Annotated in this window: 63 protein-coding genes (1 of these 63 only partly in view); 50 read left to right on the top strand and 13 right to left on the bottom strand. The window is 68.5% G+C overall.

Annotation, left to right across the window (positions count from 1 at the left end; genetic code table 11):
* The first annotated feature begins 159 nt into the window (after positions 1–159).
* From LBW94_RS42865 to LBW94_RS42925, 13 genes are all read left to right on the top strand, one after another.
* The gene (locus LBW94_RS42865; RefSeq protein WP_225061354.1) at positions 160–2,082 is read left to right on the top strand and encodes a cutinase family protein; all 1,923 of its coding nucleotides are present in this window, start codon (positions 160–162) and stop codon (positions 2,080–2,082) included.
* Positions 2,079–2,762, top strand: a complete 684-nt coding sequence (locus tag LBW94_RS42870; protein ID WP_225061355.1) for a hypothetical protein — start codon at positions 2,079–2,081, stop codon at positions 2,760–2,762. Before LBW94_RS42865 ends, LBW94_RS42870 begins: the two co-directional genes overlap by 4 nt.
* Positions 2,759–3,046, top strand: coding sequence for a hypothetical protein (locus tag LBW94_RS42875; protein WP_225061356.1), 288 nt, complete (start codon positions 2,759–2,761; stop codon positions 3,044–3,046). The genes LBW94_RS42870 and LBW94_RS42875 overlap by 4 nt, the downstream gene beginning before the upstream one ends.
* Positions 3,043–3,297 (top strand): hypothetical protein, encoded by a 255-nt coding sequence (locus tag LBW94_RS42880; RefSeq protein WP_225061357.1) that lies wholly within the window; start codon positions 3,043–3,045, stop codon positions 3,295–3,297. The genes LBW94_RS42875 and LBW94_RS42880 overlap by 4 nt, the downstream gene beginning before the upstream one ends.
* An 8-nt stretch (positions 3,298–3,305) precedes the next feature.
* Positions 3,306–3,902: a hypothetical protein gene (locus LBW94_RS42885; RefSeq protein WP_225061358.1), complete on the top strand. Its 597-nt coding sequence runs from the start codon at positions 3,306–3,308 to the stop codon at positions 3,900–3,902.
* Positions 3,903–3,982: 80 nt separating this feature from the next.
* A complete protein-coding gene (locus LBW94_RS42890; protein WP_225061359.1) occupies positions 3,983–4,783 on the top strand; it encodes a hypothetical protein in 801 nt (266 codons plus the stop codon).
* Positions 4,768–6,471 carry a hypothetical protein gene (locus tag LBW94_RS42895; RefSeq protein WP_225061360.1) on the top strand — a complete coding sequence of 568 codons (1,704 nt, stop codon included), beginning with the start codon at positions 4,768–4,770 and terminating at the stop codon, positions 6,469–6,471. The genes LBW94_RS42890 and LBW94_RS42895 overlap by 16 nt, the downstream gene beginning before the upstream one ends.
* A gap of 36 nt (positions 6,472–6,507) precedes the next feature.
* Complete coding sequence (locus tag LBW94_RS42900) at positions 6,508–7,983, top strand: SCO6880 family protein (protein ID WP_225061361.1); 1,476 nt, start codon at positions 6,508–6,510, stop codon at positions 7,981–7,983.
* 85 nt (positions 7,984–8,068) lie between these two features.
* Positions 8,069–9,781: a hypothetical protein gene (locus tag LBW94_RS42905; protein ID WP_225061362.1), complete on the top strand. Its 1,713-nt coding sequence runs from the start codon at positions 8,069–8,071 to the stop codon at positions 9,779–9,781.
* Positions 9,782–9,784: 3 nt separating this feature from the next.
* Positions 9,785–11,374, top strand: coding sequence for a peptidoglycan DD-metalloendopeptidase family protein (locus LBW94_RS42910; RefSeq protein ID WP_225061363.1), 1,590 nt, complete (start codon positions 9,785–9,787; stop codon positions 11,372–11,374).
* Entirely contained in the window at positions 11,371–11,823 is a 453-nt protein-coding gene (locus tag LBW94_RS42915; RefSeq protein WP_225061364.1) for a hypothetical protein, read from the top strand. The genes LBW94_RS42910 and LBW94_RS42915 overlap by 4 nt, the downstream gene beginning before the upstream one ends.
* Positions 11,820–12,398 carry a hypothetical protein gene (locus LBW94_RS42920; RefSeq protein ID WP_225061365.1) on the top strand — a complete coding sequence of 193 codons (579 nt, stop codon included), beginning with the start codon at positions 11,820–11,822 and terminating at the stop codon, positions 12,396–12,398. The genes LBW94_RS42915 and LBW94_RS42920 overlap by 4 nt, the downstream gene beginning before the upstream one ends.
* 470 nt (positions 12,399–12,868) lie before the next feature.
* The gene (locus tag LBW94_RS42925) at positions 12,869–13,981 is read left to right on the top strand and encodes a Replication protein Rep (RefSeq protein ID WP_266273521.1); all 1,113 of its coding nucleotides are present in this window, start codon (positions 12,869–12,871) and stop codon (positions 13,979–13,981) included.
* Positions 13,982–14,094: 113 nt separating this feature from the next.
* Here the strand turns inward: LBW94_RS42925 and LBW94_RS42930 are convergent, their stop codons facing one another.
* Together LBW94_RS42930 and LBW94_RS42935 are read right to left on the bottom strand one after the other, a co-directional pair.
* Positions 14,095–14,355, bottom strand: a complete 261-nt coding sequence (locus LBW94_RS42930; RefSeq protein WP_225061367.1) for a sigma factor-like helix-turn-helix DNA-binding protein — start codon at positions 14,353–14,355, stop codon at positions 14,095–14,097.
* Positions 14,355–15,230, bottom strand: a complete 876-nt coding sequence (locus LBW94_RS42935) for a replication initiation protein (protein ID WP_225061368.1) — start codon at positions 15,228–15,230, stop codon at positions 14,355–14,357. The genes LBW94_RS42930 and LBW94_RS42935 overlap by 1 nt, the downstream gene beginning before the upstream one ends.
* A 478-nt stretch (positions 15,231–15,708) precedes the next feature.
* Here LBW94_RS42935 and LBW94_RS42940 point away from each other — a divergent pair, with 478 nt between their 5' ends.
* Positions 15,709–16,929, top strand: coding sequence for a hypothetical protein (locus LBW94_RS42940; protein ID WP_225061299.1), 1,221 nt, complete (start codon positions 15,709–15,711; stop codon positions 16,927–16,929).
* A gap of 82 nt (positions 16,930–17,011) precedes the next feature.
* On the opposite strand, the gene LBW94_RS42945 is transcribed toward LBW94_RS42940, so the two are convergent.
* Both LBW94_RS42945 and LBW94_RS42950 read right to left on the bottom strand, forming a co-directional pair.
* The gene (locus LBW94_RS42945) at positions 17,012–17,197 is read right to left on the bottom strand and encodes a hypothetical protein (protein ID WP_225061300.1); all 186 of its coding nucleotides are present in this window, start codon (positions 17,195–17,197) and stop codon (positions 17,012–17,014) included.
* Positions 17,198–17,451: 254 nt separating this feature from the next.
* Entirely contained in the window at positions 17,452–18,354 is a 903-nt protein-coding gene (locus LBW94_RS42950; protein WP_225061301.1) for a ParA family protein, read from the bottom strand.
* 353 nt (positions 18,355–18,707) lie between these two features.
* Between LBW94_RS42950 and LBW94_RS42955 the strand changes: the two genes are divergently transcribed.
* The 6 genes from LBW94_RS42955 to LBW94_RS42980 all read left to right on the top strand — a co-directional run bounded on the left by LBW94_RS42955 (position 18,708) and on the right by LBW94_RS42980 (position 24,760).
* The gene (locus LBW94_RS42955; protein WP_225061302.1) at positions 18,708–19,772 is read left to right on the top strand and encodes a hypothetical protein; all 1,065 of its coding nucleotides are present in this window, start codon (positions 18,708–18,710) and stop codon (positions 19,770–19,772) included.
* A 738-nt stretch (positions 19,773–20,510) separates the two neighbouring features.
* Positions 20,511–21,101 carry a MucR family transcriptional regulator gene (locus tag LBW94_RS42960; protein ID WP_225061303.1) on the top strand — a complete coding sequence of 197 codons (591 nt, stop codon included), beginning with the start codon at positions 20,511–20,513 and terminating at the stop codon, positions 21,099–21,101.
* A gap of 1,011 nt (positions 21,102–22,112) precedes the next feature.
* The gene (locus LBW94_RS42965; protein WP_266273525.1) at positions 22,113–22,787 is read left to right on the top strand and encodes a hypothetical protein; all 675 of its coding nucleotides are present in this window, start codon (positions 22,113–22,115) and stop codon (positions 22,785–22,787) included.
* Positions 22,784–23,503 carry a hypothetical protein gene (locus tag LBW94_RS42970; protein ID WP_225061305.1) on the top strand — a complete coding sequence of 240 codons (720 nt, stop codon included), beginning with the start codon at positions 22,784–22,786 and terminating at the stop codon, positions 23,501–23,503. Before LBW94_RS42965 ends, LBW94_RS42970 begins: the two co-directional genes overlap by 4 nt.
* 25 nt (positions 23,504–23,528) lie before the next feature.
* Positions 23,529–24,008: a hypothetical protein gene (locus LBW94_RS42975; RefSeq protein ID WP_225061306.1), complete on the top strand. Its 480-nt coding sequence runs from the start codon at positions 23,529–23,531 to the stop codon at positions 24,006–24,008.
* Positions 24,009–24,385: 377 nt separating this feature from the next.
* Positions 24,386–24,760: a single-stranded DNA-binding protein gene (locus LBW94_RS42980; RefSeq protein WP_225061307.1), complete on the top strand. Its 375-nt coding sequence runs from the start codon at positions 24,386–24,388 to the stop codon at positions 24,758–24,760.
* Positions 24,761–24,955: 195 nt separating this feature from the next.
* On the opposite strand, the gene LBW94_RS42985 is transcribed toward LBW94_RS42980, so the two are convergent.
* Entirely contained in the window at positions 24,956–25,690 is a 735-nt protein-coding gene (locus LBW94_RS42985; protein ID WP_225061308.1) for a hypothetical protein, read from the bottom strand.
* Positions 25,691–26,128: 438 nt separating this feature from the next.
* On the opposite strand from LBW94_RS42985, the gene LBW94_RS42990 reads away from it, so the two are divergent.
* Both LBW94_RS42990 and LBW94_RS42995 read left to right on the top strand, forming a co-directional pair.
* Positions 26,129–27,097 (top strand): DUF4192 domain-containing protein, encoded by a 969-nt coding sequence (locus tag LBW94_RS42990; protein WP_225061309.1) that lies wholly within the window; start codon positions 26,129–26,131, stop codon positions 27,095–27,097.
* Positions 27,098–27,208: 111 nt separating this feature from the next.
* Entirely contained in the window at positions 27,209–27,490 is a 282-nt protein-coding gene (locus LBW94_RS42995; protein WP_225061310.1) for a hypothetical protein, read from the top strand.
* Positions 27,491–27,731: 241 nt separating this feature from the next.
* Here the strand turns inward: LBW94_RS42995 and LBW94_RS43000 are convergent, their stop codons facing one another.
* A complete protein-coding gene (locus LBW94_RS43000) occupies positions 27,732–28,004 on the bottom strand; it encodes a hypothetical protein (RefSeq protein ID WP_225061311.1) in 273 nt (90 codons plus the stop codon).
* Between the two features lie 96 nt (positions 28,005–28,100).
* Complete coding sequence (locus LBW94_RS43005; RefSeq protein ID WP_225061312.1) at positions 28,101–28,862, bottom strand: hypothetical protein; 762 nt, start codon at positions 28,860–28,862, stop codon at positions 28,101–28,103.
* A gap of 639 nt (positions 28,863–29,501) precedes the next feature.
* On the opposite strand from LBW94_RS43005, the gene LBW94_RS43010 reads away from it, so the two are divergent.
* The 10 genes from LBW94_RS43010 (at position 29,502) to LBW94_RS43055 (ending at position 35,692) form a co-directional block, all read left to right on the top strand.
* On the top strand, positions 29,502–29,771 hold the full coding sequence (locus LBW94_RS43010; RefSeq protein ID WP_225061313.1) for a hypothetical protein: 270 nt from the start codon (positions 29,502–29,504) through the stop codon (positions 29,769–29,771).
* Positions 29,772–30,341: 570 nt separating this feature from the next.
* On the top strand, positions 30,342–30,683 hold the full coding sequence (locus LBW94_RS43015) for a hypothetical protein (protein WP_225061314.1): 342 nt from the start codon (positions 30,342–30,344) through the stop codon (positions 30,681–30,683).
* A gap of 1 nt (position 30,684) precedes the next feature.
* Complete coding sequence (locus LBW94_RS43020; protein ID WP_225061315.1) at positions 30,685–30,918, top strand: hypothetical protein; 234 nt, start codon at positions 30,685–30,687, stop codon at positions 30,916–30,918.
* A 44-nt stretch (positions 30,919–30,962) separates the two neighbouring features.
* Positions 30,963–31,259, top strand: coding sequence for a hypothetical protein (locus LBW94_RS43025; protein ID WP_225061316.1), 297 nt, complete (start codon positions 30,963–30,965; stop codon positions 31,257–31,259).
* Positions 31,256–31,423 (top strand): hypothetical protein, encoded by a 168-nt coding sequence (locus LBW94_RS43030; RefSeq protein ID WP_225061317.1) that lies wholly within the window; start codon positions 31,256–31,258, stop codon positions 31,421–31,423. Before LBW94_RS43025 ends, LBW94_RS43030 begins: the two co-directional genes overlap by 4 nt.
* A 141-nt stretch (positions 31,424–31,564) precedes the next feature.
* Entirely contained in the window at positions 31,565–33,289 is a 1,725-nt protein-coding gene (locus LBW94_RS43035; RefSeq protein ID WP_266273532.1) for a ParB/Srx family N-terminal domain-containing protein, read from the top strand.
* An 88-nt stretch (positions 33,290–33,377) separates the two neighbouring features.
* Positions 33,378–33,527, top strand: a complete 150-nt coding sequence (locus LBW94_RS43040) for a hypothetical protein (protein ID WP_225061319.1) — start codon at positions 33,378–33,380, stop codon at positions 33,525–33,527.
* Between the two features lie 70 nt (positions 33,528–33,597).
* On the top strand, positions 33,598–33,936 hold the full coding sequence (locus LBW94_RS43045) for a hypothetical protein (RefSeq protein WP_225061320.1): 339 nt from the start codon (positions 33,598–33,600) through the stop codon (positions 33,934–33,936).
* Positions 33,929–34,225 carry a hypothetical protein gene (locus tag LBW94_RS43050; protein WP_225061321.1) on the top strand — a complete coding sequence of 99 codons (297 nt, stop codon included), beginning with the start codon at positions 33,929–33,931 and terminating at the stop codon, positions 34,223–34,225. The genes LBW94_RS43045 and LBW94_RS43050 overlap by 8 nt, the downstream gene beginning before the upstream one ends.
* A gap of 84 nt (positions 34,226–34,309) precedes the next feature.
* Complete coding sequence (locus LBW94_RS43055; RefSeq protein WP_225061322.1) at positions 34,310–35,692, top strand: ArdC-like ssDNA-binding domain-containing protein; 1,383 nt, start codon at positions 34,310–34,312, stop codon at positions 35,690–35,692.
* Positions 35,693–36,116: 424 nt separating this feature from the next.
* On the opposite strand, the gene LBW94_RS43060 is transcribed toward LBW94_RS43055, so the two are convergent.
* Positions 36,117–36,452, bottom strand: coding sequence for a DUF6247 family protein (locus tag LBW94_RS43060; RefSeq protein WP_225061323.1), 336 nt, complete (start codon positions 36,450–36,452; stop codon positions 36,117–36,119).
* Positions 36,453–36,662: 210 nt separating this feature from the next.
* Between LBW94_RS43060 and LBW94_RS43065 the strand changes: the two genes are divergently transcribed.
* From LBW94_RS43065 to LBW94_RS43080, 4 genes are read left to right on the top strand one after another with little or no spacing between them, the layout of a single operon-like run.
* Entirely contained in the window at positions 36,663–36,908 is a 246-nt protein-coding gene (locus LBW94_RS43065) for a hypothetical protein (RefSeq protein ID WP_225061324.1), read from the top strand.
* Between the two features lies 1 nt (position 36,909).
* A complete protein-coding gene (locus LBW94_RS43070; protein ID WP_225061325.1) occupies positions 36,910–37,236 on the top strand; it encodes a type II toxin-antitoxin system PemK/MazF family toxin in 327 nt (108 codons plus the stop codon).
* Complete coding sequence (locus LBW94_RS43075; protein WP_225061326.1) at positions 37,233–37,787, top strand: helix-turn-helix domain-containing protein; 555 nt, start codon at positions 37,233–37,235, stop codon at positions 37,785–37,787. The genes LBW94_RS43070 and LBW94_RS43075 overlap by 4 nt, the downstream gene beginning before the upstream one ends.
* Positions 37,784–38,038 (top strand): hypothetical protein, encoded by a 255-nt coding sequence (locus LBW94_RS43080; RefSeq protein ID WP_225061327.1) that lies wholly within the window; start codon positions 37,784–37,786, stop codon positions 38,036–38,038. Before LBW94_RS43075 ends, LBW94_RS43080 begins: the two co-directional genes overlap by 4 nt.
* Positions 38,039–38,060: 22 nt before the next feature.
* On the opposite strand, the gene LBW94_RS43085 is transcribed toward LBW94_RS43080, so the two are convergent.
* On the bottom strand, positions 38,061–38,471 hold the full coding sequence (locus LBW94_RS43085) for a hypothetical protein (protein ID WP_225061328.1): 411 nt from the start codon (positions 38,469–38,471) through the stop codon (positions 38,061–38,063).
* Between the two features lie 261 nt (positions 38,472–38,732).
* Between LBW94_RS43085 and LBW94_RS43090 the strand changes: the two genes are divergently transcribed.
* Together LBW94_RS43090 and LBW94_RS43095 are read left to right on the top strand one after the other, a co-directional pair.
* On the top strand, positions 38,733–39,119 hold the full coding sequence (locus LBW94_RS43090; RefSeq protein ID WP_225061329.1) for a hypothetical protein: 387 nt from the start codon (positions 38,733–38,735) through the stop codon (positions 39,117–39,119).
* A gap of 64 nt (positions 39,120–39,183) precedes the next feature.
* Positions 39,184–40,206, top strand: a complete 1,023-nt coding sequence (locus LBW94_RS43095) for a site-specific integrase (RefSeq protein WP_225061330.1) — start codon at positions 39,184–39,186, stop codon at positions 40,204–40,206.
* A 691-nt stretch (positions 40,207–40,897) separates the two neighbouring features.
* On the opposite strand, the gene LBW94_RS43100 is transcribed toward LBW94_RS43095, so the two are convergent.
* From LBW94_RS43100 to LBW94_RS43110, 3 genes are all read right to left on the bottom strand, one after another.
* Entirely contained in the window at positions 40,898–41,443 is a 546-nt protein-coding gene (locus tag LBW94_RS43100) for a hypothetical protein (protein ID WP_225061331.1), read from the bottom strand.
* Between the two features lie 9 nt (positions 41,444–41,452).
* Positions 41,453–42,667 carry a helix-turn-helix domain-containing protein gene (locus tag LBW94_RS43105; RefSeq protein WP_225061332.1) on the bottom strand — a complete coding sequence of 405 codons (1,215 nt, stop codon included), beginning with the start codon at positions 42,665–42,667 and terminating at the stop codon, positions 41,453–41,455.
* Positions 42,668–42,868: 201 nt separating this feature from the next.
* Entirely contained in the window at positions 42,869–44,200 is a 1,332-nt protein-coding gene (locus tag LBW94_RS43110; RefSeq protein ID WP_225061333.1) for a helix-turn-helix domain-containing protein, read from the bottom strand.
* 169 nt (positions 44,201–44,369) lie between these two features.
* Between LBW94_RS43110 and LBW94_RS43115 the strand changes: the two genes are divergently transcribed.
* The 11 genes from LBW94_RS43115 to LBW94_RS43165 all read left to right on the top strand — a co-directional run bounded on the left by LBW94_RS43115 (position 44,370) and on the right by LBW94_RS43165 (position 53,778).
* Positions 44,370–44,702, top strand: a complete 333-nt coding sequence (locus tag LBW94_RS43115; RefSeq protein ID WP_225061334.1) for a hypothetical protein — start codon at positions 44,370–44,372, stop codon at positions 44,700–44,702.
* A gap of 12 nt (positions 44,703–44,714) precedes the next feature.
* Positions 44,715–46,868: an aminotransferase class I/II-fold pyridoxal phosphate-dependent enzyme gene (locus tag LBW94_RS43120; RefSeq protein WP_225061335.1), complete on the top strand. Its 2,154-nt coding sequence runs from the start codon at positions 44,715–44,717 to the stop codon at positions 46,866–46,868.
* Between the two features lie 19 nt (positions 46,869–46,887).
* Positions 46,888–47,307 carry an NUDIX hydrolase gene (locus tag LBW94_RS43125; protein ID WP_225061336.1) on the top strand — a complete coding sequence of 140 codons (420 nt, stop codon included), beginning with the start codon at positions 46,888–46,890 and terminating at the stop codon, positions 47,305–47,307.
* A gap of 706 nt (positions 47,308–48,013) precedes the next feature.
* The gene (locus tag LBW94_RS43130; RefSeq protein WP_225061337.1) at positions 48,014–48,703 is read left to right on the top strand and encodes a hypothetical protein; all 690 of its coding nucleotides are present in this window, start codon (positions 48,014–48,016) and stop codon (positions 48,701–48,703) included.
* Positions 48,700–49,059: a hypothetical protein gene (locus tag LBW94_RS43135; RefSeq protein WP_225061338.1), complete on the top strand. Its 360-nt coding sequence runs from the start codon at positions 48,700–48,702 to the stop codon at positions 49,057–49,059. Before LBW94_RS43130 ends, LBW94_RS43135 begins: the two co-directional genes overlap by 4 nt.
* On the top strand, positions 49,056–49,937 hold the full coding sequence (locus LBW94_RS43140) for a pyridoxal-phosphate dependent enzyme (RefSeq protein ID WP_266273540.1): 882 nt from the start codon (positions 49,056–49,058) through the stop codon (positions 49,935–49,937). Before LBW94_RS43135 ends, LBW94_RS43140 begins: the two co-directional genes overlap by 4 nt.
* A 13-nt stretch (positions 49,938–49,950) precedes the next feature.
* A complete protein-coding gene (locus tag LBW94_RS43145; RefSeq protein ID WP_225061339.1) occupies positions 49,951–50,904 on the top strand; it encodes a nucleoside hydrolase in 954 nt (317 codons plus the stop codon).
* A gap of 43 nt (positions 50,905–50,947) precedes the next feature.
* On the top strand, positions 50,948–51,277 hold the full coding sequence (locus LBW94_RS43150; protein ID WP_225061340.1) for a hypothetical protein: 330 nt from the start codon (positions 50,948–50,950) through the stop codon (positions 51,275–51,277).
* Entirely contained in the window at positions 51,274–51,759 is a 486-nt protein-coding gene (locus tag LBW94_RS43155) for a DNA-directed RNA polymerase subunit beta (RefSeq protein WP_225061341.1), read from the top strand. Before LBW94_RS43150 ends, LBW94_RS43155 begins: the two co-directional genes overlap by 4 nt.
* Before the next feature lie 72 nt (positions 51,760–51,831).
* A complete protein-coding gene (locus LBW94_RS43160; RefSeq protein ID WP_225061342.1) occupies positions 51,832–52,623 on the top strand; it encodes a hypothetical protein in 792 nt (263 codons plus the stop codon).
* A gap of 63 nt (positions 52,624–52,686) precedes the next feature.
* Positions 52,687–53,778, top strand: coding sequence for a pyridoxal-phosphate dependent enzyme (locus LBW94_RS43165; RefSeq protein ID WP_225061343.1), 1,092 nt, complete (start codon positions 52,687–52,689; stop codon positions 53,776–53,778).
* A gap of 90 nt (positions 53,779–53,868) precedes the next feature.
* Here LBW94_RS43165 and LBW94_RS43170 read toward each other — a convergent pair whose 3' ends face one another.
* Positions 53,869–55,119: a saccharopine dehydrogenase family protein gene (locus tag LBW94_RS43170; protein WP_225061344.1), complete on the bottom strand. Its 1,251-nt coding sequence runs from the start codon at positions 55,117–55,119 to the stop codon at positions 53,869–53,871.
* A gap of 94 nt (positions 55,120–55,213) precedes the next feature.
* Between LBW94_RS43170 and LBW94_RS43175 the strand changes: the two genes are divergently transcribed.
* On the top strand, positions 55,214–55,575 hold the 5' portion of the coding sequence (locus tag LBW94_RS43175) for a hypothetical protein (RefSeq protein WP_225061345.1). Its footprint extends 193 nt past the window's final position; 362 of the gene's 555 nt are visible here — the first part of the coding sequence; the start codon lies at positions 55,214–55,216; the stop codon falls past the right edge of the window.

Raw genomic sequence — 55,575 nt, forward strand, 5'->3', positions numbered from 1 at the left:
AGCGATCTCATGGCGTCTGCTGCTCGACATCGAGATCAACGACAGCCCCGACGACCCGCCGCCCGCCGCGGAATGGTGCCAGACGCCCGGATTCCAGGACTGGAAATCCACCGATCTCGCTGCCCTGGTCGAGGACGCCGCCACCACCGAGGACGACCAGTGACCGCGCGTACGGTGCGCGCGGCCGCGCTCGGCATGATCTGCGCGGCCGTGGCAACGGTCACCGTCGTGGTTTTCGCCCCGGCGGCCGCCGGCGACGACGCCGCCGGTACCTGCCCCGACATCCACGTCCTCGCCGTGGCGGGCACCACCGAATCCAGCGTGAACGCCCCCAGCGACGACGACACCGGCGAACTGTCCGCCGCCATCATCCCGGCCCTGAACACCGCTCGCGCCGAAGGACTTCGGATCGAGCGCACCTACATCGCCTACCCCGCGGATTTCGGCTCCCAGGGCTTGGCGACGGCCTACAAGGCGAGCGTCATCGACGGCTACAACCGGTTGACCCAGGTCGCCGCGCGGGTGGTGTACCAGTGCCCCACCACGAAACTCGTGCTGCTGGGCTACTCCCAGGGCGGGCACGCGGTGTCGATGCTGGCCCAGCAGATCGGCGCCGGGAAAACGGGCCCGATCACCGCCGGGGACATTGCCCTGGTCGCCACGTTCGGTGACCCCACCCGCGGCCCCGACGCCGCGCTGTTCCCGGGCCGGCCCGGACAACAGGGCCCGGCCCCCTGGCCCGGCACCGACCGCAAGACCCGCCCGTCGGCGACGAAGTTCCCCGACATGTACGACTCGCCGAAAGGCGAAGGGATCGGCCCGGCGCGCGACATCGCAGCCAGCTTCGGCGCCCTGGACGACCGGACCGTGCAGTGGTGCCTCTCCGGTGACCTGGCCTGCTCCGCACCCAAGAGCATCAGCCTGGCGAAGGTCGCGCTCGACATCGCCGGGCAATCGAACCTCGATTTCACCCACGACCCCTTCGGCGTGGTCACCTCCCTGGCCGCCGCGACCGCCAACACCTTCGCCGGCGGCACGGCCACCTTCATGGACAAGGACGTGCGAGGCCACAACCTCGCCGATATGTACTTCGACGGCAGCGCCTCCATCTCCAAGCGCCTCGAAGCCGCCGCCGACCCGCGCAACGCCGACCAGCAGACCAATCCCCTTGTGGCCCTGCTGAAATCCGGTCAGATGATCATGTCCTCGGTCACGACGTTCGTTGGCTCCGTGCTCAACCCCGCCGTCCTGGGCAGCCTCATCAACGCCGGGGTGCAGATCGCCGGTTCGGCCGCCACCGGCGCAATCACCGCCGGTGTCCCCGCCCTCGCCGGCGGGCCCGCCGCCGCAGTCGCCGCAGCGGGCGCGGGCGCGGCCACCGGTGCCGCCGCCGGGCTGCCCGGCCTGGTCACCCCGGTGATCTCGATCGTCGGCAACACCGCCACAGCGGCGCTGAACATCATGCCGCCGCAGAGTGCCGAGAAGAAGATCAGCAGCATTTTCGATTTGCTCATCAACGAGGTGAAAGCCAATCAGGATCTGCCGCAACTGCTTACCGATGCGCGGCTGTGGAACCAGCAGGCCACCCACGGCGGCTACCGCACCGCCCGCGTCGCCCTGGACGGCTCCACACCGACGGACATCACCGCCGACTGGATCACCGCCGCCGCCCGCGACCTGCGCGCCACCCGCGCGAAGGACGAGGCGAAGAAGAACCCGCCGACCAGCACCCCGAACACCACCACCGCGACCAGCGGCAAACCCGCGCCCGTGGTGAACGCCCACTACGACCGCGACACCGCCGGCAACGTCGTCAACCCGGTGGGGCCGCCGCTCGGCAACGCCCCGACGGCCCCGAAGACCGAGACCCCCGGAGACGTCCGGATCACCACCAACGGACCGACCCCGCCCCAGGTCCCGGCCAAGGTCGGGCCGCTGGTGTGGGTCGCCGACGGCACCGCCAGCATCGCCACCCGCCTCGCCGCGACCGACCCCGCCACCACGGCCGGAGCCCTGCTGCACATCGGTTCACCGCTGCTCGCGGCCTCACCCGCCCAAACCAAGCAGATCGGCAGGCCATGACCAGCATCATCCGCCGCCACGAACCGCCCGTCCGGCCGGTCATCGAACCGGAACCCTACGACGAGGAACCCGCCGACGAACCCGCCGTCGAGGAGCGCGAGCAGCCCCCCAAGCCCGCCACCGGACCCGCCGACCCGGACCCGGTCACCGGCCCCGGCGAGGAACAGGCCCCGGCCGCCGACCGGCCCGGCGAAGGGCCCCGGCCGCCGCTGTTCCACGTCATGGCCGCCGTCCCCGAATCCGGTGCCACGACCCTGGCCGCCTGGTGCGCGTGCGCCGACGAAGTCCAGCGAGACACCCGCTGGCGGCCCTCGGCCGGCCACAGCCCGTATCTGGTGCTCACCGCCCCGAAAAGCCCCGACGGCGTCCGCGCCGCGCGGCAACTGGCCGGTGCCCTGTCGCACACCGTCGGTGGCGGCGCCCAGGTCGCGGCAATCGCGCTGCTCGAGGACCAGCCCCGCCCCACGCTCGCGCTGCGCGAGCTGATCGACGCCGCCGAACGCGCCGGGATCCCGATCCACACCCTGATCCACGACCCGAGGATGCGCCTGCCCACCGAGGCCGAGCAAACCCGGCTGTGGACCCCGCAGAACAGCGAAAACCGTTCGGTGCCAACAGTCCTCACCAACATCTACCGCCACGTGTTCCACCGCATCGCCGAACAGGAGAACAGCCGATGACCCCTACCATCAGCGCCGCGACCTCCACGGTTGTCCTGGCAGTGTCACAACCGACCCCCGACGGCGGCCCCTTCGAACAGCTCGCGCAAAAGTTCCTCGGCTTGCTCTGGGCCTTCTCCGGATGGGTCGCATTGGGCGCATTCCTGATCTCCGGAGCCGTCTACGCCTACCAGAAATGGACGATGGCGCAGACCAGCGCTCTGTCCATGATCGGCGGCGTCACGTTCTTCGTCGGGTGCGGCGCGACCGGAGCCGCCGCCGTCAACTGGGCGATGAGCCTGTGAACACCACAATCCTCGCCGATCCGCTGCCCTCTCAAGTGCTCGATCCGCTGCTCAAGCTCGCCGGCCAGCTCATCGGACTGGCCGGATACTTCGCCCTGGGCGGGATCTTCGCGGCCGGAATCTCCGGGACGCTCCGCTACTACAGAGGCGGGGAGAACATCGCCGACTACTGGCGTGAAGTGCTGATCATCCTCTTCTGCGCGGCCGTGGCAGCCCGCACCTTCGACATTGCCTCTTGGCTACACGGGTAGGAGCCCCGATGCGTATACGCCCCCGACTCGCCGCGCTGCTCGCCGCCTGCCTCGCAGCCCTGGCCGTCGCCGGATGCGGCGGCAGCGACCACACCACCGGCAAACCGCTGACGATCACAAGCTATCGCGGTGCCGATTGGGTCACCGACGGCACGGTGACCCCGCCGACCTCTCCCGGCCAGGGCGACCGAATCCGCTTCCCGCACACCATGGACGGTGCGGTCATGGCAGCCGCGGACTCGCAAACCATGCTGGACACCGCCGGAGACGATGCGTTCGGCGCCGTCGCCCGCGACTACTTCGCCGTCGGCGCCGGCCTCACCGCCTACCTCGCCGCCCGCGCCAACATCTCCCTCACCGGCCAGCCCGACGCCGCGCGACTGCCCCGTATCACCGGTTTCCGATTCACCGGCTACCAGGACGACGCGGCCACCATCGAAATCCTGTTCCGCCAGCCGGACAAGTCCGTCAACGGGCTGACCCGTCAGCTCGTCTGGCTCGCAGGGACCTGGCTCATCCAGCTCCCCGACCCCAAGGACACCACCACCGTCCTGAAGGCGTACCCCGAGATGCCCGCCGACGCCGAACACCTCCCCCAGGCATGACCGATCCAATGACAAGGCCCGCCAACACAATTGGTACGGCATCCCCGCCAACCCGACCTCTCACCGAAGGAGACACGACCATGACGCGCAGGACCCTCACCACGTGCGCCGCAGCACTGGCCCTCGCAGTCGTCACCACCGTCGCCGCATGCAGCCACAGCAGCGACCACGACACCGGCCCCACGGTGCCCGGCCAGCCCGGCGTGACCGCGAAACCACTCAAACAAACCCAGTGGTTCGCCGATACCTTCGGAACCCCGCTGATCGCCACCACCAACGTGACCCCCAAGACCGTTGAACAGGCCAAGGACGTCCGCGGAACCGTGCTCCCGCAAGACAAGTCGGTGGTGGACGGGCCCGTGATGTGGGAACGGGTCCGCTGCGCCGCGCTGCCGTTCTCCACCACCGACGGACCCACCAAGACCCGCGCCGACGGCGTCTTCGGCGGATACGCTCGCACCTCGCTCGGCGCCGCCATGGCGGCACTCCAGATGTCCAGCTACGCCGCGACCGTCGGCAACAACACCGCTGTCCCGCAGGTCATCGCCCCCGCCGACCGAGACCGGCTCACCCCCCAGCTTCCGCAGTACGAGCGCGGGAAAGGACTGGACAACCCCGGTTGCCTGGCCCAGCAGAAGAACATCATCCGGCCGGCGATGTGGAAGGCCGAACCGATCTCCGACACCGTCACCCGCGTGCAGTACTGGTGGCCGCCGCGCCAGGGCGACGCGGCCGGCGGCAGCCTCGATTACACGGTGACCTGGCAGGACGGCGACTGGTACCTGTCCGAGCAGACCGCAACCGATGTGCTGGCACTGGGCGGGAAGGTGCCCCGGTCCGCGCAGTACACCACACAACCGATCGGGTGGTCGCCGTGGTGATCGCCCGCCGCGCCCTGGCGCTGCTCGCGGCCGCGCTCTTGGTGCTCGCGGCCCTCGCCGGCACCACCGCGGCACAACCCCCGACCACCAGCCCCAGCACGCAGACGACCACCACCGCACCGACGACGCCGAGCACCACGGAGACCACCACGCCGGACCCGAGCACGCCCGGCGGCACCGACGATTCGTGCAACGGATTGAAGGTCGCCGGCATGTGCATCCCGACCCCCGGCGGCGTGGTGTCCTCCACCGCCGGAAACGCCGTGAAAGACGCTGGCATGTCCATGCTTTCGAGCATGGTCGACTGGGTGTTGGCCGGATACGTCTGGATCATGAAATACGTCGTCCAGCTGTTCATGGGCACGGGCGTCGACGTCTCCGGCACACAGACCGCCGTGCAGCGGATGACCGACCTCACCAGCGACCTCCAGACGATCGCGCTCGGCCTCGGCCTGCTCATCGCCCTGATAGCCGTGCTGTACCAGCGCGCCATGCTCTCCGGCGACAACGCCGCCCCCGACGCCATCGGCGGCCTGGTCCGCTGGGCCGTCGCCGCGTCCATGGCCGCCCCGATCCTGATCGCCCTCTCCAGCGTCTCCGACGCCCTGTCCAGCTGGATATTCGTTTCAGCCGCCGGGCCCGACGGCCCCACACACGTAGTCGATGCCCTCTCGTCCGCCCTGTCCGGGCGCGACGCGAAGCTGAAAACCGAGGACGTCATCAGCCTGGCACTGTGCCTGCTGGGCCTGCTGGCCTATATCGAACTGATGATCCAGCTCGTGATGCAGAAGTTCTGGATCATCTACGCCGCCGTCGCCCTGCCGATCGCGGGCGCGTCCAGTGTCGTCGGCGGCGGCAAAACGGTGTTCTGGGCCCTGACCCGCGTTGCCGTCGCCGCCCTGCTGTTCAAACCACTCGCATCGCTGTGCTTCGGCGTGGCGTTCATGCAGATCCGCAGCCTCGAATCCGGCGGTGACGTGATCACCGCCGTCGCGCTCATGGTCGCCCCGGCGTTCATCCTGCCCCAGCTGGTCAACATGATCGGCACCAACGTCTCCTACGCCGGTAGCCCGATGCTGCGCGGCACCCTCCGCAACGGCCGCGGCGGGATCTCGGCGGGCATGACCGCCCTCGGTCGAGGAAAGGACACCGCGGCCACCGCCGGAAGCGTCGCCGCCTCCGGCGCGGCCGCGGCCGGCCGCGGAGCGGCCAAGGCCGTCCCGTTCGTCGGCGCCATGGGCCGCGCCGCCATGCAGACCCTCACCGGGCCACCCCCGTCCCGCAGCTCCGGCGCCGCCGCCGGTGGCCGCGCCACGGCCACGGCCGCACGCAGCGCCGCAGCCTCAGCACCCACCACCGGCGGCCGCGCTCGAGGTGGATCCACCAGCCGCACCGGCGCCAGCAGCGCCGCCACCGGCACCGCCAGCGGCAGCCGCCGCACCAGCACCGGCGCGGCCGCGGCACCGTCGAACAGCCGGGCCCGCACCGGAGCCAGCACCAGCAGCAGCGGCAGCAGCGGCAACCAGGCGGCCGCACCGGGCCAGCGGGGCACCGGCCGCGCCCGTAACAGCACCCGCGCGGGATCCGGCGGCACCGGCGACACCACCACCCCGCGCACCCCGCGCCCCGGCCGCCGCACCGCCAGCAGCAGCCCACCGCGCGATGCGACATTCAAGCGAATCACCTAGCCCGCCAACGACTTCCGAGCACACGAAAGGCCCACGATGGGATCACAGAAATACGCCGGCTGGCGCCGACCGGAATCGACCGGCCTGATTCCCGGCCTGTCCACCGGCATGTCCATGGCCGCCGTCGGCGCCATGGCGCTGGCGATCGGCTCGGCCTACCTGTTCCATTCGATGACCGGCGCCATCACGATTCTCGCCGTCGCCGCGCTGCTCATCGGCCCGAGCATGATCCGCCTCCGCGGCACCAGCGCCGGAGACTACTTCCTGTCCTGGCTACGCAGCCTGCCGATCCGCCGCCGCATGGCCCACAGATACAGGACCGGCCTGTTCGCGCACATCCCCGGCGGACACGCCCGCCTGCCCGGCCTGGCCTCCCCCATCATCCTCGATCGGCTGTTCGACCCGGCCACCGGCGACGACATCGGCGCCCTGGTCAACCCGATCCACCGCACCGTCACCATCATCATGGACACCTCCGCCATCGGCCGCGCCACCCAGCCCGAGACCACCACCAACGCTCAGGTCGCCGGATGGGGCGAATTCATCCGCCGCGCAGGCGAATTCGGCGACGTGGCCGGAATCGCCGTGGTCACCGACACCGTGCCCGAAACCGGGGCCCGCTACAACGTCGAGATCGACAAGCGCCGCCACCAGGCCGCGCCCGCCCTGGTACTCGACCTCATGGACGACCGCACCAGCGACCTCGCCACCGACCGCATCCGCTACACCCAGCGCATCGCCGTCACCTTCCGCTACTCCAGCGGCCATTTCCGCTCCGGCATCGAGTCCGTGGCCCGCCGCCTCGAGGAGCTGACCGACGCGGCCGCCGGTGCCGGCCTGTCCGCCACCTTCGCCACCGCCGGCGAAATCATCGCGTTCACGCACGCGGCCTTCAACCCGGCCGCCGGGCCGATGCTGGACGAGGCCATGGCCGCCACCGGCGACCCCGGCATCACCTGGGAAGACGCGGGCCCGTCGTACCACTCCGACGAGCACAGCTACTACCTGCACGACTCCGGCAAATCGTTCACCAGCCGCGCATGGGAGTTCCCCGTGCAGCCGATCGAGGACGACGTGTTGGCCCAGCTGCTCGCACCCACCTACCGCGCCCCCTACAAGCGCGTGACCCTGATCTACCGCCCCTACCGGCCCCAGGATGCCGTAGAGACCACCGACAGCGACTATCGCGACGCCTTCGCCGCCGTCCAGCGCCGCCGCCGCGGACTCGTGGACGCCAAACAGCAGATGCGCTACGACGACATCGCCGCCACCCGTGAAGATCTCGCCGAAGGCCACGGCCTCACCCGCGTCGGCACGCTGGTCACCGTCACCGTGCCCATCGGCGCCAGCGGCCTGGACGAAACCGCGTTCATCCGCGCCGCCGGCATCGCCGCCAGCATCAAGATCGCCCCCTGCTACAGCGACCAAGCCGCCATGTTCCTCACCGGGCTCGGCATCGGCGTCTACCCGGACATGGACGAGACCGACATGACCGACATCCTGTCCGCCTAACCGGCCGCTCGCGCACCCACCCCAGCCCACCACACCCCCATTGCCCATATGGCCCATAGCGGCCCTATCCCGGAGGAGACCCGATATGACCGGCCGCCTGCTGCTCCCCCGCCGCGTGAGCACCCGGCAGGAACACCACGCCCGCGGAGCCGACGGGGTCATGCCTCCCGATGAGGTGGCCTACCTGCGCGAGGCCATGCCGACGATGAGCATCGCGAGCAAGTTCAACGCCGCCCGCAAACTGCGCGCCCACGAACTCGCGGTGTGGAGGGCCAGCTACTCGGCGGCCCGCCAGCCCTGGCAGGCCGCCCGCCGCCCGACCCCGCGCGGATTCATGGCCCCGTACGGCGGCTACATGAAGAAGCCGATGCCGATCCCCGAGATTCGCGGCACCACCAACCGCGTCTGCGGCCTGTGGCCCTTCCCCCGCAGCACCGAATTTGTCTCCCCCGGATGGCCGATCGGCATCCAGGACGAGACCGGGGCACCGTTTTTCTACGACGCGATGTCCTGGTTCGACGCCGAAATGCTGTCCGCGCCGGTCGGAGTCGTGCTCGGGCCCAACGGTTTCGGCAAATCCACCCTCGGGCGGCAATTGGTGCTCGGCGCGCTCGCCAGCGGGCGGCACGTGATCTGCCCGGCCGACATCAAACCCGACTACCGGCGACTGTGCGATCTGCTCAACGATCCGGAGACCGGCAGCCGCGACGGCCAGATCATCGAGGTAGGGCCCGGCCACGGCGTACTCAACCCCCTGGACCCCACCGCCTATGCATGGGCCCTGCACCGGCTCCCGGCCGGGCACCCCGCTATCGGCGGCCTGATCGCCGAACTGCACCAGACCCAGCTGTTCAATCTGGAGGCCCTGGTCAGCTTGCGCCGCCGCGCGCCGCTCGAAGATTTCGAATCCACCGCCATCAGCGCCGCACTGATCGAGCTGTACGCCGGCGACCGGTTCGAACCGGCACGGCCACCGATCATCTCCGATCTGATCGGCCAGCTCGAGCAGCCCACCGAGGACATGCGATACGCCGTCGCCGCGCCCAGCGCCGCCGACTTCGCCGCCACCACACACCGCCTGCTGCAATCGCTGAAATCCCTGACCGTCGGCATGTTCGGCGAGAGCTTCAACGGCCAGACCACCACGCGCCTCGATCTCGCGGCCGCCATGGTCGACATCGACCTGTCCATCATCAACGTCCACTCCGGTCGCGACCTGCGCGCGGCCATCATCGCCCTCACCGGCATGGAGGCCCAGGCCGCCGTGTCGGCCCGAATGACCCTCGCGGACAACGGGTTCGGCCGCCAGACCGTCACCGACATCCACATGGACGAGTTGTCGCAGCTACTCGACGTGGGCGGATCGAGCCAGATCAAGACCCTGGACCGGATGACCCGCACCGGCCGCACCGACGGCGTCTCGCTCACGACCTACACCCACACCGTCACCGACTTCACGAAGGTCTCCGCTGACATCACCGACCAGGGCAAAGCCACCGGATTCATCTCCCGATCCAAGATCACGTTCAGCGGGCCGATCAACGGCTACGAAATCGACGCACAGGCCGGACTGATCGACTACACCGACCGTGAACGTGCCCGCCTGCTCTCGTGGACCTCCGCGCCGCCGCCGGCCCAGACCGGGCACCGCACCATGCCTCACCCCGGCAAAGGGCGGTTCATCGCCAAATGGGGCGACGACCCCGACCGGCCCGGCCTGGCCTTCCGCACGTGGATATCCCCCCTGGAACGCGAACTGGGCATCCACGACACCAACACCGGCATGAGAACGGACTAGCCGATGTCGGTCGCCGTCTCGTTCCTGCTCACACACTGGCGCAAGATCCTCGCCCTTGTCCTGCTGCTGCTACTGCTGCTCGCCCGATGCGCCGCCGAGCAGGACAGCACAACATGCGGGCCGTCGACCGGCGCACCCCACGCCGGCCCCTTGGCCTACCCCCTGGACCCCAACGTGGACATCGGATCCGGCTACCGGACCCCCGACCGCCCCGACCACCGCGGCGTCGACTTCCCCGTCCCCGAGGGCAGCCCCATCTACGCCCTCGCCGACGGCACTGTCACAGCCGCCCAGGACACCGGCGTGGAGGGATTCAGCGCGTGGATCGTCATCTCGCACGTCATAGACGGAACGCCGATGAGCACGGTCTACGGGCACATGAACCCCGGCGGCGTACTGGTCAAAGTCGGCGACCAGGTCACCGCCGGCCAGCTCATCGCCCGATCCGGCGACTCCGGCGAGTCCACGGGCCCGCACCTGCACTTCGAGATCTGGCACGGTGACCGCCTCGGCGCCGGCACCGACACCGACCCCACCCCCTACCTGCAACGAGCCCGCCAGGCCGCCACCAGCGGCGGCACCAGCCCGGCCCCCGACACCAATCAGCAAGCCGCAGTAGCGGACTCGGCACGCGACCGCAACGCCGAGATCGTGATCAGCACCGGAAAGGACATGGGCGCACCCGATCAGGCGATCGTCATCGCCCTGTCGGTCGGACTGGTCGAATCCGAGCTACGCAACCTCGCGTCCGAAAAGGTGCCGGAATCGGCGAGCTACCCCAACGACGGCATCGCCCCCGGTGACGCGCTGTCGATCGGGATCATGCAGCAGCAGGCAGGCATGGGCTACGGCACCGTCGCCGAGATCATGGACCCCGCCCACGCCGCCACCGAGTTCTACAAGCGCCTGCTCGCAACCGACTGGCAGGCAAAGGATTTCACCGTCGCCGCCGCCGACGTGCAGCGCCCCCGCGCAGACCTGCGCGGCAAATACGGCCAGCGCGAGGCCGAAGCACGCGACCTGTACACCCGCCTGCAAGGCGTTGCACCCTCCGGTAGCCCCGGCCGATGCGGGCCCACCGGCGGCACGCGCGGCCCGGCCGCGCCCGGCGACGCCGGCACCGGCGCCGCGATCGTCGCGGCCGCCCGCTCGGAGATCGGCGAGCCCTACGTCTGGGGCGGTGGCGACGCCCAGGGGCCGACCGGTGGCGGATTCGACTGCTCCGGCCTCACCCTCTACGCCGTCGCCCAGGCCACCGGCGGCGCAATCCTGCTGCCGCACTACACCGGCGACCCCGGCAACCCGGGCCAGATGGGACAAGGCCAACCCGTCGCCGACCTGGCTCAGGCCCAGCCCGGCGACCTCGTGTTCTTCGGCGCCGGCGGCAGCGCCGAACACGTCGGTGTCTACGAGGGCGGCGGGCTCATGATCCACAGCCCGACCGAGGGCCAGACCGTCACCGAGGCCCCCGTCACCGCCGGGGGCCAGCTGATCGCCGTCCGCCGCTACACCAGCCCCGACACCGGGCAACAGCAGCCACACCCCACCGGCCCGGCGATCAACGCCGCGGCACTGCCGAAGGAGAGCCGATGAACCCATTCCCTTACCCGAACGACCCGGCGGACCCGGCCAGCCCCGCGCACTACCCCGACGCGGCCACCCTCGCCGAACAGCTGATGCGCGCCGATTTCGCCCGGATGCACCAGCTTCGCGCCGCCGCGCCGCACGCGGAGACCCTCGAGGCCGCCGAACAGCTGCTCGACCAGGCCGCCGAGATCCGCCGCGCCTGGCTGCTCACCGACGGACAACCATTCTCCGACTTCCAATACCTCATCGATGCCGTCGCCGCCTGGACCCGCAACCCCGCCGCCATGCGCCGCCACCTCACCGCCGACAACGACCCGGCGATCCTGCTGCCGATCCACCGCCGCAGCCACCATCAGGCCGCCGAACTCACCGGCCACACCGACATCACCCCGGCCGACCAGCCGGCGGCCGCCGCACCGACATTCACCGCACACACCCACGGAGGCCAGCAATGACAACCCGAACCCGGCGCCGCAGCCGACGACTCGCCGTCGCGCTCGCCCTCACCGCCACCGCCCTGGCCGCCTGCTCCCGCACCGGTCACGACTACGGCGAGCACGACGACCACGGCACCGGCGTACCGTCCGGCGCGACCAGCCAGGCACTCCCGCCGCTGCCGGCCCCATGGACCGATCTCGACCGGACCAACCCCGAGACCGTCGCCCTGGCCGCCGTGACGGCCCTGTTCGACTGGCGGCCCGGTGACGGCGACACCGGCCCGGAAACCGCCCGCGACCGCGCCCGGCCGCTGCTCACCCCCCGCGCCGCGGACTCCTACCGGCCCTACCCGATCCCCCGCCCGCTCTGGCAATCGTGGATGAACACCCACGTCCTCATCCACACCACCAGCGACATCAGCAGCGAACAGCACCCCGCCGACACCGCCGTCACCTGGCACCGCAAGATCACCACCCTCATCCACGCCACCGGAGGTTCCATCACCACCGCGGACCTCATCGCCACCACCCTCATCACCGTCACCGCACAACCGGACTGGACCGTCACCGAGATCACCACCCTCCCCACCTGACCGAAACACGAGGCAAGCCAACGAAGTTGGCGCGGCAGCCCCTCAGTGCGGACCGCCAACCGCGCGGCGAGGATCGAACAACACGGTGCGAAATCCAGCCGACACGCCCGGCGTGCCTACCTCATCATCCGGCCGGGATGCACTAGGAAGGGCGTAGGCCACAAGGGCCGAACGCTTTTGGCGAAGCGGATGCACCAGAACCCAATAACGAAGAAAGACCCCCAGTTGGCGCTGGAGGTCTTTCGCTGGCCCCGAAGGACCGACGCTTGCTACGCGGTTCCAAGGGTAGCAAGCGCGCACGTGCGTCTCAAAGCATCGCGGCCGGGTCACCCGGTCACGATCCGGTCCGCACCGATGCCGGGCTACCCATACCTGTATCCGGGCGAGGTTGCTACACCTCCCCGCACCGGCGCCGCAGACCGGCGCACCCGAGCGCGGCCGCGCTGTTCGCGCTGCCGCCGCTGCGCCTCGTGCTGCCCGAGAACGCCTACACCGCAACCACGGAGCGGGCCGCCCCGACGTGCTGGTGGGGCCGGGCCCGCTGGATCGCTCATTGTCTCGCGTTGTACGACGCCCACTACAAGGCCCTGCGCGCCGCCGGTGCCGTCGAGTCGGTGGCCCGAAAGACGTTCGCCGCCTACCTCATCGGCGAGTCGGCCGGAGCCGACCACGTCACCGGCCGCAACTCCCGCGTGACCGTCGGCCGCCTCCAACACCGGGTCGCGCGCAGCGAATCGACCATTCACCGGTGCCGCCGCCTTGTGGACCGGATCGGGTGTCGCACAGTCGTATTCGCGGGCCGCCGTCGGACTCTCGCCGAGCGCCTGGAGTCCTGGAAGCGCAACGACCGCGCCCGAGGATGGGCCGCCGTCTCGGCCCTGCACGAATCGACCGCTCTGCCTGTGGACAACTCGGCAGTGGAAACATTGCTTGAACAGGGTTTTGGCACCCCACCGGAGCGAAGCGACGGTTTTTCTTCCCTCTCACGGCCGAAATCGGCTTCTTCAACGGAGAACGAGAGGAAACGACGCGCTTCGCGCGGCACCGAGCAGAGCCGGCGCCGCAAGATCAGCCGCGCCTACGACCAGAAAGCCACATTGCTGGCCGAGAGATGCCGCAGAGACGAACGAATGCCGCTCTGGGTACGCCGGATCACCCGCAACCAGCTGGCGGCCGCTCTGACCCGCTACGCCCGCGCCGGGTGGCTCGCCGATGACATCTATGGTGCGCTCGAGGAGTTCCGGATCTCGGGAAAGAGGCTGATCGCCAACCCGGACAAGCCGATCGGCTACCTCTGCCACATCCTTCGGTTCATACCCAAGGATGTACCGCCGGCCCTGCTGGACCGGGCCCGGACCGTCGCCGCGCAGGAGGCCGAACGTGCCGCGAACAGGGCCCTGTTCGCCGAGATGCGCGCGGCCGCCGCCAACGCGGCCGCCGCGGACTCCCCCGGCCGCGTCGCAGCCCGCGCCGCCATCGCACAGCGGGCGCACCACAACGCCGACCACGCCCGCACCCGCGCCCGCCAGGCCGACGAGATCAGCCGCGCACACGCCCTCCGGGCCCGTGACGGCAGGCAGTGATCAGGTAGGACAACCCGAAGCGGCCGAATAGATCCGGACATGCGCCGAGGCCGACCGGGTGACGACCCGTACGGGACGTCGATCCGGCCGGCCTCGCGATCACGAAGGAAGGGCTAGCTGGCTTTCGTGGTCTGCTTCGCATGCAGCAGACTGGACACAGACCCGATGGATATTCCCAGCTCATCGGCGATTTCGCGGTAGGAAGCACCATCGGCGCGCAGCTCGCGGGCACGGGTGCGCTTCTCCGCGGCCCGCGCCTCGAAATTCTCGCGCGGCTCCGCGATGATGTTGCGGACCGAGCGAACCGAGATGCCCAATTGCTCAGCCATCTCCTTGGCAGTCTTGGTGCGTCGCTTGGGATGTTCAGCGGCCATCAGTCCTCCAGTGCAGCGGCAAGAACCATCGAGCGGTCGATAGCCCGTTTCTTGTTGGTGGCGGCAATCGCCGCCCGCTTCTTGTCGGTCACCGTCTTGCCACCCACGCGACCACGGGCAGCCTGACGTTCCCGAAACTGCTCCTCACTGAAGTTACGCCAAATCCAGCGGGAAACAGACCTAGCCGTAGCCAGGACCTCGGAAAACGGCAGCGGATAGGCGAACAGATCATTGATCTCGTAACGGAAGTGCTCGAGCACGAGGTGTTCCCAAGCCGTAGCCGTGCCCTGGCGGTGGTGCCACCACATCGGATACGCCCACTTGCGGCCCGTGTCGAACATCGTGACGTTGCGGCCCAACCCGTTGGCCCGCTCCGGCTTGCGCGGCATCTGCCGCGGAGTGCTGGGCGTGACCAGGTCCGAAAGGTCGTACGGTGCAGCCGGACCGAACAGGGTTTCCCAGTCGTCATGGATCGGGTTCTTCGTCAGCCGGCCACCGTAGGCCGGATCACCACCGATCTCCGTCCGTAGCCCGGCCTCGATCCGCTGCGCGTACCGCAGCGGCTTCAACCGCGCCGAATCCGTCTTGCACACAGGAGCTTTCAACCACCAGCCGATATGGCCGCGCCCCGAAGGCGACTGCGCCACCCAATTCGGATCCGGATGGTTCTTCGGCCGCTCGAAAGCCCGCAGCGCCGTGTCCACATGGTCACAGTCGATCACGATCGAACCCAGCAACGCATGCGGACTGTGCTCGATATACCGCATGACCAGCGCCTCTTCACGCGACATACGATGCTGCCCGTCCGCCGGATAGTTCGTCGCATACGGCATGTGAGGCAGCAGCACATCTGACGCCCACTGCGCGCCGGTCATCCGCCCGCTACTCCCATGTGCCATGCGGGACACCCAACACCACGATTCGATGATGATGAGGTAGGCACGCCGTAGCCATCTCAGATATCTCGCGTACGCGCGCCCGCACACGCGCGATTCCCACTGCTACAGAGTCGTTCTTGAACTTCCCTTGATGAAGTAGGCATCCCGTAGCCATATAGAGAAGTCACCCTGGGAGACCGTATGAACTGCGGTGATGAGGTAGGCAATCCAGACCCATATAGACACACGGAAACAACAGCTCCGGCCGCGCCGACCACCGGCCGCGCCGACCACCGGCCGCGCCGACCACCGGCCGCGCCGACCACCGGCCGCGCCGACCACCGGCCGCGCCGACCACCGGCCGCGGAATTCAACTAAGCCCATCAACACAGAGAGAGTTACATATCTTCAATTTCCTATCGGATAGGAATTGAAAGATAGGAATTGTTAGATAGGTAAGTGGTAGACTGAGGCCATGCCGAGCACCGATGACGCGCCGCCGTCAGCGTCGAAGATCTGCAACTATCCGGATTGCGCGCGCCCTACCCGGCCGGACCCAGAGACGGGGGCACCGTCGAAGTACTGCTACCAGCGGGACACCCCAGGTTCGGCGCTGCACAACCCGGCGAACTCGTGGAAGGAGAAGGACCGTCGCCGCAAGAAAGCCGCGGCCGGCGGTGCGGTGGTCGAGGTCGCCCAGACCGACACGCCGGTGTCGATGGCGCGCATGAGCCTGGAATACCAGCTCACCGAGGCGCGGAAGACGATGACCGCCCTCGCCGGCCAGCTGACCGGCATCGTGCAGAACTTGGACACCTCGCGCGACGACGAAGCCCAGGCCGCGGAGTTGCAGCATGTCAGAACCGAGTCGGAGAAGGCCGTCGCCGATGCTCGCAGCCGTGCCGAAGTCGCCGAGGCGCAGGCCCGCCGAGCCCGGGACGACCTCGAGGAAGCCGACGACGCGGCGCGGATCGCGACCGATCAGGCCGACTACGCCACCGAGTGCGCTCGCTGGCTGGTCGCCGAAGCGCAGTTTGGCGCCGAATGGCTGATCGCCGAAGCCCGTCACCACACAGAGGCCGCCGAGGCTGCCCGCGTCTCGGCCGTAGCAGCGCACCAAGATGCCCAGCGGCAAGCCGGCGCGGAGGTCGCTGCGGCCCAGACCGGTGCCCGCGCCGAGGTCGCCCAGAGCAAGCAGGAGGCGGAACGGCTTGTCGCCGCCGCCGCACAGCGCGCGGAGGAAGAGATCCGGACCGCACGTGACGACGCGGAGGCCCGCATCGCGGCCGCGACGAAGGCCCAAACCGCGGCAGAGCGCGCGTCCGAGCGCAGCAAGCAGGCCGCCGAAGACGCCGCGCAGACCGCTCGCGAGGCGAAAGCCGAGGCCAGCGGACTGCGCGAGGAGCTGCGACAGCTCCGGGCTGATCACGCGGCCGAACTCGGTGACGTGCGCCGCCAGCTCGATGACCGCGTGCACCAGCACGAAGCCGATGTGCGGCAGCTGCGAGACCAGGCCCGCACCGATCGCCTCGCGCTGGAGCAGGCCCACGCCGACCAGATCAGCCAGATACGCCACGATGCCGAGGAACGGATATCGGCACTGCGAGCGCCAACCGCGCCAGCTCGCCCGCGCGTCCCCATCCGCCGAGCCACCGGGGCCGTGCAGCCGATCCGTCGCCGCTCAAGCGGCCGTTGAGCGTATCAACGCAATCGACGGTAGCGCCCCTATGGGCACTACCGCCGATAGTGGCCGATGCATCCGCTCGGCCACCCCGAGGTCAGATGGCCTTCCGCTCCGGAAGCTCCGGCCAGGAATTGCCGTCATTGAACCGCTGCTCCAGCTCCGCGCAGGCCCTCGCGATGGCAGACCGGATGAACGCTGCTTGCGTGTTGATGCCGGTCTGCGGATAGGTGTACGCGATCACCGATTCCATTCGCATGGCGAGACCTGTGGGCAGCGACACCAACACATCCTTCGAGCCGGCCAACCTCTTGGATCGGTCGGCTTCTCTCCCCTTCTTCTTGCCTCTACCAGGGCTTTTATCAGTGCCCCTATGGGCACTATCGCCCATATCGGCACTAGGGTTATCCGGAGTCTCGTCCGTCGAAGTCGTGGCCGTCGCCGCAGGCTTCTCGGGGGGGCGTCCTCCCCTGTTGAAGGGGTTACGCGATGGCTGTGGCCCCGGATTGAGGTTGTCCAGCGAATCGGGAATCCTGCTCATCGGCTGGCAGCCTCCTTGTCGATGGCGTCGAGAATCGCCGCGAAGTTCGTGGCGAAGCTCCGTGACCTCGCCGTCGGTTGCGGGTGCTGGTCCATCCCAAGCCCTGCGTTGGTCAGCCTCGAAATGTCCGCAGCCATCGGAAACGGCTCCCCCAACACCTCGATGCCGTTGTTCGCGCAGTAGTTACGAATCCACTCGATGCCCTTGGTGTGATCGTTGCGGCGGCCGTCGAGCTGGTTGATCACCACCCCGACCAGCGGAAGCCGGTACTCCATGTACGTCTCGAGGTCGCTCAGCGCCTTGAAGACGGCCAACATGCCGTCGATCGAATCGAACTCCGGCGTCGTCACGATGATCAGGTTGTCGGCCGCCAGCATCGCGGCCCGCGTCACCAGATCCACGGCCGGCCTGGTATCGAACAGCACGCGACCTTGGGTTTTCGCCTCCCTGAAGGCCATCCGCACCGACAGCTCACCACCCGGCTTGCCCAGCAGCGAATCCTGAACGGCCTGCATCTGCTCGAACCCCGACGGCGCCACGTAGATGCCCTCACGGGTTCTGGCGGGCAGCACCACGTCGGCCAGTTGCTTGTCCACCTGCCGGTCCAGGACATCGGCCAGCGTGCCGTTCGGCGGCACGTTCTCGATGGAATACCCGGTCAGATGCCGGGTCGTATTGCCCTGGGGGTCCATATCGCCGATGAGTACAGCCTCATCATCGGCGGCCAGGTCGCCGGCCGCCGCCTGCGCGGCCTCGGCCGCGGCGCGTGTGGCTGCGGCTTCGGCTTCGGCCGCCGCGCGTGCGGCCTCGGCGCGGGCCGCGGCCGCGTGCGCCAGGCCGTTCACGACGACGCTCTTGCCGGGCCCACCCTTCAAATTCATCACTGCGGTAGCAACCATCAGGGACCGTCCTTGACCGATATGCCATATGCGAACCCGTCCACCATATCAGCACCATAGTTCCTAGGGGCGCAATGAACCATATGGGGTAATATATGCACTATCTCATCTAGTGCCCATATGGGCACTAGATAGAATATGGTCATCATGCCGGAATCGGCGAGACGGAACGCGGCACATAAGCAGGGGGGTTACGGTGGGACCTATCGCCTCTATCCGATCTATCCGCACGCAAGAGGATAGCGCCGAAAGCGCCACTAGTGCCCATATGGGCACTAGTGGAGTTAGTGAATATATAGCTTCTACAGTTCATAGGCCCCATAGTGTCGGGAGCCTCAGAGGATGGTGACCGCATGACGGCGACACAGAACGCGATCGGCGACGATCGGTTCCATCGCGCGGCGCTGCGCGCCCGCGAGTCGCAGCGCGACGCGATTCTGTACGCCTGCGAGCAGCTGCGCGCCGCCGGCATCGAACCCACCGGCCCCGAAGCCCGCCAATGGCTCGAGCGTCACGGCCGCACGGTCGGCCGCACAACGGTGTGGAAGGTAGTCAGCGAGTACCTGGAAGCAAACGGCCAGCCGGATCCGGACGGCCGCAACAAACCCGCCGCCGGGGGAGCGGACACCGAACGCGACGGCAGCGAACACACCGAACAGCCCTCACCAGGAGGCCCCACCGTGTCCACTCCGGAGCCGACCGAGGCCGACCCCGACCCGACCCCGGCGGACGCCGACGACTCGTCGCCGCGGACAAGCGGCGAACAGCCACAGGACAGCGGCGAACAGCCGAGCGAACCACGCCCGGCGCCGAACAGCGTCGACAGAACCAGCGAACCCCGGCACCTCGGCGTCGTGAACGCCGTCCCGGAGCCCTCGGAACGTTCACTTATGGCCGATAGTGCCCCTATGGGCACTATCGGCCATAGTCCGGAGAGTGGGGGAATACCGGCGGCCGCAGTACCGCGGGCCCGGCCGCGCCGCGCGTTGCCGACCTGGCCGGTTCTGATCATGGCGTTCCCGGCGTTCGTCGCGATCTGGAGTGGATGGGTCGGACTGGGCCAGCTGACCGGATTCGGGATGGTGCACCCGCTACCCGGCATCGCCGACAGCTTCACCATCAACAGCGCGATCACGCTGCCGATCGGTGTCGAGGCATACGCCTCATACGCGCTCTACGTGTGGCTGTCCGGCCGCATCGAGACGCCGTCGACCCGCACCTACGCCATGATCTCGGCATTCGCGAGCCTCGCCGTCGGCGCCGCCGGCCAGATCGCCTACCACCTCATGGAAGCCCGGCACATCACCTCCGCGCCCTGGTGGATCATCACCATGGTCGCCTGCCTGCCCGTCGCCGTCGTCGGGATGGGCGCCGTGCTCGCGCACCTGATCGTTCACGAACGCCACCTCCACGACTGAACGCCAACACCCTGACCGAACCGAGGGCCCCGGATCTGTCCGGGGCCCTCGCTCTGTTCGGCAGGCGGATCCGGATCGGCGCGAAGCCGCGGGTAGTTGCCCCACCGCAGAAGTACCGCCAGCGCGCCGCAATCGAGCCATCCAGTGGTGTTCGGTCTCGCGCCGATCGAACGCGCGAACAGCGGGGGACACCACCACCGACCTGTTCACCACCTGGTGAACACGCGCGCGGGACGCCGCCCCGGAGCGCGTTCGGTCCCCGAGCCGCCGGCGACCCCCGTGTTCACCACTGTTCGCTGGATCCGGCGAACAGCGGAACAGACGGCAGAACGGCGGAATTCACCGCGAACACACCAGCAGTCTTGCTACCTCCCCTATGGGCTGTAGCGCCACTAGGGGCGCTACGTATCTCCTGATCATCGGCCACTGAGTCCAGAGGTGCCCCCGCTTCCTCTTGTCGGCCAGCGCCGGTGAGATCCTGATCCACGAAAACGGGATCGGTCACCGAAGGAGGTCGTCACGATGTCGAAGTCCAGCAAGGGCGGCAGCCACACCAGCGGCGGCAAGATGACCGCTGCGCGGGCCTCCGCTATCCAGAGCGCCGGAGCGAAGTCCCCCGGCAGCTCGACCGCCAGATCGGGATTCGCCGGCCGCGCTCAGTCCGCCGGGTGTGTATCCTGGCGTCACTCATCGACCCTTTGAGGGGCTGCGCTTTTCGCTGCTCTCAGAGGAGTCTGTATGCCCGGATCGGACGTGCCGTGCGCTGAAGAAGGCTGGGTGCCTCCCGACGATTTGCCGCCGGAGCCGCAGTGGCGGACGTGGGAGCATGTCCGCTGCTTGGAATGTGGGCAATGGAAAGTGGTGCTGGGGAAGCATCTGAGCGCAGAGCACGCGCTTGATTCCGCCGGCTACCGGGAAAGGTGGGGGATGCGGTCAGGGATGCCGCTGTGCTCTCTTGCGCTGTCGGAGAAGATGCGGGGCGTGGCTGTGTCCAGAGGCGCGGAGAATACTGATCGCCTGGTCGCGATGGCGGCAGAGAATCACGTCGCGGCCACGGAAGCGACGAAGCGCCGGGAGATGCGTCCACAGGAGCTACAAGCGCGTGGCGCGCGGTCCGAGGCGAGAGCACGGGCGCGTGAGGCCGCCGCCCGCATCCTTGTCGGCGATTTGGAACGCTGGGTGCGGGAAAAATACGTCGACGGTCTGTGGTCGATCCGCGACATGATGCGGTACCTAGATCTGTCGGAGAAGTCCGTGCGCGCGGTAATGGCCTCGGCCGGGATCGAACCGCGCAGGCGGGGGCCCGCCACTCGCCTCCCCCAGAATTAACAATTTGCGGGCCACGATATGCGGATGCCGAAATCCTCACACAATTCGTGGTGATATTGCCGAAAAGGCGAGTTACGTGGATCTTGACCGTGTGGCGAACCCGGCAAGCCTCGGTCGATGTACGGATCCTGCCCACGTTCAGATTTTTCGATGCCTGGAAGCGGGGCCCGACGACCGGCACCACTGTGTTGCGCGGGAGCGGATCGGAGAGGACTTCGAAAAGGCGCCCGAAGGCCAGGTACAGGGCGTGCGGCTCTCCCTTGCTGCCTGGGGTAGAGGGTGGGGTAGAGGGTGAAGAGGAGATACCTCATCCTCTACCCCACCCTGTACCTCATGTCGATCGACGTCTTTCGTGTCAGCGTATTGCGCTGACCTGTGATTTCCCGCTCGCCCCCGCTGCTTACGTCGCAAGCGCCGTTTTTGAAGACCACCCTCAATCTGCGAAAAAGCATACAGATCGAGGGTGGTCTTCAAAACCAGCAGCGGGGGCGAGCGGGAAACCACAGGAAAAGATAAAGAAATTCAAAAAGAGTGTGTGTTTGTGTGATGGGTCAGGCCATGTATTCCGCAGGCTCCATGAGCACATGGCCTGACCCATCACACAAACACACTCAACATCCCCCTGCCCCCTTCATTCTTGAAAGGGGTTCCTTCCCAACCCCCTGCCCCCTCCCTTCCAGGGCTGGGGTTCCTCCCCCCTCGGCCGACGCCCCCCTCCCGGGGGCTGGCCGTTCGCCGCCTCCGGCGGCCACGGTCCCACATTCGTGGGCCCGTGCTCGGCGGTGGGGGAGGGCAGCTTCGCACCCTCCCCCACCGTCTCGTAGGAACGCCTTCGGCGCCTGTTTCTAAAGCGACGCTGCCGCGTCGCGGCGTGACTGTGCCAGCGGTTTTCCGGTGTGTTCACGACGAGTTCGAATAATGGCGTGACACTTGGATTCGATGCGTGTTTCCCGGGTTTACTGCGGTATTATCTGGTGTGATGTCGTATCGGGTTGTCCTGGTTTCTAGACGGTGAGATTGGTTCACGTTATGGCGAACGCAGTGTCTTTCGGATGGCGGTTTATCGAGGCGGTTCCGGTGTTGCCTTCCACCGTTTCCACGGTGGATTCCGTGGTGGTTCTGGCTGGTTCTTCTGGATCGTTTCCGGAACTGCACGGCGGATGGCTTCGTGATCTCGACCGGGTCCGCGCGGCCGCGGGTGCGCGGACCCTGGCCGATCGGGTCCGGGCCCGGCCGGCGGTGTCGAATCATCAGTTCCGGATCGCTGTGCCGCGGCCTCGGCGTCGCAGCGGTGACGAGCTGCCGGACGTGCGCGCCGTCCGAGTCCCGAGGCCGGGGGAGACCGGTAGCCAGACGATCGAGGTCCGTTTGTTCTGGGCTGGGATGCAGCTGATCGCGGATACGCGCGAGCGTATTCCGGCCGCCCGAGCGATCGAGTGCGCGTTCCGGCGCGCGTGCGCCGCGGGTTTCTACGCGCGTTCCGCCGGGGTCGCAGAGCACGTCATCAGTGAGTCGCTGGCCGATATCGCCGAGCTGGCCGAGCTGTTGATCACGGCACGCGATTCGCGCGTTGCCGTGACGGTGTCTGTCGGTGGAGGTCACGATGATGATCGCGCCGAGGCCGCGGGTTTCCTGGCCTCCGGTCTGCCGTCGACCGTCACGATCGAGATGCGGGAGCGCGAATGACAATCCCAGCGAAACCATCCGGGGTGAACCTGACCGAACGCGATATCCGGGTGCTCGATTGGCTGCGAGAGGTGCGCATCGCGTCCTCGGCCGGACTGCTGGCCGCCTACAGCCATTTCGGCGGTGAGGAGATGGATCAGCGCCGGTTCTCCCGCCGGATACTCAAGCTCGAGCAGGCCGGAACGGTCGGGTCCGCGTTCATGACCCACGGCCGGCAGCACAAGGTGTATTGGCCCGCGGACCGCCCGTACCGGCTCGCGCGCCGCGAGCTGTCCCATGATCTGTTGCTCGCCGAGTTCTCCATCTGGCTTGTTTCGCAGCGTCACGACGGACTCGCCCTCACCGAACATGTTCCGGCCGAACGCTGGAAAACGCCGGCGTTCACCGCGGACCATCCACTGAACCCGAAATCGCACGCCGCCGACGGGATGGTGTGGCTGCCGGACCAGCGAATCGGCCTGGTAGAGATCGAGCTGTCCCCGAAATCCGGGCGGAAACTCCGCACGGTTCTCGACTCACACGCTGCGCGGCTGGACTCCAGCAGCGAACCGATTTCCGGCGTGCTCTACCTGACCACCGAACGCGCGGGGAAGACCGTCGCGAACGCCTGGAAGACGTTCGGTCACGCCGTCGACCACCCCGGCCGCTTCCAAGTGCTGCACGCCGTGGACGACCACACCCTCACCAGACGTACCGAACTGATCGAGCTGAACTGAACACAGGAAATGAGGACCACCCGCCATGACGGACGAGAACCGGGATCGGAACCCGGCGCACCGCTGGCTGTTCACCGGCCCCGGCCCCGAGCCCGGTGAACAGCCGGCCGCGCACTGGGATCCGCCGCGCCGGACCCGCACGGCCACACGATGCCCCTCATGCGGGCACCGCGCCGCCACCGTCGCCGAAGACGCCCGGATGCGCGCCGATATCCGCGTGCTGTGGCTGCACCCGGACCCCACCGCACCCGACGGTGTCCGCGAGGCGTACCACTGCCAACGGTGCCAGCCCCAGCAGGTAGCCGACACCGAATGCGCCCGATGCCCAGCAGACGGGCCCCTGCTCGCCGACCGGTTCGCCACGGACTCGAAAGCCGGCCGGGTACCAGCCGCCGCCGCGGCCTGGCTCGCGGCCCACGGATGGCACACCGGAAACGGGCCCCTGACCTGCCCCAACCACGACACCAACCAGAGCTACCGCGGCGCCGAGCCCTCCCGGACCTAGCGCAGCTCCCGCAGGCTCACCACCCGGCCCAGCCGACCCGAAACCGGTCCCGTCCCAGCCGGCCCCGCACGGAACACCGCGCCGCGGCCGCGCGCCGACGAACCGCCGACCTGCACGAACTCAACGGCGGAACACTCATCAGCGCACCCGGAACAGGCAGTGCGCACGCTCGGAACAGCCGGATTCCCGCCTCCGCGTTGGACTGAGCCACGATGCCCGACACCCGGCCGTCACCAGCAAGGCCGAACATGTCTGCGCTGCGCTCCGAGCCTTGCCGACGCCACCGGCCGCCGTGCCACGTCGCCAGCGTCCACCACCAGAAGCGGGACATCCAGCAGGGCCCGAGCCCGCACCCCGCCGAACCCAGGGAGCACATCATGAGCGCCGTCACCGTCGAAATCACCGGCCACCTCGCCGACAACCCCGCCGAGCTTCGCATCACCCCGACCGGCAAGACCGTCACCAGCTTCGTCGTCATCGCCAACGACCGCCGCCGCGACGACGCCGGCGAATGGGTCGACGCCCACACCACCAGCATCCGCGTCACCGTCTGGGGAGCCCTGGCCGAGCACGTCGCCGACACCCTGACCAAGGGCACCTTGGTCACCGTCACCGGTGACCGACTCACCCCGGACCTCTGGATCGACCGCGAAGGCCAGCCCCGCGCCACCCTCGAACTGCGCGCCTCCCGCGTCGGCATCGAACTGGCGACCCAAACCGCCAAGATCACCCGCCCGGCCCGCGCCGAATAGCCCCGGTTTGGGCCCGGCCACCGGCCGGGCCCAGAACCTCAGTGCCCGCCGGGCGGGGAGGCATCGGCATACCGCCGCCGAGGCATCCCCGCCCGGCATTGTCCGGAGCTGGAAGCGCACTGCGGCCCCTGCCGAGACCATTAGTATCCATATGGATACTAAGATATGACCTAGCCTGAAATGGTATTTCTGCGCTCAGCTTCGAACGTCACCAACGCCCATGTCGCGGCGGGCACGGTGCATCTGCTCGTGGTGCTGGCGGCCGTGCGCGACCGCAGCCGCCACGACAGTGACCGGAGCGCGCCGCGCCCAACGGGTGATCGCGTAGCGGGCAAGAGTGCCGACCGGCAGCCGATACACCCGGCTCGGAACACCCATCTCCACGAGAATTCCCAGCATCCGTATCGCCTGCTGCGCCACCGGCGCGCCGGGCAGCTCGGCGCGGACCCGCTCGCGGACCTGGTCGAGCACGTCCACATGATGAGCGTGCGCAGCAGCGAGCAGGGTTTCGGCACGGGCCGCATAATCCGCGGGCAGGTAGAACGACACCACCGAGAGCGACGGGAACGAGCGCCCGCGCTCGACAGCGATTTCCTCGCGGAGGCGAGCGGCGTAGCCGATCACGGCCAAGTGATCCGGCTCGGCCCGATCGAGCATGTCCACGACCGCCGCGGCGATGCAATCCGAACTCGACGCCGGCGGCCGATAGTTCTCGGTGTGCCACCGCCGCCGATCCGGCACGGTCAACTGCCGCCGCCACCCATCCACGATCCGAGCCTGAGCCACAGTCAACTTGCCAGTGGAGTAGTGCCGCGCCCGCTGACCGGCTCCTTCCTCGGCGTCGCCGCCGAAGCCGTCACCGTCGTCCGGTGGTGCGTCGCCGGGATCGACGTCGGCGGCCGCCGATCCCGATCCTTCGTGAGTATCCATATGGATACTTTATTCGCTCGCCGGATGACGTGCACCGACCGCCGGGACATGGAGGCATCGGCACACCGCCGCCGAGGCATCCACACCCGGCTCCGTTCGGAGCGGGACGCGCACCGCGGCCCCTGCCGGGGCCGGGCCGCCGCAAGGGCGACCGGCTGAGGACTCCGGCCCGGGGCCGGATCTGAGAAAGGCTTCTTTCCCCTTCTGGCCTTCCGATTTTGACCGGCGGTGCCCTCCGCGCAACCCGCCGCTGCGCTGCGCTTGGGCCTGCGGCCGGCGAAGAAATTTCCCTACTGCGGTCGCTGCGCTCCCTGGAAACTTCCCCGCCCGGCGGGTTGCACTCCAGGCCCCTCATACCGGTCCAACTCTCCCCTGCCAGAAGGGCAAAGAAACGGCCGGGGCCACCCGGCCGAGAGACATCAGGAGGAACCCCCCGTCATGCACACGCTCACCAGCACCGCCGACACCGTGACCGCCATCCCCGGAATGCTCGGCTACATTCCCGCCGAATCCGTCGTCGCCGTACTCCTGCGCCACGGCTATCTCCACGTCATCGGCAACGCCGGTGCCGCGCAGATGACCAGCGCGGGCCTGGACCAGTTCGTGAGCCTCGCACTCGCCGAGGAAACCGACACGGCGTTCGTGGTGGCCGTCGCCGGAACCCATGCCACCACCGCCATCGACTACGCCCACGCCGTCACCGCGAAGATGGCCGCCGCAGGACTCGAGATCGCCGCCACCGTGCACACGCCCGCGCTCACCGAAGGCACCCGATGGACCGACCTGGGCACCGGCCGCACCGGCGACATCGGCGACCCCTACAGCCACCCCACCGCCCTCGCCCGGCTCCACAGCCTCGGATTCCCGATCGCGCCCAACCGCGAAGCCGTCGAAAACCTGTTCACGGCAGTCGATCCCGTCGCCGAACTCGCCGCCGCCGAACAAGCCACAATCAGCGACCGCGACCACGGCGCTAAGGTGCTGCGCGAGCTGGCCGACACGATCACCGGATACACCCACCCCACCCCCGACCTCACCGCACGGACCATCGCGTTCGCGCTGGCGGATCGCCGCTGCCGGGATGCTCTGCTCGGCCTGACCACCGTCGGGACCGGCGCCGGGCGCGTCCTCACCGAGATCGCCAACCGGGCACGCGGCGCCGCCCGCATCGAACTTCTCACCGTCGCCGCCGTCGTGCTCTACGCCATCGGCAACACCCCGGCCGCGAACATCGCCATCAACCGGGCCCACGACGAGGCCGCCGCCACCGGCACCGAAATCCCCACCCTGCTCGAGCTCATGACCACCGCACTCATGACCAGCCTCCCCCCGTCCGGCCTACAGCGCACCGTTCGATTCGGAGCCGAGGTCGCCCACACCGAATACGGCATCGCCTTCGACGCCTGATCAAACCTTCAGGTGAGTCCCTGGGCCGTCGGAACCGGCCCAGGGACTCACCCCTGACCAGAACATCGAAAAGAAACGGCCGGTGCCACCGGCGCAACGGAGAACGACACCATGACCACCCCGGAAACACCACCAGACACCGAACCTCGCCCGCACTGGCACCCCAAGAACTCGCACACGATCGCCGACGACGGCCGGATCCACGCTCTCGCCGGATATCGCATCCACGTCGACCCGATCAGACGGAATCTCCGCGACACCCGCCGCCTGTGCGACGAGACCACATGCGACGCCTGCATCCACGACTGCCAATGCTTCGACTGCTCCGGATGGTGCCGGTGCGACACCCCACCGGAATCCACCGCATACTTGCCGCCCACCCCCAGCGAATAGGCCCCAGGACAACGTAAGAGGCCCCGGGACGGTCGGAACCCGCCCGGGACCTCTCCCCACCCACAGTAGAACACCCCGCCGGCCGCGCGGGCACCCGGCACAGCGGAATTCCGCTGCGCTCCATGCTGTCTATCCAGGGGCGGGCCTGCGCCGACCGGATCCGGCCACGCACCCGGCTCACCGACCCCGAGGCCAGAGACCACCGCACCAGGCCACAGCCTGCCGAGTAGCGCGTACCGGGTCAGGCGGGTTCGGGCCGGTGGCCGAGGTCGGGCCGGATCGTGGTGTTCCAGACCCCGCCCATGCTGGTGGTGATATCCACGAAGCACACCGTGACCGCGCCGGCCGCGTCGCGCTCCATGTCGGTGACGGTGCCGATCGAGCGGTGAGCACCGGGCTGCCCGGGGTCTGTGCCGCGGCCGCCGAGGTCGGTCCACCAGGCGATGCGATCGCCCACCGCAAGCCGATCGAAGAGTTCGCACATGCGTTCGAGTATGACGGAAATGTCTCCCATGGGAGACCAGATTCCTTGTCTGTTTTGCGCTGCAAGGTAGACAGGCGTTGCGGCGCAACAAATACCGCGGATACTCGCCGGACCCTGCGGCCCGCGTCACAGGCCGAGATACTCCCTCGAGGGACCGGCCGACATCGCCCGCTCATCACCGGGATACAGCCCCAGCGACGGGAACCGCGCGTCGATCTCGCTGCGCGACAACGGCTCCGACACCGGCGCCAGACTGTGTGAGCCCGGCAAGTCCTCCCACACCCCGCCCACCTCGACCGCCCGCACCCGCGCCACCCGCCCGTCGACCACATACACCACCGCGCGCAGACCAGGCCGCCGCCATACCGGCACCGGACCCCGCAGCGACGACAACCGCCGATCCGCCTCCCACACCGGATCCGCCGCATCGGCGAACTCCTCGGCCAACCGCCGATCCGTGCGCGCCTTCCGATACACCACCAGCACCTCAGGGCCGCCACCGCGCGCCGTGGACTCGGCCTCCTCGACCGGCGCCAAACCCAGTTCGGGAAACGCCCTCCGCACCCAGCCGTACGGCGCGACCACCGCCCGAGGCGACCCGTGGAACAACACCACCGTGTGATGCCCGGTCTCCAGATCCTCCAGAACCTCCGCCACGGCGATCCGGGCCGCACTCGAGGTCCGCTCGATCACCTTCGAATCCGGCACCGCCACCGCCGGATTCGCGACCTGGGCCGCCCGCCACATCCCGACCGACACCATGACCGCCACCGGGACCTCACCGAACCAATTCACCTGAACGAACCGGTCCGCGGCCGCCGCCCGCCAGGTCGCCGACCAGTCATCCCGCAACGTCTCCGTCCGCACGATCTCCAGACCCGGACCCATATCCGCAACCCTCCCATTCCCACCACATTCAGCGATCCCGAGGCCCGACCAGACGGCCGACTCTATTTTTCCGAAATCCTACAATTAATTCGGGAGCTGCCGCGACACCGAGCCCTCCCGCACCGCCGCAGCTCCCGCGGGCCCACCACCCAGCCGGCACCGGTCGAAGAACCCCAGCACCGCCGCAACGCCGGACCGGGCAGGTACTCACCGACCTCCGCGGCCTGGCGGCCGCGCGGCGCCCCGGCCGTGAGTGTCGGTGCCGTCCTCCGCTGAGCCAGCCCAGGGCTATCACGGTGGTCCGGGGTGGTCAAGCCGCGGAAAGGACGCCGCGGCTTGACCACCCCGGACCACCGTGATCGAGACGCCCCGAGCTCAGCGGAGGACGACACCGACACTCACCTCTCACTCTGGCCGGGGACCGGAAGATTCCGCGGCCTGCCGGCCGCGCGCGGGGGCTCTGCCGCCCGGACCCCCGCTCCTCGCCGGAGAGGCGAGCTTGCAGAGGCCGGGGCACAAAAGACAAGCCGAACCGCAAAAAAGAAAAGAGAAATATCGCACACCCGCAGAAGGCCAAATAAAAACGTAGGAAGTATAGAATAGAGTCATCACCAAGTAAGGGAACGGAGGCAAGCGGAAATGAGCATTAGCAGCAAGGAACTCGAAGACATCATTTTCGACCGTGACGGCGAGTTCCTCTCCGAGCACGCCGCGCACATGCAGAGCTGGTACGACGGTTTCAACAACGGATACCGCCGGGCCGATAGTTTCGATTGGGACGCGCGGCGCGCGGCCGCCGTCGACGCCGGTTTGCGTGGCCTCGAGCGGACCGGTTGCTTCCCCTGCCTGGAAGTGCAGGCCCGGCATTTCAACCGCACCTACGAGCCCATTCCGACGGATGAAACGTAGGAATTCACTCTCATAGAGTGACTTTCTTCCGGCCGCCGGAACCGTTCTTTGACAACTCCACAGAGCACGCGCGAACATACCGACTCCCGCAACCCGTCCCGCAGTCCAGCGGGCGGCCGGACCCACCGTCCGGCCGGACATGTCCAGGTGGAACGGGCCGCAAGGCCCCACGGAGAGCGCTCAGGGCTGACACCCGGAGCCGTCACGCGCCGACCCACCGAACTGGGCGGAGCAGGAACCCAGCGCGTGCCTCGAAACCCTTCCCACCGACCCCGAAAGGGCGCCAATGGCGAACTTCATTCCGTGCCCCGGTACCGGAGTGCAGCCGGTCAACATCCGATTCTTCCCGTCGCAGCCCGACGGACTCGGACGGACCCAAGCCAAAACGTTCGGCGACTGCGCCGAATGCGGATACACCGTCATGGAATACGGGAATTCCCGTAACTCCCTGAAAGTCCCGCGCCACAAGAAGCGCACGTAAAAAAACACGCACCGCCGATACAACGGCCGGGCACATGCTAGGTGCCCGGCCGTTGCATCGGCCGACCCCCGGAAAGGGGAACCACGCACATGAAATTCGAGATAAGCGACCTGGCCCGCCGCGCCGAAAGCACCGTGTTCGGTGACCGGATCGAAGGATGGGAAGCCACGATCAAGCTCGACGGTGGCGAAATCCTGCTCTTGTCCCAGCTGGACGGCGAAGCGCCCCGATGGGGCGTGGACGCCGCATTCGGCGCGAACGGATTCCCGCACTGGGCCAACGGATTCGGCTCCCGCGTGGTCCGGGTGCGCGCCGTCGGCGAGCCGATCGAACAGGCCCTCAACGCCCGCCGCGACGAACTCGCCGCCCGCGCGCAGCCGCCCGCCGACCCCGCGACCGAGGCCCGGCCCGACGACGGAAAGGGACGCTGACATGAAGTTCCTTCGAGTCGAGACCGTCGGAGAGGTCCGCCGGTGGGACACCTACATTGTCCCGGTGCCCGATGATTTCGACATCGAGGCCGACGACATCGCGCGCCCCCTCCACGACCTCATCGCCCAGGGCAAAGGGATGAACCGGGGCACCGAATACGAGGACTACGGCTTGCCGGTCCCGCCGCACGAGTTCTGCATCACCGAGGTAGCCCCCGCCACGTCGCAGACGTAGCGGGGGAGATGAGCACCCAGGCAGAACACAGGAGAACAGCACCGATGAACGACGACACCGAGCCCGACCACCCCGGGGCGCGCCCGGTTTTGTGGGTCCTGGTCATCTATGACGACCTGAGGCCGCCCGACACCGGACCAGCCATCGAGATACGGGGCGACACCTTCGCCGAGGTACACGCCTACCTGGTCGACACCGTATACGGATGGGGCGAACTGACCGTGACCGAAGCAGCAGACGAGCCCGACAAGGACGACGGAATGCGCTTCGGCTACATCCTCCGCGACCCCAGCGGCAACCACGCCGGAACCGCCACCATCCGGAGGGAACAGGACCGATGAACGACGACATCCGACACTGCATCGACCGGGCCGCCGACGCGGGAATCACTCTCACTCGCGCCGACATCACCCGAGAGACCGACCCCAACAGCGAATTTCTCGGCGGACTGGTCATCGACGGAATGCCCGCCGCTGAGTGGATCGACGCGATGACATCGGAATAGCCAGCGGCGGGGCGCATCCGCGCCCCGCCCCGCACCGGTCACGAAACCGGAAAACCCCAGTTCAAACACGGAAAAGGCCACCAGCTAGATGCTAGCTAGCTGGTGGCCTTTTCCTGTTCACCCTAGGAGATTGCGTCCGCAATGACAACCATCGAAGCCCCCGCCAGCACGGCCCCGGCCGAGCAGCACGCCACCCCGGCCGAGCAGCCGGCCGCCGGACCGACGCCGGTCCCGTTGCCCGCCGATGTGGCCGCCGCGCTGCGCGCCGCAATCGCCGACCGGATCGCCAAGGGCGAGCCCGCGCGTGTGCAGTACGCACTCAACCCGAACCACGTGGATTTCGGCGCCAACGTGCGCGACGACGCCGCCGCCACGATCACGCCGGAATACGTCGCGTCGATCAAACGGCGGATCTTGCAGACGCCGACGGCCTACCTGCGCGACGACAATATCGTCCAGGTCATCGACGGCCAGCGCCGCACCCTGGGGGCCCGCGCCGCCGGACTGACCACGATCGACTATCTGATCGGTCCGATGCCCGAGGGCACCGCCGACGCTCGGCGCGCTACCGAGATTGTCGATCAAGTCGAGGCCAACGAGGAGCGGGTGAACCTCACCCGCTCCCAGGTCTACGCCGCGCAGGAGGAATTGGCCGGTCTGAACCTGCCCGCCCCCGAGAAGACGAAAGCGTTGCGGCACCTGGGCATCGGAGCCAAGGAAGCCAAGGCGATGCGCACGCTCAACGGAGCAGGCAAGGCCCGCGACAGCGCGATCAGCGGCGACCTCGATCTCCTCCAGGCCGCACAGGCCCTCGAGTTCGAAGATGATCCGGGCGCGCTCCACGAACTGACCATCGCGGCCCGGCGAGGCACGTTCGACGGCGCACTCGTCAGGTTGCGCAAGGAGCGCCAGGTGCGCGCCCGGCGCGCGGAAATCGCTGCCCCGTACGCCCAGCGTGGTTTCCGGATCCTCACTCACTACCCGTACGAGTCCGAGCGCAAGCAGCTGGTTCCGATCGAGGAACTTCGGACCCCCGAAGGAGCCCAGGTCACAGAAGCCGACATCGCCGCCGCGCAGTGGGCGGTATACGTCAGGCCCGCCAAACAGACCGTGCACGCCACCACCGGCGAGCCGATCGACGAAGACGACATCGATGACGCCACCTACGAAGACCCCGACCGCGATCCCGCCGAGGGCAAGCACCACGCCCGCGACGTGCGAGTTGAGGAGTTCTTCCGCGTCGATCTCTTCTGCCACGACCCCAAGCGCGCCGGTCTGCGCAAAGTCAAGGAGACCACCGCGTCCGGCCGATCCACCGCCCGAACCGCCGCCATCATCAACGCCGAAGCCCGCGACGACACCGACGCCCGGCGCGCGTTCGTCGCCGAGTGGCTGAAGAAGACCCCGAAGACCGTGCCGACCGACATGCAGCTGTGGAGGCTCAGGCTCGAGGGCGCCGCGCCGGAGATCTTCAAGGAGTACACCGCCCGCACGACCGCAGCGACGCTACTCGGCATCCCCACCGAGAAGTTCCGCGACGGAACAGCGTTCGACGGCATCAGCGTGGCCCGCGCCCAAATGATCGGTATCGGTCTGGCTATGGGCGCGATCGAAGGCCGGATGCAGCCTCGCACCGACAAGCCGCACTACTGGCACATCGCGCTCCCGCAAGACCACGTGTACTCGACCGTAGACCGGGGTCTGTCGAAAACCTATCTGCTCCAACTGATCTCACTCGGGTACGTCCCCGGCATCGCCGAACGGCTCACCCTCGCAGAGATCACCGTCGACCAAGCGGTAGCCGAGATCACCGCCAAGAAGGCCGCCCGCGAGGGCCAGAACACCGCCGACACCACCGACGACTAGGCACCCCGCCAGCAGGGGCCGCGCCCGTACAGGGCGCGGCCCCTGCTGTGTTCCGGGCCCCAGCGACCACCCCCGAAAGGAACTCGAGATGACCCGACTTCCGCACGTCCTGTTGCAGCTCATCGGCGCCGCACTCACCCAGGCCACCGGCCGCCGCCGCATCCGCACCACCGCCGAGCAGGTCGACGCCACGCCCACCCAGCCCACCGGCCGCCGCCGCATCCGCTTCCGCCGGTAACCGCCGCCGGAACACCCTGCCGCGCCGCCGGCCTCAATCGGCCGCGCCGTACTCGAGAAAGGACACATCGATGAACGACCGCACCCCCGGAGACCACCCGGCGGAAACCCGAGTGCCGCAGAGGTGGTGGACCCTCACCATTCGCGACGGCGCCGAGTCCCCCACCGGTGAACCGGCAATCGATATCCAGGGCGCCACCCGCGAAGGGCTTTACGCCTACCTGGTCGGCACCGTGGGTGCCTGGGCCGATCTGACCGTGACCCAGGTCGGGACCGAGGAGCCCGGCAAGGCCGGAGAGGTGTGCTTCGAGTACGCCATTCGCGACAGCAGCGGATTCGACGTCGGTTCCGCCGTCATCCGGGGCGAGGCGCTCACCGACGACACCGAGGAGAACAGCGCCGATGAGTGACAACCGCCGCCCCACCGGAACCCCCGACCACGTCCGCGCCGCCATCGCCGAAACGGTCGGATTGCTGCCCTACCCCTTGACCCGTGACAGCGCCGCCCGCTACTTCGACCGGTGCGTTTCGTTCTGTCTCGACGCCGCCGCGACCGCCGCCGATCTCGCCGCCCGACTGCTGGCCGAGGACCCCGACGCCGCCCGGCAAGTCGCCGACGAGGCCCGAGACTTCCTCGCCGAAGCGCGCCGCATCGACGCCATGCGCACGAAACCCGTTCTGTCCCAACCCCTCCACTGAGCCACACCCCACCGACCGGCCGGGCACATGCTAGGTGCCCGGCCGGTCCACGGGGATGCCAGACCACGAAAGGCACTCGACACCATGGCAACTCGCCGCCGCCGCCCCTACAGCCCCGAAGAACGCGCCGCCCGCGACGCGGCAGACAACGCGATCAACGCGGAGGGCCAAGCCCTGTTGGCCGACCCCGCCGCCGTCGCCGCACTGGTCGCCCGCCTGGCTACCCTCCCCGCACCGTCCATGGTCTGCCGCTACTCGCTGCGCAATCATGCGCTGCTGGACCGGCAGGCCGCCGCCCGCGGTATGACCCTCACCGATGTCGGCAGCGTCAAAGACTGGAACTTGCGCGGCCGCAGCATCCGCAAGGGCGAAACCGGACTCCGCATCGTCGCCCCCAAGGGACGCGAGCAGGCGACCACCAGCGCGGATGACGCGATCACCGAGGCCCCCGAACCCGAGCACGGGCCCGAACACCAGGACAACAGCGACGGCGAGGGCGCCGCGCGTACCCGATTCCGTATGGTGCCGGTATTCGATATCTCCCAAACGATCGGCATCGAAGACTTCGAGGGCGAACCCCTCATCGTTGAGCCGGTCGCCGATCCGGTCGCAGCGTTGCGCGACTCGCTCACTGCGCAACTCGAGCGCGTCGGATACCAGATCATCACCGGCGCCGCTCCCGCCGTCGACCACGCCACCCGCACCGTCACGACCAGCGACATCCCCACCGTGGACGAACTCGCCCAGGCACTCGCCGCTATCGCGACCCTGCCCGCCGACCAGCGCCCGACCTACCGGCCCGAGCCGCGCCCCGAGCCGGCCCCGGAGCCCGCCGCCCCGGCCGATCCGGCGCGGGTGCGGCTCGACCTGGGCAAATACGCCGACGCACACGCCCGCATCCGCACCGACTACACCACCGGCCGCAGTTTCTACACCGTCACCGGGCCACGCGTCAGCGGGACATTCACCGTCGTTCCCCAGTTTCCCACCGAGAGCGACCACGTCCACATGCTCACCATCGACTACGGCGAGCACGACGGAACCAGGTCGTACGACTACCGGTTCCGCCGCCCCGACCGCCCGGTCATCAACGGAATAGACCTGGTCGGCGGAAGCGGCGGATTCGACGCCGCCACCGTCGAGCAGATCACCGCCCGCAACGTCCATTGCCGCCGCACTCTCGGGCCGCACCACGACGCGGAGGTGCCAGCCCGCACCAGAGAACGCACCGCCGCCGTCATCCGCGCGATTCTCTGCCACTACATGACCCGCGACGATCTACCCGCCCTGCACCGCGCGGCCGCCGCCATCGAAGCCCGCAACCTGCGCCGACAGCAGGAACAAGGCGCGGCGCAACTGACCGCGCGCATCAGCGAACTCGAGGCCGAACGCGCCGAACGCGCCGCCGCCGCACACCGCTACGCCGACATCGCCGACGACACCGAACAACTCGCATTCACGGTCTAGCCACCGGTGCCTGCCCCGGCACCTGCCGCCCCCCACGGTGGCAGGTGCCGGGGCATCCACCGCCCGAGGCACCACCGCAGACCGAGCAGAAATCCGGAAAACCCGGAATCGGAATTCCGCTGCGCTCCATGCTGTGCCCATCCGGGCGGGCCAGCGCCGAGCGGATCCGGCCACTCCTCCGACTCACCACGCGCGGAGGCCCACCACCTCGCCGCGGCCAACAGATCTCGGCCCCGTCCGGAAAACCCGGAATCGGAATTCCGCTGCGCTCCATGCTGACTCATCGAGCGGGCCGGCGCCGACCGGATCCCGTCGCGCACCCGGCCGCACCCAACATGACATTCCGCCCCGCCCTCAGCGGCGGTCAGGATCCCGGGCGGCGGTACCCTGGAATGCGCGGTCTGCTCATAGGAGTACAAGCGGGTTATCGGGCCAGACGGGCAGCGATCGCGGCACGGGCCTCGGCGGCGCCGACAGTCGGGACCGGTCTGCCCTGCCGCAGGTCGGCCACCACCGCGAGCATCCGCTCGTGGGCCGCCGCGCCCTGGCGGCGAGTGAGGTCGGCGATCTCGCCGAATTCGGCGAGGACCGCCAGCACGCCGGTGAGGTTCAGCGATTCGGCCGCCGCGGTCATCTCCTCCCGGTAGCGACGCTCGAACTCCGCCCGCTCCGACCCCACCAAGGCGTCACGGATCGCCGTCGGTGTGGCCAGCGCGACTAGTGCGGGACCGACCACCGGTTCGGGTCCAGGCGATGCCATGCCCGTCACGATAGCCACACCGGTGCGAGCGGGAGCCGGAAGAACCGGTCGGCGGCTCTGAGGCCGATATGGGCACTATTGCCCCTATGGCTGACCACCTATAACGATCCTTGTCGGCGGCCAGCCATAGCGCCCCTAGTGGCGGAAAACCATACCCGCGCGAGGGCACAAGACCCTCCCAAAAACCAGGCTCAGAGTATGGTCAGAAGTATGGCGAAATTGACTATAGAAATCCCGGACAACGACTTGGCACTTTTCCGGGCCGCCGCTGCCCGCGACGGCGCGAGGCTCTCCCCCTACGTCGTGCGCGTCGCGCGCATCGGCGCCCTGTGGGAAGACGCCAACCGGCCCCGCCACCGCGACGACGCCGGCGACCTCGCCCGCGCCGAGGAACAAGCCGCACTCGACCAGGCTGCCCACGCGGCCGAGGAACACCGAGGCGGACACGCCGCCTGAGATGAACCACGGCGACATCTACACCTTCGACCGAGAACGACCCGGCCGCGAAGACGACGAACGCACCCCGTACCGCATCATCATCACCCCCGGCTACCTGCTCGGACCGGGAGAGAACTGGGTCATGGTCGCCCCCGTCGAGCGCTACGACCCCGACCGCCTGGTCGCCGTCGCGCTCACCGACGCCGACCCCATCCAAGGATGGATCCGCGCGGACCGCGTGACCACCGTCTACCGGCCATGGCTGTCCGGACCCGTCGGCCGCCTCACCACCGACACCATCGCCGTGTTCGACGAGCGCCTCAAGGCCGCGCAGGGACTCGAATGACCAGCACCGCCGAAGAACGCGAACGGACTCGGGCCGTCCCGGTCGGGGCCGCCGGCATGAAAGCGGCGCAGCGCGTACGGGATTGTCGCCAGGCCGCGGAACTGACGCTCAACGACGTATCGACCCTGCTCACCGACTACGGCCACCCCATCGACCTCTCCTCGTTGGCGAGGCTCGAAAAGGGGCTACGCCGCATCGATGTCGATGACCTTGTCGCCCTGGCCGCCGTACTCGAGGTCAGGGTCACGTTCTTGCTCGGGGTCTCCGACGACCACACAACCGGCCCGGCTCAGAGGATCGCGCAGAAGGTAACAGCCGAAGAAGCACGGCGACGGCTGGAGGCAATCGCAGCCATTGTCACCGACGGCGCCACCTTCGAACTGTTCCCAGATCGGCAATCGAACCGAACCAGCCGAGACCACCCCGCATCGGACCAAGGCAACAGTCTTCCGCCGCAAGATATTTCGAACAAAGAGGACATATACGTGGACCGTGCCCGCGACGATGACGCTGCCGCGATCTGTGACCTAGAACAGGGGCCCAGCACATGACCTACCGGCCGTCCCAGGACAGCTGTTTCATGAACGCCGCCGCCAGCCTGCGCGACGCCCGCACCGGCGGGATGGCCGAAGGGCTGGAATGGCTGAATCGCGACTGGGAGCCGCCCACGAGCCCGATCGAGGGCGCCGACGACGCCCGCACCATCGCGTTGCAGAAGATCACCCAGGCTGCCGGCCTACTCGCCGAAGCCGAGACCGAGCTACAGGAAGTCATCCAGCGTCATCGAGCGGGCCAGCGGTAATAGACAACGCCCGCAACCACTTTCAGCCGAAAGTGGTTCGCGCACGGACCCAGACAGCGCGCCCGGCTTCCATCATCTCCAACGCTGCATCCGGATCTGTGCGCGCTGTCCCGGTCACCACCACCAGGCCCAGCCCGGCGCGGTGATCCAGCTCGACCTGGCGCCACCAGTCAGGCTCACACACCAACTCGCCCGCGAACATCTCACCCAGCCCGGCCGGACCGGTGACCCGCACACCGGCCGCGCCGGCATCAAGAGCGACCCGCCAACCCGGCTCCGGTCCACCGACGAACTCGAGATCCACCATCGGCCGCGCGCCGTGCTCGCAAACCTTCGACGTCCAGCCATCCGCCGACACCAGCCCACCATCAGGCGCGATATGCACAGACCGGAACCGCGGCAACACAATCAGCACCGGAACGCCCGCGATCATGGCCGTGAAGGTAGTCGCCTGTTCGAGCTCCGGGACCGCGCCGTCGGCAGAATCAGAGGTCACCGCCAGAGCGTACGCACGCCCGCTCCCCGCCGCTCCAGAGCGCCAGGCTCGGCCGCCATCATCACCAACGGCCCGCCGGGTGCGGAGGCATCGGCATACCGCCGCCGAGGCCTCCCCGCCCGGCTCTGTTCAAGATCAGCGACACCCACCGCGGCTGCGCGAAGGCGGTCACAATCGAAGAGGCCAGGAGGTATTCCCGTGCAGAACAACGATCACGACACCGGAACCCAGGTCAGTGCTCCCGGCAAGCCGTCGTACGGCTGGATCGCCGATGTGCTGTCCACCGCCGGCGAAGGGTTGTACATGGTGCAATGGCCGGACGGGGAACTCGACACGATCGCAGGCGACTGCTTCACCCCGCGAACACTGACGGTCCTGTGCGACCGCGGCGAGTACCGCCCGGCCGGATCAGACGAATGGGTCCAGCTCGACCCGCGAACCGTCGAAGTGGCCGTCGCCGAGCCCGGTCACTGCGAACACGCCGTCACCGTATGCGCCGAGTGCGCCGAGAACTGGGCACACCACAGCGACGAGGCATACATCTTCCTCACACCGTGGCCGCCGGAATGGGCGCTGGACATCTAGGCGCACCACCGGAACCCGATGGAGGAGCCGGGTTTTCGTCGGTGCTCGTGTCTATGATCCGCCCGTGACCGATATCGTTCCGGCCCCGGCGCACCGGCCGGCGGATCTCGCGTTGACCGATCGGCTGGCCGTACTCGATGCCGCAGCCGCCGAGTACGCCCGACCGATCCGGAACACCGAGCAGGCATACGCCGCCGACTGGCGCGCGTGGCTGCGATTCCTCGAGGACCTGAATTCGACTCTCGCCGAGGAAGATCCGCACGGGACACCGGTCCCGCCGACCATCACCAACGTGGGCGCGTTCGTCGCTTTCATAGCCTGGCACGAACGCGCCGCGCTGGCCCCCGCCACCGCCGAACGGCGGCTCTACGGCGTCATCATGACCCTGCGCCAGCGCTACGGCATCGAGGTGCCGAAACAGACGATCGGCGCCGCACGGCAGACCCTCACGAACTACCGCCGCGAGCTGGCCGAGACCAACACCCCACGCGGCCGAGGGCAGGCACCAGCGGCGACCGTGCCGGATCTCCGGCGGATCTGCGCAGCGATGCCACCGAACCTCGCCGGGCACCGCGACCGCGCAATCGTCCTGCTGGGCTTCGCCATCGCCGCGCGCCGCTCGAATCTGGCGGCCCTGGACGTCACCGATGTCGCCGAGCATGACGAGGGCCTGGCCGTCACCATCCGCTACGGCAAGACCGGAGCACGCGAAGCCGCCGTCGACCGCGGCACCAACCCCGGAACCTGCCCGGTCCGAGCCGTCCGGAAATGGATCGACACCGCCGGCCTCACGGACGGACCGCTGTTCCGGCCCATCGACCGGCACGGCAACCTCAGCACCGCGCGGATGTCACCGCGGGCGTGCGGCGAGGTGGTCACCCGCCGCGCTGGCCAAGCCGAAGGAGTCCCCTACCGCACCGGCCACAGCTTGCGCGCCGGACTGGCGACCGAGGCCCGCAAAGCCGGCCACGACGTGAAAACCATTGCCGACCAAGGCGGTTGGAACCCCACCAGCGCCGAACTCTACAAGTACCTGCGCATCGTGGACAGATGGGCCGACAACGCCACCAAAGGCATCGGGCTGTGACCAGTCAGCGCGGCAGCGGCATATCGACAGACGCACAAAGTCACGGTCATGTCAAACGAATTGAGGTGTCATGACACCTCAGAAAAGTGGGGCCGTCGTCGCCGGGGCCGTAGGATGCCTGTAGGTGGCAACGGATCCCGAGGCACAGGCCCCGAGTTCCTTCCGCGGTCAGTTGGTTCGTATCCCGAAATCGGGTGCGGCTGGCCGCGATTGGAGGTCGGTGCTTTGAATCGAATCTGGCGCCACCTGCATGGCGTGAAGAACATGAGAGCCGCCGCGGCAATGATGTCCGCGGCGGCCTCGATGGTGAGCCTTCTGAGGGCGCTCTACCTGTTCTGGATCACCGTGCACGGCGGCCGGTAGTTGGATACCGGCTAGGCAGGCCCGGGTCCTGTATCAGCGGGATCCGGGCCTCACCGTTCCTCAGTGTTCCCGCACCCAGTCTAACCAGACCGCTGCCCATCTGGGCACCTCCCGGACCCTCTCCGAACGTCACGGAACGTCACCACACGTCACCACACGTCACGGAACGTCACCGGACGCCGCTCACCGCTACCTCCACAGCGGGCGTGCCGAACGACTCACGGAGCTGCCGCCGATAGTCGCGGATCCGTTCGAGGCGGCGAGAGTACCGGTGAGATGCCTGATCCGAAGCGCACCGGCGGCGTGGCGGATAGTCAGACCGATCAGCTCATGCGATCAGCTGGCCGCCGGTGCAGGTCGCGTTTGCCTTCATCGCGACGAGTTCGGCAGTGTCCGGGTAGGCGATGTACAACTCGGCCATCGCCGAGTCCATCGCGTTCATGTCCGGCGCGGCCGCGGCCATGCGAGTGACGGATTCGGCGACGACTGCTGTGAATTCGCACGGCCAGGTGGTGTGGCGCACCGCGCGTACCAGCCCCGTGTCCGCGTCGACCAGGACGACGGTCACCACGGCGGGGTGCCGGGCGCTGGTTCCGATGCCCGGCACGTCGCCGGCTTGTTCCAGGTGCGGGCTGTAGGGGGCATCGTTCCATGGGATACCGGGGTCGAACGACCATGCCAGCAGCGCGACATTTTCGGCGTCGATCCAGGCGAACCGTGGCACCCCGGATCGCACTGCCTCCACCTCGGCGTCGGTCGGGCTTGCGATCATGAGCGCGAGGTGGATTCCGGCGTGCGTGATCCGGACTATCGGAACCGGGGCCCAGTGCCGCCGGTGCGGGTCGTAGAGCTGTCCGACTGCGACACTACGCATTTCACGCCCTCAGCCACGGACGCCGATGCGACTCGCAAGTTCGCGGAGCCCGTTCGTCCGGTCGTTGTCGAGTAGCTCGGCAACCACCGACCGAAACAACGACTGGTGCCGCGCCCACTGCTCACCACCCACCTTCTCGGCGGTAGCGACCAGCTGGTAGGCGTCGTCGTACCTGCCCATGCGGGTCAGCGCCGCGGCCCGATCGAGTAGATGCCTGGCCTGGGAGACCGTCTCGAGCCCGGTGCCGGCGAGCGGCATCAGTTTCGCCGCGGCCAGGGCCTCAGGATACAACTCGGAGGAGACGAGAATATCGGTCCGCTGCATCGCAACCTGGCTCGGCCCGAAATTCACCTCGTAGTCCCTGGTGTCGCCGGGCAAGCGGGTGGCGACCGACTGTGCTTCGTCCGCGAGATCCATTGCGAGAGAGACCTTCTGCTCACGTCCGGAGGCGGTAGCGGCCTGTAGCAGCAGTGACCCGTACACCGCCAGGTGCGCGGCGGGAACGTCGCCGACCGGTTCCACGTCCTTGGCGGCGTTGAGGACCACGGCCCGGGATTCGTCGGTGCGCCCCTGCACCAGCAGTTGCCAGCCGATCGACCCGCGCAACGTCGCCTCCAACAGCGGATCGTTGCCCAGTCGCGCGGCCGCGTGGGCATCCCGGATCGCCGTCCACGCCGTATCGGTGTGGCCCAGATGCACGAGGGTGCACGCGGTGGCCCACAGGATGCGGGCGTACAACTCCGACGCCACAGCGACATCCGCGCCCTGGGCGGCGTGCTGGGTGGCCCGCAGATCCGCGATGCCGGCGGGGAGAACCTGGGCCAGCTTCTCGTAACGGCCCGCCCAATAGCTCCCCCATGCATAGGTGACGGTCCGCCGCGCATCCCCGATCTGGACCGGAGGGTGTTCCCCGGCGGTGCCGGCGTAGTCGTCCACCGGGCTGAGGGCCCGGCGGATCGCCATCACTCCGGCAGTCTCCCCGGTAGCGTTCGGCAGACCGCTGCGCTTGCCCACGATGTCGCTCACGTCGCAGTCCAGCGCCGCCGCGAGCTTGCGGAGCGTGGTCAGGGAGGTGGAATTGCGGATGTGGTTCTCGAGCAGTTTCAGCAGATCAATGCTGACCTCGGCCTTTTCGGCGAGTTCCTGACGGGTCAGAGCTTTTCCACGCAGCCGGCGAATGTTGTCGCCGATGTGCTCGCCGGGCTGGGGATCATAGTCGTCCATGAGGGTTCCTGCCGTCGCAAGAATGGGTTCTACCCGGAGGGTACCCGCGGAAATCCCCGCGACCGGGTACACGGTGTACCCGTTGTTGTCCGCAGCGGGAACCTGACCGGCCGCAGCCGGACGCCGCTGTGCGACCTAGCCGCCGCAGCGGGAGGACAACGCTCACACTTCGCGGAGTGGAACGGCCGATATTCGATGTGCTCAGCCCAGGTTGTGACTGGTCAAGATGGTGTCGAGTTCCCGCAACGCCGCCGATCCGGGGGCATGGGCGGCGATCGAATCACGGGCGGTGGCGACCTCGCCGGCCAAACGCGCGGAGCCGTAACCGACTGCGGTCGTGGCCGCGCGGGCGACGACCGCGGCGGCTTCATCGGCTTCGCCGGCCAGGCACAACGCCGTGCCGAGGCCGACATCAGCGAAGCCGCGCGACAGCGCGTACGCGGGGTTGATCATGGTGACGCATCGGTGCGCCGCGTCTACCGCTGGGGCGGGGTCACCGAGTTTGGTGAGGCATTCCGCCGCGAAACCGGCGCTGAGGGCAGCGTCGTAGACGTAGCCGGGCAGGGTGGAATCCGCTGCGGTGGAGATGATCTCGCGGGCCTGCTCCAGCGCTGATCGGCATTCGCGGGCTTGTCCGAGTTCAGCGTGAGCTTCAGCGGCCATATCGTGGGCGTAGGCGCTCAAATGCTGATCCGCAGCCCGGACGGCCCAGTAGCGGGCGGCCATGGCGTGGTCGACACCGATGCCGGGGTGCCCGCCGCGGGTCGCGGCAATCGACATGTTGCACAGCACCAGTGCCGTCATCGAGGGGTTGTCGGCTTCGTCGGCGGCGCGGCGGGCCAGCTCGTAATGGTGGCCCGCGACCGCCAAATCCCCTGCGTCATAGGCCATCCAGCCGAGCACCCGCGCCAGCGACGCCCGCACGGTCAGCAGGCGCGGCAGCAGGTGGGCGGGGCAGTCGGGCAAAAGCGCGTCCACGAGTGTGGCTTGGCTCTGGCGGACTTCGAGGACGGCTCGGGGGCCGAATGCCTCGTACTGCTCGGCGACGGCGTTCAGGACGGATTCGATGTGGTCGATCGCGGCGGCGTCGACCGCGCGGCCGGTGACGAGTCGGCGTTGTTGCTCGAGGCCGGCGAGCAGGGCGGTGGCGGGCAGCGTTCCGGCAAGCCCGAGTACTCGGATCAGTTCTCGTCGGTTCACGTGCATCCACCTCTCCAAGTCGGGGTCCAGCAGGGAGGCCAGGTCGATCATCGGCACGGTATGCCCGATCCGGACCAACCCTAGTCCGCTGGTGTTGCCGCGTTGGTCGACGCCGGCGTCGTAGGCGGCCAGCAGAGCCCCGCCCGCGCCGACGGCATCATCGGCCGCCGCCCAGAACTTCCGGGGCGGCGACTGCCGCCCCGCCTCGGCGTGCGCGACGTAGGACCGGTCGACGTCACACCGGCGCGCGACGAAATCCTGAGTCAGGTTCTGCGCCTTGCGGAGAAGGCGCAGCGTGCCGCCCAGGGATTGCGGTACAGCCGGGCCGGTCATCGGCCCCTCCTCGCTGCGGCAACTGGGATGGTATCGCTCACGGTAGCGCACCCGGGCCCGATGCGTGCGCGGTTGTGACAGCTCATGTGAACACATGGCTCACAAGGTGTTTCACGTCGTCCACTCGAATCGGAAGTTCGGACCGGCGACTGTGATCGAGGTGGCGGGCATGGTGATTCGGCAACGGGGGCCACGCGCACGCCCACTGTCGGGGCCGAGTGTCGCCGACATCGCCCGGCGATTGGCCGCCGAGCCGCCGGAACCGGCGAAACACGGTGGCCGCGTGGCGGTCTGGCCGTTGATCTGGACACACGAAGCCCCGGAGATCGCGTTCACCGTCGCTGCGGCACATCTGGTCATGCAGCAGCACCGGAAGTGCCCGGACCGAGCGTGCCCGCGCAAGCGGGCCGCGTTGCGGGTGCTGGTCGACGCGGGCCACGCCGTGCCCGACGCACGCGCCCTGAACCGGACTTCTCGCCCCTCTCTACCCGTTTCGGAGTGAAAGGTGAACACGATGGACAAAATCCTGGTCACGGGAGCCGGCGGCTATCTCGGTGCGGTGCTGGTGCCGCAACTGCTCGCCCACGGGCACGCCGTCGAAGCCGTGGATACCTTCTGGTTCGGTGACACCCTCGCCGCTCATCCCGGCCTGACGGTTCACCGTGCCGACGTTCGCACCATGGATCTCGACCTGCTCACGGGTGTGGATGCCGTGATCGCATTGGCGGCCGTCAGCAACGACCCTGCCGGGCAACTCGATCCGGCGTGGACAGTCGAGGTGAACCAGCACGCGACGATCCGGTTGGCCCAGGCCGCCCGCGAGGCCGGAGTACACAGGTTCGTCCATGCGTCCTCGTGCAGCGTCTACGGAAGCAACGACACCGCGCCGTTGACCGAGGACGCACCGCTGGCGCCGCTGACCGTCTACGCCGCCACCAAAGCCGCCACCGAACAGGCGTTGAAAGACCTGGAAACAGCGACGTTCCGGACGATATCGCTACGCAAGGCCACGCTGTTCGGGGCGTCACCGCGGATGCGGCTGGACCTGGCGGTCAACACGATGACCCATCACGCAATGGACCGCCACCGGGTCACCGTCGACGGCGACGGCCGCCAATGGCGGCCGTTCCTGCACGTCGCCGACGCCGCGGCCGCCTACCGGGCGTGCTTGGAGATCCCCGATGCGCAGTTGCCCGGCGGGGCGGTGTTCAACGTGGTCGGGGAGAACCTGGCGATCTGCGAACTCGCCGCCCTGGTCGCGGCCGAGTTCCCCGCCGCCGCGGTGCTCGTGGGCACCGACCGCATCGACGCACGCTCCTACCGAGTCGACGGAACCCGGTTCGCGACACTGACCGGATTCGCTCCCGCCCACACGGTCACGGACGGAATCCGGGAGGTCCGCACCGCGCTGGAAGCGATGAACCCCGGCGACCGCGACGACCCGCGCCATCACACCGTGACCATGATCGAGCACATCCGGCGGCGTCCCGCGATCGACGGCGGGACGCCGGTGCGGTCGCGGCCCTTGCCGTTCGCGGTGCCCACGATCGGTAAGGAAGAAGAAGACGAGGTGCTTGCCGTGCTGCGGTCGGGCTGGCTGACCACCGGGCCGCGCACCAAACGGTTCGAAACGCTGTGCGCGGACTACCTCGGCGTCGACCACGCCATCGCCACCAACTCCGGCACCGGCGCACTGCACCTCGCGCTCGCGGCCGCCGGGATCGGCCCCGGCGACGAGGTGATCACCACGCCCATCACCTGGCCGGCCACCGCCAACATGATCCACCACGTCGGCGCGACCACAGTGTTCGCCGACATCGAGCCGGACACCCTCAACATCGACCCGGCCGCGGTCAAGGCCGCGATCACCGAGCGCACCCGCGCGATCATGCCGGTCCACATGGCCGGGCAGCCGGCCGACATGGACGCACTCACCACCCTCGCCGCCGACTACGGCCTGATCATGATCGAGGACGCCGCCCACGCTTTCGGCGCCCGGTGGGGACAGAAGATGATCGGGCAGACCGCAACCATGGCCGCGTTCAGCTTCTACGCCACCAAGAACCTCACCACCGGCGAAGGCGGACTCCTGGTCACCGACGACCCGGAACTCGCCGACCGGGCCCGGATGCTGGCACTGCACGGGATCAGCCGCGACGCCTGGCGGCGCTACGCCCCCGACGGGCCGATCCACTGGGAACTGATCGAACCGGGCTTCAAATACAACATGCCCGACCTCGCCGCCGCGATCGGACTGCACCAGCTGCCGCGCCTCGAGGAGTTCATCACCACCCGCACCCGCCACGCCGACCTCTACGATCGGCTGCTCGCAGACCTTCCCGGCATCGGCCTGCCGACACGCCGAGCCGGCCTGCGCCACACCCACCACCTGTACGTGATCAAGATCGACCCCGACCGGCTGGTCATCGACCGCGACCGGTTCATCGAGGCCCTGCGCGCCGAAGGCATCGGCACCGGCGTCCACTTCATCTCCCTGCACCTCCAGCCCTATCATCGGGGCCGCGGGATGGACCCCGATGCGCTGCCCGCCGCCCGGGACGCCTCGGCGCACCTGGTGTCGCTGCCGCTGTACCCGAAGATGACCGCCGCCGACATCAGCGACGTCGCCACGGCCGTACGCAAAATCGCCACGGCCTACCAGCGCTGAAGAAAGGAAACGGCCACCAGTGTCCGTGAAAGAAGGCACGCAGATCATCCTGCTCAACCCCCGCCGCCAAGTACTGATGTACCTACGCGACGACAAACCCGAAATCCCCTATCCGGGAATGTGGTCCCTGCTGGGCGGGATGCTCGAACACGGCGAGACACCCGCTGAGTGCGTACGGCGCGAGATCGAAGAGGAGATCGGCGTCGTACTCGACCCCGACCGGATCGAGCACGTACGCACCCGCGATCTGCACTACGGCCGCGAACACACCTTCTTCGCTCCCATCGACATCGACATCGATGATGTCGTACTCACCGAAGGCCAACGCCTCGGATGGTTCAGCGAAACCGACGCTGCCGCAACAACACTCGCATACGAAGACAACGCAATCATCGCCGAATTCTTCGCCGGCCAGCCACAGCGCGAGACGATACGCTGATTCGGGCACACGGCTTTCCGCCGCGATGCCGGGATCACCGAGCCGACGCAGCCTCGCCGCTGCAACAGCGTCTTCCATGCGTCGGCGCCTACCCTGATCCCGGCATCCATGGGACAGTCGTCACCATCTGAAATACGCCTTTTACCACGGGAAATCACCGCAACGTCACTGCGGGGGTGGAGTCGACGGCCGGACGTGCGCCGATCACGAGGCCGATCCACCGTCACGCAGCACCGTCACGCCAGCCTGCGGGAGAAGCCCGGCCGCGCGAGCACTCCCCGTGTCGGGCGATAGCGCAATGCCGCAGCTCATACGGCGCTGTTCCTGGACGCTGCCACGTGCCTCGCGCGGGCCGGCTTGTCCAGATTTCTTCAGAACGGGTACACCTTGTACCCCCTCATCAGCTCCGGCCGGAGTGATGATGCGACCCGGGCACATTGCCGGGAATTAATCAGCCCACGTTGGCTTCCCGGCGACGGGCCCATAACAGACCAGGGGGTCTTCGACAGGTCGGGCCGAGGAGGTGGCGTTGCTGATGCTGGATACGTCGTTGAGCAAGGAATGCACAACGGAGCCAACAGGTTTCGCTGACACAGATGAGGCATACGAGGCTCTGAGGCGGCACGACGAGCACGGATGCCGGCGTTATTGGGCTGCGCACGCCTATATCTCAGCCGATACCGACGAGTGAGCACGGGCGGGCGAGATGGACGACACCGACCAGCTACACGTGACCGTGCAGTTCCCTGCCCTGCCGCCGTTGCACTTTCGCGCCGAGCCTGGCGCCGCTCGAGCGTTCCTCGCCGGCATGGCGAAGTGGCACCGCCGCACCCTCGTACAGCTGGACTACGCCGTGCGTGCCGGGATGCCGCTGCTGCCGTGCCACACCCTGTTCGAGACCCCCATGACCATCCCGACACCGCCGCTGCCCCGGCACACGCTCGGAACTACCCCGATCACGGCTGCGCTCGTGCCGGTCACGCACGCCAGCGACCCCGACCTCATCGAGCGCGTACGCGCCGGCCTCGCGGCCTGGACCGATTCCACAGGCCACCAAAACCCTTGTCCCGACAGTCGATTGAAGGAGAAGCACCCTGTGCAGACCCAAGCCCTGCTTGAGGAAGTTTCCCGTTTTCTGGCCCCCGCCGATCCCGACCGTGTTGACGCCGACGCCTGGATCATCGTGACGGCGAGCCGGCCGCAGGGCAGTACGGAGCCGGTATGGCGGCCGATCGCCGCTATCGGGCCGATGACGCTGGACGCGGCCGCGGAATATCTCACTGCGCTTGGACTTGAGCCCGTGGAAGTCCGGCACGATCTCCCGATCCCGGACGCTGATCCCCATGCCGATGGAATCGGCACCGGGACCGCAGTTCTGCCGCAGGTGACGCCATGACGGTGGCGCGCAGACTCGTGCAAGCGTACGGGCTGGGTCGATTGGATCTGTCCGGGCTGGACGCCCCCTGCCACGTGAGCGGGATGCGGGCAATGGCGATCCGGCACTCCCTCAACCTGATCGGATTCCGGGTGGAACAGGGCCTGGATCTCGCGTTGGTGCTGCCGCAACTGGCCGCACGCGGGATCACGGAGCTGGTGATCCCTGCGGATCCGCATCTCGGCGAGTGGCTGGATACCGCACGGCGGCACGCGACAGTATGGACTTTGGACCCGTTGGGCTTCTGGCCGCGGAAACTGAGACACGGCGACACCGCCGAGTTCATCGACCTTCGCGCCGCGGAGCCGGTCCGGTGACCGGCACCGAGACCCGGGATGTATGGGCCGAGGAGATCGTGCCGGCCTCGAATCGGATCGCCCGGCACATCCGGCGCGCACCGCATCTGGAGATGCCGACACCGGCGTTGCCGCTGCGCTGCCGCCGTCTGGTGCTGGTGGCCGAGCACCTGCAATACACCGGCAGCCACCGCGTGCGAGCCGCCCTGAACTACCTGCTGGTCTCCCGGGCGACGCTGCCGCAGGCGGGGATCGTGGTCCCGGCGCTACCGGGCCGGACCAGCGACGTTCTCGCGTGGGCGTGGGCCGCGGGCAAGGCCGGGATCGCGTCGGCAGTGGTGGTGTCCGCCGCCGACACGATGCTGTGTACGGCGCTGCGGCAGTACAGGTCGCAGGTGATCATCGCGCCCGGCGGCCCGGACACGGTCACCGAGTACTGCGATGACCACCGCCGGCGGACCGGTGCGCAGGTGCCTGACTACACCGATCCGTTGATCGCTACTGGCGCAGGCAGTCTCGTGCCCGAGCTGGTCAGCGGGATCGACGCACTGACCACCATCATCATCCCCGGCACCGACCCCACCCTCACCGCCGGAGCGACCGCCGCCGTCGCCGGGCACCCGGGCGTGCGCCTGGTCGTCGCCACCATCGGCGGCCGGGTCGGCGACCGTCGCGGGCCCGGCCGCGGATGGCCGATCACCGTCGATGTGACCGCCGGCGATATCGGGACCGCCCGGAATCTGCTGTACCGCCGCGACTATCGAGTCGGCACCGAAGGCGCGCTCGCGCTCGCGGCGCTGACCGCCGTCCGCGCCGATCCCGCCCGCGGTTACACCCCCGGCCCGCACGAGACCGTCGCTGTCGTGCTGTCCAAGGCCGACACCACCACATACCTCTGATCAAGGACTGCCCATGTCCACCCTGCTTCTCCCGCCCCGGACCGGACCCATCGAAAACGCGGCGTTGCTGCCTGAATCCGGTAGGGCCGCAACCGATTACCTGTACATCCTGGATACGGACATCTTCTACGATGTCGATGACGCCGTGGCGGTCGCGCTGGCCGCATTCCTGATCGGCCCCGGTCGACTGGTCATCGTCACCTCCGACGAGACCCGCGGCCGCCGCGCGATGCTGTCACGACGGTTTGTCCGCCGGCTCGGCCGCACCGATGTCACCGTGCTGCCCGGTGTCGACCTGGCCGGCGACCGGTTCGTGCTCGATCACCACCTCACCGGCCTCACCAGTGACCCGCAACCCGACTTCGCCACCACCGGACATCTCGCGGACCTCTGCGACGCCCATCCCGGCCCGGTCGTCTGGATCGGGTGCGGCCCGCTGTCGAATCTGGCCGCACTGCTGACCGCCCGGCCCGACCTCGCCGACTCGATCCAACTGGTGATGATGGGCGGTTGGCTCGATCCCGCCCGCTATCGCGACCCGTCCAGGGCATCCCACAATCTCCGCGTCGACCCCCGCGCCGCCGCCCTGGTGCTGCGGCTGCTCGACGGGGCCCGGCTGGTGCTCAGTGAGCACACCGGCGTCCCCGAACTGTGCGTCACCGCCGATCATCGGCTGTACCGGGAACTCGCGGCCAACCCGGAGCCCTGGGCCAGGTTGATCGTGGCGAACTTCGATTCCTGGTTCAGCTTCCAGCTCAGCCGGGGCAAGCCCGCAGCCTGCCACCTGCACGACGTGCTCACCCTCGCCGCCGCGCTCGGCACGCCGGTCACTTTCGCCGACGAGTACATACGCATCGGCGGCGACGTCCGGTTCACTCGCGACAGGAGCGGTCGCCGCCTGCTGGTCAGTACCGATTGCGATTACTCGGCCGTCAACACCTGGATGTTCGACACCCTCTGCGCGTGACGCGAACGCGCGTTCGCATTCCGATCCGAACCGAAAGGTCCCCATGCCCGATCACTACCTCGGCGTCACCGCCTTCGTGACCAACGAGGGTGCTCCCCTGCCCCGTGGCTCCGCGTGGCTGGCGCAGCTGACCCGCGAATACGGGCCCGCGTACGCGCAAATGCTCGCCCGCGCCGTCGAAAACGCCAGTCAAAACGACCAGGACGCCTACATGGAGGGCCTGAACCAGGCCGTCGACGTACTGGCCGAAGCCGACGGCGATCGGGAGCACTGCAAGAGGCTCGCCCTCGGCCACGTCCGGAGATTCCTCGAGGAGTTCACGGCCGACGGCGCGCTACCGGGCGAGCAGAGACCGGGGCGGGCCGAGTCATGACCACCGCCGAAATCACCCGGATCCTCCCCACATGGGAGGACACGCTCGAGTCCCGGACGGTGTTCTATCGGAGTGTCTGCGGATTGGCCGCCTACGTCCGGCCGGAGCTGGACGCGATCAGCGTGGACGCCAGCGAGACCCTCGGCGCGATCGTCATGCCGGCGGCACTCGCGGACCGAGTCCACAACGACATGCACCACCGCGGAATCGGCGTCGGGCCGATCATCACCAACACCCGCGCGCAACGATGGACATGGCTGGTCCGGCCGGACATCCCCGCCGACACCGCGCTCTACGCCGCGATGTTCCGCATAGCCGTCCACGTGGCGCGGCCGGGTACGCCGATCGCGCTACCGTCGCCGATCGCCCGCCATGTCGGGATTCGCTGCTGGGCAGCCTCGCCGACCGACGCCTTCCGGCCGGCCGCGTCGGTGGTGCTCGCCGCCGTCACCGCGTGCACCACACCACGGCGGGTGCCGTAGTGACCAGTTCCGAGATGTGAGTCCGGAAAATTCTGACCGCCAACCACTTTCGAGAGGTACCGCACATTGTTCATGACCGACCATCCCGGGTGGCTGGTGTCCGACACCGGTGACATGTACCGCGCCGTCGCCCCTGGCACCACCCCGGCCCTGATCACCGCCCGGCCGACCGGACTCGGCCGCGACATGGTGATCGACCTCGGCGGCGCCGGCGCACGCGTCGACTACACCGACCCGGGCGCCCTCACCGGCCCCGACGACCTCACAGGCCCGCTGAGGAACATGGGAGTCGTTGCCCGCGTGGCGAATCCGAGCTTATGGGACGCGCTCACGGCCGCGATCATGCGGCAGGTGATCCAGCCGAGCCACGCCCGCGCCCGCTACGTCCGGTTCTGCACCACCCACGGCACCTCGGTTACCGGCCGCGGCGTCACCGCATCGGGGTTCCCCAGCCCCACGCGAATCTCCGCGATGACCGACGATCAGTTCCAGCTGGCAGGGGCCGCGTATCCCGCGCCGGGGCTGCGTGCGGCTGCTCGTGCCTACCTGAACCGCCGCGAGGAGTGGCTCAAGGCCCCCGCCGACGAGCTGATCACCGCGCTGCAAGAAATACCGCAGGTCGGGCCGTGGACCGCCCGCACTGCCGTCGCCGACTACACCGGCCGCTTCGATCTCTACCCCTACACCGACCTCCCTCTCCAGACCTGGGCACGGCAGCTGAACCCGGCCCGGAGCTGGCCCGATGGTGCTGTCGCCTTCCGGACGGCCTGGGAAGACATCGCCGCCGACCAGCTGTCCGCCTGGACACAGCTGACCCTCGCATGGGGGCTCAGATACGGCACCCCAACCCGAGCCGTCCCGTGATCTGACCAAGCCGAACAGACAGATGTCCCAGCTCATCAACCCCACCACCGGCAAACACAGGACATGACGAACCGACCCCCCACACCCCCGACCACCCCATTCGGGCACCTGACCTCGGTGCCCGACGACACAACCAAGTCCCCGGATCCGGCCGGCCCGCGATCCGGCCCGAGCGATCCCGCCCTGCCGAAGGACTACCAGATCCCCTGGCCTCCCGAGTTGCTCACGGCCTTCAACCGCCTACGCCCGATAATGCCGGGCTTGGTCCGCACCGACCTGCCGCCTCACCCGACCAGCGCCCGCGACGTCGACCACATGGTGACCCTGCTACGCAACCGCGACCAGGACGCCGGAGAGCCGTTCGCGTGGGCCGCGACCTGGTACCTGCTGCACCACCGGCCCCGAACGGTCGTGACCGCCGCCACCGGGCCGCACGCCGTACGCGGGTGGGCATACGCCGCCGCCACCACCGGCATACCGGTCACCGTGTACGTTCCCGCGACCTGCCCGACCCCGGTCATGCACCGCGCCACCGCCGCCGGACTCGGCATCGAGGTCATCGACGGCGATTGGACTGCCACGCGCGCCGCCGCCGACCGATACCGCGGCCCCGCGATGGTCCCCCCGCCGGACGACCCCGTACTGTGCCTCGGCGCCGAAGCATTCGCTCAGGAATCCCGCAGCGTCTCCCCCGCCGCCGACGTCCTGATCATCCCTATCGACGAGCCCGCCGTCCTCACCGGAATCGCCTCCGCCGCAGCGCGATACAGAATTCAGCTGGTCGTCGCCGAACCGTGCCGGAAACCGCGTCGGCTGCCCACCCCGGCGACGCTCACCGACGATGTCCTGCGCGTACCTGTTCCCGCCGCCGCCGCTCGAACGGCCGCCGAACTTGTGCAACAGGAACTCGGCTGGTCGCCAGGACGCCGGGGCGCGCTCGCGCTCGCTGCGGCCATCCACCCTGCCGTCATGGCCCTGACCGGCGGCCGGAACAAGCACGACCACCAGAAAAACACCACCGCCGTACTCCCCGACGCCGACGCACCGCGGCCAGATACTCGGTGGGACTGGCAACGTACCGCCGGGTGTCAGCCACGCCGGATCGAGCACACTGCGCCGCCGCCGGCCGTGATCCGAAGGGGCAACAAGCGATAGGCGCGACGACGGCATGACCCGGCGTCCGCACTTGAGCGGTGGACGGAACTCGTCAGCCGACCGGCGCAGGTCCGCGAATCCTGGTCAGCTTCAAGCCCGTGTGACTTCGATGGTGATATCCGCCGCCTTGCGCAGCCGCTCAGTGAGCACGTCGCCCATCGCCGACGCCGGGGTCAGCACACCCGCCATCTCCGGCAACTCGTCGTACGCCAGGCACAGGGCCGCCTCGCCGAGCATGACCGCGGTGGCCTGGTAGCCCGGATCACCGTGCGCGGCGAAGGTGCACACGTACTTCGCGCCCGAACTCGTCTCGGCGAACGTCCTCATCGTGAACCACCCCGTGCGCCGGGTGGATTCACCCGGCCCGGTACCCGGCCCAGGAAGCACCCGATCCAGCAGCCACCGCCCCGCCGGAAAACGCGACAGCAACGCGCCGAGCACCATCACGCCCACCACGCCACCCGAAACCCCCGTCGCGAACACCGGCGCCAGCCGGGAACCACCGACGCTCATCACCTCGCGGTAGCGGAAGTTCTTCCCGTACACCCAGCCCAACAGCCCGTTACTGCGCCGCACGACCTTCGTATTGTGCTGTGCCATCGGAAACGTCGCCACCCAGCCGTCCAGGCTCGCATCGATCCCCGAGGCCCGCTCGAGCGCCTGATCCGTCTGCCGCCCGACATCCGGGTCCATCGCCCGGTCCGGACTCAGCGAATACGGGTGCGCCAGCACCCGGCCCTTCGACGGATCGGCGACGATCTCCTCCAGCATGGCCCGCGCGGTGTCGATGGTGCCGCCGCTCACCCCGCCCTTGAGCGCGGCAACCAACGTGGTGTCGCCGAGTTCGCCGGCATTGTCGATCACCGATCGGCGGTACAGCTGGTACACACTCAGATCCGACGGAATCGAGTCGTAGCCACAGGAATTCACGATCCGCGCACCGCTCGCGACAGCCTGATCATGGCACCCGTCGATGCAGTCCCGGATGAACAGCGGCTCCCCGGTCAGATCGGCGTAATCCGTGCCGGCCCGCGCGCACGCCTGCACCACCGGCAGCCCGTACCGCACGAACGGGCCCACGGTCGTGACCACCACCCGCGTACGAGCCGCCAGCGCATCGAGCGAATCCTGATCGGACACATCGGCCTGGATCAACGCCCAGCCTCCCGCCGCCGCGGGCAAGCCCTCCCGGAGATTCGCCAGCTTCTCCAAAGACCGGCCCGCCAACGCAATTCGCGCACCCGCCGGGGCCGCGGAGGCCAGATAGCGCGCGGTCAGCGCGCCCGCAAACCCCGTCGCGCCGAACAGCACAAGGTCGAACTCACGATCGCGATTCTGCATCAGCCCACAGTATCGGCGACCGCCAGCCGGCCGGGCCCGCCGCGGACTCCAGCACCAGAGACCACCGGGTGACCGGCCGGTCTACGCTCGGGTGATGCCGATGCCTCACTCCATGATCCGCCCCGGCGACCCCGTGCCGCCGGACATCGAGGAGGCCGACCTGCTCGCCGCGATCATCATCGGCGAACCGGTGCTCATTCTCCTCCCCCGTTGGGGTGTGACCACGATCCGCGAAGACGGAACCCTCGCCGCCGCAGACGCATTCGCCGCAGCGATCCACGCCCACGGAGCCTCACCGCTGACCGATCTCCCGTTCACCGGCGAGCCGGTCACCGACTGGACGGCCACAATCGACACCACCACCGGGGCGCGCATCACCGGTCCGGGTGCCGTCGGCGAGGTCTACACCGGCAGCCTGCCGCCGGCCACCGGAGAATGGCTCGCCCAGGCCGCCGA

Source organism: Nocardia sp. alder85J (genome assembly GCF_020176955.2).
Lineage (GTDB): Bacteria > Actinomycetota > Actinomycetes > Mycobacteriales > Mycobacteriaceae > Nocardia.

Coding starts and splice junctions, on each gene's coding strand:
- LBW94_RS43170 (WP_225061344.1), bottom strand. CDS start 55,119: ATGCAGAATCGCGATCGTGAGTTCGACCTTGTGCTGTTCGGCGCGACG.
- LBW94_RS43145 (WP_225061339.1), top strand. CDS start 49,951: ATGTCCACCCTGCTTCTCCCGCCCCGGACCGGACCCATCGAAAACGCG.
- LBW94_RS43085 (WP_225061328.1), bottom strand. CDS start 38,471: ATGATCGCGGGCGTTCCGGTGCTGATTGTGTTGCCGCGGTTCCGGTCT.
- LBW94_RS43055 (WP_225061322.1), top strand. CDS start 34,310: ATGGCAACTCGCCGCCGCCGCCCCTACAGCCCCGAAGAACGCGCCGCC.
- LBW94_RS43035 (WP_266273532.1), top strand. CDS start 31,565: ATGACAACCATCGAAGCCCCCGCCAGCACGGCCCCGGCCGAGCAGCAC.
- LBW94_RS43080 (WP_225061327.1), top strand. CDS start 37,784: ATGACCTACCGGCCGTCCCAGGACAGCTGTTTCATGAACGCCGCCGCC.
- LBW94_RS43005 (WP_225061312.1), bottom strand. CDS start 28,862: ATGGGTCCGGGTCTGGAGATCGTGCGGACGGAGACGTTGCGGGATGAC.
- LBW94_RS42875 (WP_225061356.1), top strand. CDS start 2,759: ATGACCCCTACCATCAGCGCCGCGACCTCCACGGTTGTCCTGGCAGTG.
- LBW94_RS42940 (WP_225061299.1), top strand. CDS start 15,709: ATGCCGAGCACCGATGACGCGCCGCCGTCAGCGTCGAAGATCTGCAAC.
- LBW94_RS42985 (WP_225061308.1), bottom strand. CDS start 25,690: ATGGATACTCACGAAGGATCGGGATCGGCGGCCGCCGACGTCGATCCC.
- LBW94_RS43155 (WP_225061341.1), top strand. CDS start 51,274: ATGACCACCGCCGAAATCACCCGGATCCTCCCCACATGGGAGGACACG.
- LBW94_RS42960 (WP_225061303.1), top strand. CDS start 20,511: ATGCCCGGATCGGACGTGCCGTGCGCTGAAGAAGGCTGGGTGCCTCCC.
- LBW94_RS43010 (WP_225061313.1), top strand. CDS start 29,502: ATGAGCATTAGCAGCAAGGAACTCGAAGACATCATTTTCGACCGTGAC.
- LBW94_RS42955 (WP_225061302.1), top strand. CDS start 18,708: ATGACGGCGACACAGAACGCGATCGGCGACGATCGGTTCCATCGCGCG.
- LBW94_RS42885 (WP_225061358.1), top strand. CDS start 3,306: ATGCGTATACGCCCCCGACTCGCCGCGCTGCTCGCCGCCTGCCTCGCA.
- LBW94_RS43120 (WP_225061335.1), top strand. CDS start 44,715: ATGGACAAAATCCTGGTCACGGGAGCCGGCGGCTATCTCGGTGCGGTG.
- LBW94_RS42905 (WP_225061362.1), top strand. CDS start 8,069: ATGACCGGCCGCCTGCTGCTCCCCCGCCGCGTGAGCACCCGGCAGGAA.
- LBW94_RS43040 (WP_225061319.1), top strand. CDS start 33,378: ATGACCCGACTTCCGCACGTCCTGTTGCAGCTCATCGGCGCCGCACTC.
- LBW94_RS43135 (WP_225061338.1), top strand. CDS start 48,700: ATGACGGTGGCGCGCAGACTCGTGCAAGCGTACGGGCTGGGTCGATTG.
- LBW94_RS43130 (WP_225061337.1), top strand. CDS start 48,014: ATGGACGACACCGACCAGCTACACGTGACCGTGCAGTTCCCTGCCCTG.
- LBW94_RS43045 (WP_225061320.1), top strand. CDS start 33,598: ATGAACGACCGCACCCCCGGAGACCACCCGGCGGAAACCCGAGTGCCG.
- LBW94_RS42930 (WP_225061367.1), bottom strand. CDS start 14,355: ATGGCCGCTGAACATCCCAAGCGACGCACCAAGACTGCCAAGGAGATG.
- LBW94_RS42870 (WP_225061355.1), top strand. CDS start 2,079: ATGACCAGCATCATCCGCCGCCACGAACCGCCCGTCCGGCCGGTCATC.
- LBW94_RS42910 (WP_225061363.1), top strand. CDS start 9,785: ATGTCGGTCGCCGTCTCGTTCCTGCTCACACACTGGCGCAAGATCCTC.
- LBW94_RS42970 (WP_225061305.1), top strand. CDS start 22,784: ATGACAATCCCAGCGAAACCATCCGGGGTGAACCTGACCGAACGCGAT.
- LBW94_RS43020 (WP_225061315.1), top strand. CDS start 30,685: ATGAAGTTCCTTCGAGTCGAGACCGTCGGAGAGGTCCGCCGGTGGGAC.
- LBW94_RS43150 (WP_225061340.1), top strand. CDS start 50,948: ATGCCCGATCACTACCTCGGCGTCACCGCCTTCGTGACCAACGAGGGT.
- LBW94_RS43115 (WP_225061334.1), top strand. CDS start 44,370: ATGGTGATTCGGCAACGGGGGCCACGCGCACGCCCACTGTCGGGGCCG.
- LBW94_RS43105 (WP_225061332.1), bottom strand. CDS start 42,667: ATGGACGACTATGATCCCCAGCCCGGCGAGCACATCGGCGACAACATT.
- LBW94_RS43065 (WP_225061324.1), top strand. CDS start 36,663: ATGGCGAAATTGACTATAGAAATCCCGGACAACGACTTGGCACTTTTC.
- LBW94_RS42900 (WP_225061361.1), top strand. CDS start 6,508: ATGGGATCACAGAAATACGCCGGCTGGCGCCGACCGGAATCGACCGGC.
- LBW94_RS43165 (WP_225061343.1), top strand. CDS start 52,687: ATGACGAACCGACCCCCCACACCCCCGACCACCCCATTCGGGCACCTG.
- LBW94_RS42995 (WP_225061310.1), top strand. CDS start 27,209: ATGACCACCCCGGAAACACCACCAGACACCGAACCTCGCCCGCACTGG.
- LBW94_RS43015 (WP_225061314.1), top strand. CDS start 30,342: ATGAAATTCGAGATAAGCGACCTGGCCCGCCGCGCCGAAAGCACCGTG.
- LBW94_RS43110 (WP_225061333.1), bottom strand. CDS start 44,200: ATGACCGGCCCGGCTGTACCGCAATCCCTGGGCGGCACGCTGCGCCTT.
- LBW94_RS42950 (WP_225061301.1), bottom strand. CDS start 18,354: ATGGTTGCTACCGCAGTGATGAATTTGAAGGGTGGGCCCGGCAAGAGC.
- LBW94_RS42990 (WP_225061309.1), top strand. CDS start 26,129: ATGCACACGCTCACCAGCACCGCCGACACCGTGACCGCCATCCCCGGA.
- LBW94_RS43025 (WP_225061316.1), top strand. CDS start 30,963: ATGAACGACGACACCGAGCCCGACCACCCCGGGGCGCGCCCGGTTTTG.
- LBW94_RS43075 (WP_225061326.1), top strand. CDS start 37,233: ATGACCAGCACCGCCGAAGAACGCGAACGGACTCGGGCCGTCCCGGTC.
- LBW94_RS43000 (WP_225061311.1), bottom strand. CDS start 28,004: ATGGGAGACATTTCCGTCATACTCGAACGCATGTGCGAACTCTTCGAT.
- LBW94_RS43050 (WP_225061321.1), top strand. CDS start 33,929: ATGAGTGACAACCGCCGCCCCACCGGAACCCCCGACCACGTCCGCGCC.
- LBW94_RS43030 (WP_225061317.1), top strand. CDS start 31,256: ATGAACGACGACATCCGACACTGCATCGACCGGGCCGCCGACGCGGGA.
- LBW94_RS42935 (WP_225061368.1), bottom strand. CDS start 15,230: ATGACCGGCGCGCAGTGGGCGTCAGATGTGCTGCTGCCTCACATGCCG.
- LBW94_RS42920 (WP_225061365.1), top strand. CDS start 11,820: ATGACAACCCGAACCCGGCGCCGCAGCCGACGACTCGCCGTCGCGCTC.
- LBW94_RS43100 (WP_225061331.1), bottom strand. CDS start 41,443: ATGCGTAGTGTCGCAGTCGGACAGCTCTACGACCCGCACCGGCGGCAC.
- LBW94_RS42915 (WP_225061364.1), top strand. CDS start 11,371: ATGAACCCATTCCCTTACCCGAACGACCCGGCGGACCCGGCCAGCCCC.
- LBW94_RS42890 (WP_225061359.1), top strand. CDS start 3,983: ATGACGCGCAGGACCCTCACCACGTGCGCCGCAGCACTGGCCCTCGCA.
- LBW94_RS43060 (WP_225061323.1), bottom strand. CDS start 36,452: ATGGCATCGCCTGGACCCGAACCGGTGGTCGGTCCCGCACTAGTCGCG.
- LBW94_RS43070 (WP_225061325.1), top strand. CDS start 36,910: ATGAACCACGGCGACATCTACACCTTCGACCGAGAACGACCCGGCCGC.
- LBW94_RS42980 (WP_225061307.1), top strand. CDS start 24,386: ATGAGCGCCGTCACCGTCGAAATCACCGGCCACCTCGCCGACAACCCC.
- LBW94_RS42975 (WP_225061306.1), top strand. CDS start 23,529: ATGACGGACGAGAACCGGGATCGGAACCCGGCGCACCGCTGGCTGTTC.
- LBW94_RS43160 (WP_225061342.1), top strand. CDS start 51,832: ATGACCGACCATCCCGGGTGGCTGGTGTCCGACACCGGTGACATGTAC.